51 protein-coding genes (1 of these 51 running past the window's edge) are annotated in these 56642 nt (G+C 73.9%); 13 read left to right on the top strand and 38 right to left on the bottom strand.

Annotated elements, in window-relative coordinates:
* Positions 1-143: 143 nt before the first annotated feature.
* The 5 genes from ABTW95_RS27785 to ABTW95_RS27805 form a co-directional block, all read right to left on the bottom strand.
* Positions 144-1085, bottom strand: coding sequence for a carbohydrate ABC transporter permease (locus ABTW95_RS27785; protein ID WP_396446783.1), 942 nt, complete (start codon positions 1083-1085; stop codon positions 144-146).
* A complete protein-coding gene (locus ABTW95_RS27790) occupies positions 1082-2470 on the bottom strand; it encodes a carbohydrate ABC transporter permease (protein WP_396446782.1) in 1389 nt (462 codons plus the stop codon). The genes ABTW95_RS27785 and ABTW95_RS27790 overlap by 4 nt, the downstream gene beginning before the upstream one ends.
* Before the next feature lie 11 nt (positions 2471-2481).
* On the bottom strand, positions 2482-3804 hold the full coding sequence (locus ABTW95_RS27795; protein ID WP_396446781.1) for an ABC transporter substrate-binding protein: 1323 nt from the start codon (positions 3802-3804) through the stop codon (positions 2482-2484).
* Positions 3801-5030: an ABC transporter ATP-binding protein gene (locus tag ABTW95_RS27800; protein ID WP_396446780.1), complete on the bottom strand. Its 1230-nt coding sequence runs from the start codon at positions 5028-5030 to the stop codon at positions 3801-3803. Before ABTW95_RS27800 ends, ABTW95_RS27795 begins: the two co-directional genes overlap by 4 nt.
* Positions 5031-5396: 366 nt before the next feature.
* Positions 5397-6506 carry a M24 family metallopeptidase gene (locus ABTW95_RS27805; RefSeq protein ID WP_396446779.1) on the bottom strand — a complete coding sequence of 370 codons (1110 nt, stop codon included), beginning with the start codon at positions 6504-6506 and terminating at the stop codon, positions 5397-5399.
* A 99-nt stretch (positions 6507-6605) separates the two neighbouring features.
* Between ABTW95_RS27805 and ABTW95_RS27810 the strand changes: the two genes are divergently transcribed.
* The 3 genes from ABTW95_RS27810 (at position 6606) to ABTW95_RS27820 (ending at position 9968) form a co-directional block, all read left to right on the top strand.
* Positions 6606-7526, top strand: coding sequence for a 5'-3' exonuclease (locus ABTW95_RS27810; RefSeq protein WP_396446778.1), 921 nt, complete (start codon positions 6606-6608; stop codon positions 7524-7526).
* Positions 7527-7742: 216 nt separating this feature from the next.
* Positions 7743-8507, top strand: a complete 765-nt coding sequence (locus tag ABTW95_RS27815; protein WP_500227825.1) for a Crp/Fnr family transcriptional regulator — start codon at positions 7743-7745, stop codon at positions 8505-8507.
* A 42-nt stretch (positions 8508-8549) separates the two neighbouring features.
* Complete coding sequence (locus ABTW95_RS27820; protein WP_500227826.1) at positions 8550-9968, top strand: RNB domain-containing ribonuclease; 1419 nt, start codon at positions 8550-8552, stop codon at positions 9966-9968.
* Positions 9969-9975: 7 nt separating this feature from the next.
* Here the strand turns inward: ABTW95_RS27820 and ABTW95_RS27825 are convergent, their stop codons facing one another.
* The 5 genes from ABTW95_RS27825 to nirB form a co-directional block, all read right to left on the bottom strand.
* Positions 9976-10161 (bottom strand): hypothetical protein, encoded by a 186-nt coding sequence (locus ABTW95_RS27825; protein ID WP_396446774.1) that lies wholly within the window; start codon positions 10159-10161, stop codon positions 9976-9978.
* A 344-nt stretch (positions 10162-10505) separates the two neighbouring features.
* Entirely contained in the window at positions 10506-10799 is a 294-nt protein-coding gene (locus ABTW95_RS27830) for a DUF2470 domain-containing protein (RefSeq protein ID WP_396446773.1), read from the bottom strand.
* A 52-nt stretch (positions 10800-10851) separates the two neighbouring features.
* The gene (locus ABTW95_RS27835; protein WP_396446771.1) at positions 10852-11709 is read right to left on the bottom strand and encodes an amidohydrolase family protein; all 858 of its coding nucleotides are present in this window, start codon (positions 11707-11709) and stop codon (positions 10852-10854) included.
* 83 nt (positions 11710-11792) lie between these two features.
* The gene (locus tag ABTW95_RS27840) at positions 11793-13265 is read right to left on the bottom strand and encodes an FAD-dependent oxidoreductase (protein ID WP_396446770.1); all 1473 of its coding nucleotides are present in this window, start codon (positions 13263-13265) and stop codon (positions 11793-11795) included.
* Positions 13262-15763, bottom strand: coding sequence for a nitrite reductase large subunit NirB (gene nirB, locus ABTW95_RS27845; protein WP_500227827.1), 2502 nt, complete (start codon positions 15761-15763; stop codon positions 13262-13264). Before nirB ends, ABTW95_RS27840 begins: the two co-directional genes overlap by 4 nt.
* Before the next feature lie 244 nt (positions 15764-16007).
* On the opposite strand from nirB, the gene pgfA reads away from it, so the two are divergent.
* Positions 16008-17030 carry a cell envelope lipid trafficking protein PgfA gene (gene pgfA, locus ABTW95_RS27850; RefSeq protein ID WP_500227828.1) on the top strand — a complete coding sequence of 341 codons (1023 nt, stop codon included), beginning with the start codon at positions 16008-16010 and terminating at the stop codon, positions 17028-17030.
* Positions 17031-17069: 39 nt separating this feature from the next.
* Here the strand turns inward: pgfA and ABTW95_RS27855 are convergent, their stop codons facing one another.
* Positions 17070-18356, bottom strand: a complete 1287-nt coding sequence (locus ABTW95_RS27855) for a beta-ketoacyl-[acyl-carrier-protein] synthase family protein (protein ID WP_500227829.1) — start codon at positions 18354-18356, stop codon at positions 17070-17072.
* A gap of 185 nt (positions 18357-18541) precedes the next feature.
* On the opposite strand from ABTW95_RS27855, the gene ABTW95_RS27860 reads away from it, so the two are divergent.
* A complete protein-coding gene (locus ABTW95_RS27860; protein ID WP_396446765.1) occupies positions 18542-19393 on the top strand; it encodes an NAD-dependent protein deacetylase in 852 nt (283 codons plus the stop codon).
* A gap of 42 nt (positions 19394-19435) precedes the next feature.
* Here the strand turns inward: ABTW95_RS27860 and ABTW95_RS27865 are convergent, their stop codons facing one another.
* The 3 genes from ABTW95_RS27865 to ABTW95_RS27875 form a co-directional block, all read right to left on the bottom strand.
* Positions 19436-20146, bottom strand: a complete 711-nt coding sequence (locus ABTW95_RS27865) for a DUF4142 domain-containing protein (protein ID WP_396446764.1) — start codon at positions 20144-20146, stop codon at positions 19436-19438.
* Positions 20147-20244: 98 nt separating this feature from the next.
* A complete protein-coding gene (locus tag ABTW95_RS27870; RefSeq protein ID WP_396446763.1) occupies positions 20245-20724 on the bottom strand; it encodes a MarR family winged helix-turn-helix transcriptional regulator in 480 nt (159 codons plus the stop codon).
* Positions 20725-20779: 55 nt separating this feature from the next.
* Positions 20780-22549, bottom strand: a complete 1770-nt coding sequence (locus tag ABTW95_RS27875) for a glycoside hydrolase family 15 protein (RefSeq protein WP_396446761.1) — start codon at positions 22547-22549, stop codon at positions 20780-20782.
* Between the two features lie 101 nt (positions 22550-22650).
* Here ABTW95_RS27875 and ABTW95_RS27880 point away from each other — a divergent pair, with 101 nt between their 5' ends.
* Positions 22651-23280 carry an ArsR/SmtB family transcription factor gene (locus tag ABTW95_RS27880; protein ID WP_396446760.1) on the top strand — a complete coding sequence of 210 codons (630 nt, stop codon included), beginning with the start codon at positions 22651-22653 and terminating at the stop codon, positions 23278-23280.
* 19 nt (positions 23281-23299) lie between these two features.
* Positions 23300-24037 (top strand): SRPBCC family protein, encoded by a 738-nt coding sequence (locus ABTW95_RS27885; RefSeq protein WP_396446759.1) that lies wholly within the window; start codon positions 23300-23302, stop codon positions 24035-24037.
* Between the two features lie 70 nt (positions 24038-24107).
* Here ABTW95_RS27885 and ABTW95_RS27890 read toward each other — a convergent pair whose 3' ends face one another.
* The 6 genes from ABTW95_RS27890 to ABTW95_RS27915 all read right to left on the bottom strand — a co-directional run bounded on the left by ABTW95_RS27890 (position 24108) and on the right by ABTW95_RS27915 (position 30404).
* Entirely contained in the window at positions 24108-26483 is a 2376-nt protein-coding gene (locus ABTW95_RS27890) for an ABC transporter permease (protein ID WP_500227830.1), read from the bottom strand.
* Positions 26480-27250 (bottom strand): ABC transporter ATP-binding protein, encoded by a 771-nt coding sequence (locus ABTW95_RS27895; protein WP_396446757.1) that lies wholly within the window; start codon positions 27248-27250, stop codon positions 26480-26482. Before ABTW95_RS27895 ends, ABTW95_RS27890 begins: the two co-directional genes overlap by 4 nt.
* Complete coding sequence (locus ABTW95_RS27900) at positions 27231-27902, bottom strand: TetR/AcrR family transcriptional regulator (protein WP_396446756.1); 672 nt, start codon at positions 27900-27902, stop codon at positions 27231-27233. The genes ABTW95_RS27895 and ABTW95_RS27900 overlap by 20 nt, the downstream gene beginning before the upstream one ends.
* Positions 27903-28028: 126 nt before the next feature.
* Positions 28029-28865, bottom strand: a complete 837-nt coding sequence (locus tag ABTW95_RS27905; RefSeq protein WP_396446754.1) for an ABC transporter permease — start codon at positions 28863-28865, stop codon at positions 28029-28031.
* Entirely contained in the window at positions 28862-29917 is a 1056-nt protein-coding gene (locus ABTW95_RS27910; RefSeq protein WP_500227831.1) for an ABC transporter ATP-binding protein, read from the bottom strand. The genes ABTW95_RS27905 and ABTW95_RS27910 overlap by 4 nt, the downstream gene beginning before the upstream one ends.
* 124 nt (positions 29918-30041) lie before the next feature.
* A complete protein-coding gene (locus ABTW95_RS27915) occupies positions 30042-30404 on the bottom strand; it encodes a hypothetical protein (protein WP_500227832.1) in 363 nt (120 codons plus the stop codon).
* A 217-nt stretch (positions 30405-30621) separates the two neighbouring features.
* Between ABTW95_RS27915 and ABTW95_RS27920 the strand changes: the two genes are divergently transcribed.
* Positions 30622-31476, top strand: coding sequence for an oxygenase MpaB family protein (locus ABTW95_RS27920; RefSeq protein WP_396446751.1), 855 nt, complete (start codon positions 30622-30624; stop codon positions 31474-31476).
* A 3-nt stretch (positions 31477-31479) separates the two neighbouring features.
* Here ABTW95_RS27920 and ABTW95_RS27925 read toward each other — a convergent pair whose 3' ends face one another.
* The 6 genes from ABTW95_RS27925 to ABTW95_RS27950 all read right to left on the bottom strand — a co-directional run bounded on the left by ABTW95_RS27925 (position 31480) and on the right by ABTW95_RS27950 (position 37878).
* Positions 31480-34248 (bottom strand): DEAD/DEAH box helicase, encoded by a 2769-nt coding sequence (locus ABTW95_RS27925; RefSeq protein ID WP_396446750.1) that lies wholly within the window; start codon positions 34246-34248, stop codon positions 31480-31482.
* A gap of 64 nt (positions 34249-34312) precedes the next feature.
* Positions 34313-35176, bottom strand: coding sequence for a twin-arginine translocase subunit TatC (tatC, locus tag ABTW95_RS27930; protein ID WP_396446749.1), 864 nt, complete (start codon positions 35174-35176; stop codon positions 34313-34315).
* Positions 35177-35227: 51 nt separating this feature from the next.
* On the bottom strand, positions 35228-35587 hold the full coding sequence (gene tatA, locus ABTW95_RS27935; protein WP_396446748.1) for a Sec-independent protein translocase subunit TatA: 360 nt from the start codon (positions 35585-35587) through the stop codon (positions 35228-35230).
* A 26-nt stretch (positions 35588-35613) separates the two neighbouring features.
* Positions 35614-35832, bottom strand: a complete 219-nt coding sequence (locus tag ABTW95_RS27940) for a hypothetical protein (protein ID WP_396446801.1) — start codon at positions 35830-35832, stop codon at positions 35614-35616.
* A gap of 25 nt (positions 35833-35857) precedes the next feature.
* Positions 35858-36850 (bottom strand): helix-turn-helix transcriptional regulator, encoded by a 993-nt coding sequence (locus tag ABTW95_RS27945; RefSeq protein ID WP_396446747.1) that lies wholly within the window; start codon positions 36848-36850, stop codon positions 35858-35860.
* Positions 36847-37878 carry a helix-turn-helix transcriptional regulator gene (locus ABTW95_RS27950; RefSeq protein WP_396446746.1) on the bottom strand — a complete coding sequence of 344 codons (1032 nt, stop codon included), beginning with the start codon at positions 37876-37878 and terminating at the stop codon, positions 36847-36849. Before ABTW95_RS27950 ends, ABTW95_RS27945 begins: the two co-directional genes overlap by 4 nt.
* 91 nt (positions 37879-37969) lie before the next feature.
* On the opposite strand from ABTW95_RS27950, the gene ABTW95_RS27955 reads away from it, so the two are divergent.
* Positions 37970-39052, top strand: a complete 1083-nt coding sequence (locus ABTW95_RS27955; RefSeq protein ID WP_396446745.1) for a DUF3866 family protein — start codon at positions 37970-37972, stop codon at positions 39050-39052.
* Here ABTW95_RS27955 and ABTW95_RS27960 read toward each other — a convergent pair.
* From ABTW95_RS27960 to ABTW95_RS28015, 12 genes are all read right to left on the bottom strand, one after another.
* Positions 39049-39642, bottom strand: coding sequence for a DUF3291 domain-containing protein (locus tag ABTW95_RS27960; protein WP_500227833.1), 594 nt, complete (start codon positions 39640-39642; stop codon positions 39049-39051). The two genes, ABTW95_RS27955 and ABTW95_RS27960, sit on opposite strands and share 4 nt — an antisense overlap.
* Positions 39643-39674: 32 nt before the next feature.
* A complete protein-coding gene (locus ABTW95_RS27965) occupies positions 39675-40319 on the bottom strand; it encodes a helix-turn-helix transcriptional regulator (RefSeq protein WP_396446743.1) in 645 nt (214 codons plus the stop codon).
* Positions 40320-40378: 59 nt separating this feature from the next.
* Positions 40379-41317: an FKBP-type peptidyl-prolyl cis-trans isomerase gene (locus ABTW95_RS27970; RefSeq protein ID WP_396446742.1), complete on the bottom strand. Its 939-nt coding sequence runs from the start codon at positions 41315-41317 to the stop codon at positions 40379-40381.
* Positions 41318-41428: 111 nt separating this feature from the next.
* Positions 41429-42787 (bottom strand): Pup--protein ligase, encoded by a 1359-nt coding sequence (gene pafA, locus ABTW95_RS27975; RefSeq protein ID WP_089325990.1) that lies wholly within the window; start codon positions 42785-42787, stop codon positions 41429-41431.
* Positions 42788-42982: 195 nt separating this feature from the next.
* On the bottom strand, positions 42983-43771 hold the full coding sequence (gene prcA / locus ABTW95_RS27980) for a proteasome subunit alpha (protein ID WP_396446800.1): 789 nt from the start codon (positions 43769-43771) through the stop codon (positions 42983-42985).
* 21 nt (positions 43772-43792) lie between these two features.
* Positions 43793-44638 carry a proteasome subunit beta gene (prcB, locus tag ABTW95_RS27985; RefSeq protein ID WP_396446741.1) on the bottom strand — a complete coding sequence of 282 codons (846 nt, stop codon included), beginning with the start codon at positions 44636-44638 and terminating at the stop codon, positions 43793-43795.
* Positions 44639-44883: 245 nt separating this feature from the next.
* A complete protein-coding gene (locus ABTW95_RS27990; protein WP_500227834.1) occupies positions 44884-45723 on the bottom strand; it encodes an endonuclease VII domain-containing protein in 840 nt (279 codons plus the stop codon).
* A 412-nt stretch (positions 45724-46135) separates the two neighbouring features.
* Positions 46136-46345, bottom strand: coding sequence for a ubiquitin-like protein Pup (locus ABTW95_RS27995; protein WP_344274853.1), 210 nt, complete (start codon positions 46343-46345; stop codon positions 46136-46138).
* A 283-nt stretch (positions 46346-46628) separates the two neighbouring features.
* On the bottom strand, positions 46629-48146 hold the full coding sequence (gene dop, locus ABTW95_RS28000) for a depupylase/deamidase Dop (protein WP_500227835.1): 1518 nt from the start codon (positions 48144-48146) through the stop codon (positions 46629-46631).
* A 153-nt stretch (positions 48147-48299) separates the two neighbouring features.
* On the bottom strand, positions 48300-50063 hold the full coding sequence (arc, locus tag ABTW95_RS28005) for a proteasome ATPase (RefSeq protein WP_396453849.1): 1764 nt from the start codon (positions 50061-50063) through the stop codon (positions 48300-48302).
* Positions 50064-50416: 353 nt separating this feature from the next.
* Positions 50417-51358, bottom strand: coding sequence for a tRNA (adenine-N1)-methyltransferase (locus tag ABTW95_RS28010; RefSeq protein WP_500227836.1), 942 nt, complete (start codon positions 51356-51358; stop codon positions 50417-50419).
* Between the two features lie 76 nt (positions 51359-51434).
* Complete coding sequence (locus tag ABTW95_RS28015; RefSeq protein ID WP_396453850.1) at positions 51435-52619, bottom strand: M50 family metallopeptidase; 1185 nt, start codon at positions 52617-52619, stop codon at positions 51435-51437.
* A 158-nt stretch (positions 52620-52777) separates the two neighbouring features.
* Here ABTW95_RS28015 and ABTW95_RS28020 point away from each other — a divergent pair, with 158 nt between their 5' ends.
* The 4 genes from ABTW95_RS28020 to ABTW95_RS28035 all read left to right on the top strand — a co-directional run.
* Complete coding sequence (locus tag ABTW95_RS28020; RefSeq protein WP_396446734.1) at positions 52778-53728, top strand: RecB family exonuclease; 951 nt, start codon at positions 52778-52780, stop codon at positions 53726-53728.
* A gap of 120 nt (positions 53729-53848) precedes the next feature.
* Positions 53849-55075: a sensor histidine kinase gene (locus ABTW95_RS28025; RefSeq protein WP_396446733.1), complete on the top strand. Its 1227-nt coding sequence runs from the start codon at positions 53849-53851 to the stop codon at positions 55073-55075.
* Positions 55076-55183: 108 nt separating this feature from the next.
* Positions 55184-55864: a response regulator gene (locus ABTW95_RS28030; protein WP_396446732.1), complete on the top strand. Its 681-nt coding sequence runs from the start codon at positions 55184-55186 to the stop codon at positions 55862-55864.
* A gap of 283 nt (positions 55865-56147) precedes the next feature.
* Positions 56148-56642, top strand: the 5' portion of a protein-coding gene (locus ABTW95_RS28035) for an ABC transporter ATP-binding protein (RefSeq protein ID WP_396454832.1). It continues 321 nt past the right edge of the window; the window shows 495 of its 816 coding nt (coding positions 1-495); it begins with the start codon at positions 56148-56150; its stop codon lies beyond the right edge, outside the window.

The raw sequence follows: 56642 nt of genomic DNA on the forward strand, positions 1-56642 counted from the left end.
GCCGGGCCACCGGCCACCCCGCCGCCGCGGCCCGGCACGCCGCCGCGACCCTGCGCAAGTCGCCCCGGCCCCGGACGCGGCGCCGCCCCCCGGCCCGCGCGGGCCGGGGGGCGTCGCCGCGAGGTGCGCGTCCGCCGCGCCGGCTACTTCACCGACCCGGCCAGGACGCCCTGGACGAAGTAGCGCTGGAAGGCGAAGAACACGATCAGCGGGACGATCAGCGACAGGAACGCGCCGGGCGCGAGGATGTCGATGTTGCCGGTGAACTGCCGCATCTGGGACTGCAGCCACTTGGTCATCGGCTGCGACTCGGTGTCGGCGAACACCAGCGCGACCAGCAGGTCGTTCCACACCCACAGGAACTGGAAGATGCCGAGCGAGGCGATCGCCGGGCCGCCCAGCGGGAAGATCACCCGGCGGAAGATCGTCCACTCCGACCCGCCGTCCATCCGCGCCGCCTCCAGCAGGTCCCGGGGGATCGCCGCGAAGAAGTTGCGGAGCAGGAAGATGGCGAACGGCAGGCCGAACGCGACGTGGAACAGCACCACGCCGGCGATCGACCCGAACATGTGGAACCCGCCGAACTCGATGGCCCCGTACAGCTTGGCGACCGGGATCAGCGCGACCTGGATCGGCACCACCAGCAGCGCCACCACGAGGATGAACAGCCAGTCGCGCCCGGGGAACTCCATCCACGCGAACGCGTAGGCCGCGAGCGCGGCGATCACCACCACCAGCACGGTCGCCGGGACGGTGATCAGCACCGTGTTCCAGAACGAGTCGACGAAGTCGCCCTTGTCCAGCAGCGAGCTGTAGGACTGCATGGTCAGCTCGGTGGGCTTGGCGAAGACGTTCCACCAGCCGCTGGCGTTGTTGTCCTCGTTGGAGCGCAGCGACGCCACCAGCAGCCCGAGCGTCGGCACGAGCCAGAACAACGCGATCAGCACGAGCAGCGCCTGCGCCGCCCCGCCGCCGAGCCTGCCGACGATCCGGGCGGCCACGCCGCGGTGCGGCGCGCCCGCCGCGCCGTTGCCGTTGCCGCCGCCGGCGGCCGGCGCCTTCGCCTCCTTCTCCGCGGTGCTCATTTGCGCTCCTGCCGCAGTCGCCGGACGTTGAACAGCATGGCGGGCAGCACCAGCACGAACAGCAGCACGGCGATGGCGCTGCCGGCGCCCTGGTCGTTGCCGCCGCCGAACGACACCGTCCACATCTGCAGGGCCAGCACGTTGGCGTTCGGATCACCGCCGCCGATGATGTAGACGAGGTCGAAGACCTTCATGACGTTGATGACCAGCGTCACCATCACCACCATCAGGACGGGTGCGAGCAGCGGGATCGTCACCCGCCGGAACACCTGCCACTCGGTGGCTCCGTCCACCCGGGCCGCCTCCAGCGCGTCGCGGGGGATCGCGGCGAGCCCGGCGGCGATCAGCACCATCGCGAACCCGGACCACACCCACAGGTACGACCCGATGATCGCCGGGGTGATGAGCGTGCTGCCGAGCCACTCGGCGCCGCGGTAGGCGGCGGTGAAGTTGTCCTTGGGCAGCCGGATCGTGTACGTCCCGTCGGGGACCTTCTTCATCGTGAAGGTGCCGTCGTCCCCGGTGGTGGCCTTGGCGACCACCTTGCCGTCCCGCACGGCCTCGACCTTGACGCCGGGGAGCCCGACCTCGCCGGCGTTGGGGGTGTTCTGCTGCCCGCCGCCGCCCCTGGTGAAGTCGAACCACACGGTCCCGGTCAGCTGGCCGGGCTTGGCGGCCGGCGGCTGCGCGGCCGGCTTGGCGTCCTTCGGCAGGTACTGCTGCTTGACCTTCAGCAGCGGGACGAGGGCGCTCTGCCCCGGCCCGTAGGAGTTCACCGTGACGACGGCGCCGCCGTCCTCGCGGACGGGGGCGTCCCCGCCGTTGCGGGGCCCGGCGCCCGGGTAGGTGGTGCCCTGCGCGAAGGTGTCGTGGATCGCGACGAGCGCCGCGTTGGCGACGCCCTTGTCGGGGTCCATCTGGTAGACCAGCCGGAAGATCACGCCGGAGGCGAGGAACGAGATCGCCATCGGCATGAACACGACGAGCTTGAACACCGTCGCCCACCGGATCCGCTCGGTGAGGACGGCGAAGACCAGGCCGACGATGGTGACGATCGTCGGGGCCACCACGACCCAGATGGCGGTGTTGCGCACCGCGACGAGGTTGTTGTGCCCCTTGAAGATCCCGGTGTAGTTGTCGGCGCCGACGAACCCGTCGCCCGAGGCGTCGAAGAAGCTGCGGATCACCGAGTAGACGATCGGGTAGACGACCAGGAAGCCGAGCAGCAGCAGCGCCGGCAGCAGGAACGCCATGGCCAGCCAGGACGGCGGGGTCAGCCGCTCGCGTCCCCGGCGGGCGCCGGGCCGCCGCGCGGCCGGTACGTCGACGGCGGCGGCGCCGCCGGCCGTCGCGGCCGGCGGCACCTCCTCATTCCGAGCCTTCATCAGGGGATTCCCTACTTGTAGGCCTTGGCGGCCTCGGCCTCCAGCTTGGCCTGCGTGCCCTTGACGTCGTCCGGGTGCATCACGAACTGGCGGAGCGCCTCCCACTCGCCCTTGCCGGGCGTCGCGCCGAACGCGGCGGGCGCCAGGTCGGACATGTCGTAACGGGCCGCGTCACCGGACTGCTGCAGCTGGCCGATCAGCTGCTTGGCGATCGGGTCGGAGTAGGCGTCCGGCGGGACGTTCTTGTTCGGCGTCAGGTAGCCGCCGAGCCCGGCCCAGACCTTGCCGGCCTCCGGGGAGGCGAGGAACTTCATCAGCTCCTGCGCGCCCTTGCCGTCCTTCATCGCGACGCCGACGTCGCCGCCGAGGATCGCCGGGGGCGTGTCACCGGCCTTCGGGAAGGCGAACACCTTGGCGTCGGTGCCGACCTTGGCCTTGGTGGTGGAGATGTTCGCGGCGGCGAAGTCGCCGCCGTAGACCATGGCGGCCTTCTGCTGGCCGAAGACCTGGGTGACCGACTCGTCGAACTTGGTCTTGGTCGCGGTGGCGACGCCGCCGTTCAGGTAGTCGGGCTTGCCCCAGATCTCGGCGAGGGTCTCCAGCGCCTTGCCGACCGTCGGGTCGGTCCACTTGATCTCGTGCTTGGCGAGCTTGTCGTAGTTCTCCGGGCCCGCCTGCGACAGGTAGACGTTCTCGAACCAGTCGGTGAGCGTCCAGGAGTCCTGCGGCCCGGCGGCGAGGGTGAACGGGGTGGTGCCCGCGTCCTGCAGCGTGCCGGCCGCCTTGACCAGGTCGGCCCACGCCGCGGGCGGCTGCACGCCGGCCTCGTCGAACGCCTCGGGCCGGTACCACAGGATCGACTTGTAGGCGGCCTTGACGATCACGCCGTAGGCCTTGCCGCCGCTGGAGCCGAGCTCCTTCCAGTAGGGCGAGAAGTTCTGCCCGACCTGCGCGACGACGTCCTCGTCGAGCGGCTTCAGCGCGCCCTTCTGCGCGTACTGCTGCATCAGGCCGGGCTGCGGCAGGATCGCCACGTCCGGCGGGTTCCCGGCCTCGATGCGCGGGCCGAGGTAGGCGTCGGTGTTCTCACCGGTGGAGGCGTAGTTGACCTTCGCCCCGGTCTTCTGCTCGAACGCCTTCAGGACCTTGCGGAAGTTCGCCTCCTCCTGGCCGGTCCACTTGGCGGCGACCTCGATCGTGGTGCCCTTCAGCGCCCCCCCGCCGGCGGGCGTCGAGCCGTCGCTGCCGCCGTCGTCGTCGCCGCCGCACGCGGCGGCCGATGACAGGAGCAGTCCCGCCGCGACGGCGGCTCCCATCAGCCTGCTGACCCTCATTCCTCATCCTCCCTGAGCGGACCGGCGGCGTCCGATCCCCAGATCGCCGCGCCGGACTCGATATCGAAGAAGTGCAGGCGCCCGGTGTCGACGCGGATCGTCACCGGGTCGCCCACCTTCACGCGGGTGCGCGGGCTGAACCGCGCGACCATGTCGGTGTGGGGGCTGTCCAGCGTCCCCAGCACGTCGGTCCCCGCGTCGCGGGCGAGTTCCTTGGTGTCCTCGGTGACGACCTGGGACGCCTCGATCGCGAAGTGGACGAGCACGTCCGACCCCATCGCCTCGACGAGGTCGGCGGTGGAGGTCAGCCCGGCCCCGTCGGGCGTCTCCACCAGCTCGGAGTCCTCCATGTCCTCGGGGCGGATGCCGACGACGACGTCGCTCCCGAGGCGGGACGCCAGGGCCGGGCGCTCGGTCAGCACCTCGGCCGGCAGCGCCAGGGTCTGGCCGCCGATCTCCAGGCGCGGGTTCGCCGCGTCACCGGAGAGCGTGCCCTGGATCAGGTTCATGGCCGGTGAGCCGATGAAACCGGCGACGAACAGGTTCGCCGGCCGGTCGTAGAGCTCCTGCGGCGGCGCGACCTGCTGCAGCTCGCCCTTCTTCATCACCGCGACCCGGTCGCCGAGCGTCATCGCCTCGGTCTGGTCGTGCGTGACGTAGATCGTGGTGACGCCGAGGTCGCGCTGGATGCGGGCGATCTCCGCGCGCATCTGGACGCGGAGCTTGGCGTCGAGGTTGGACAGCGGCTCGTCCATCAGGAACGCCTGCGGCTCCCGGACGATCGCCCGGCCCATCGCCACGCGCTGCCGCTGCCCGCCCGACAGGTTGCGGGGCTTGCGGGACAGGTGCTCGGTGAGGCCGAGGATCTCCGCGGCGCGGTCGACCTTCTCGCGGATCTCGGCCTTCGGCATCTTGCGCAGCGACAGCCCGAAGCCGATGTTGTCGCGCACCGACAGGTGCGGGTAGAGGGCGTAGCTCTGGAACACCATCGCGACGTCGCGGTCCCGGGCCGGGACGCGGTTGACCACGCGGCCGCCGATCGTGATCTCGCCCTCGGAGATCTCCTCCAGGCCGGCGACCATCCGCAGCGCGGTCGTCTTGCCGCAGCCCGAGGGCCCGACGAGGACGAGGAACTCCCCGTCGGAGATGTGAAGGTTCAGGTCGGTCACGGCCCGCGTGCCGTCGGGATAGACCTTCCCGACGCTGGTCAGGTCGACCTCTGCCACGGCGTCTCCTCTTCTGCACGGCACGGCTCCGGGGAGGGCGCGGGCTCGCTCCGGCACGGCGCGACGGTCCGCGATGCGGAAGAAACCGGCTTACCCCCTCGTAACAATGCATCTAGGTGGTACATGGCCGACCGGCCGAACCGCAATACGCACAGTGCCCGCTGACACATTTGGTGCAGAGATCGTTACCGACCCGTTTCCGCCCTAATTTGTGCTGTCCGCAATGACGCGAGGGTGCGGACCGAAAACCGGTCCGCACCCTCGTTCGACGACCGCCGGCGGCGGGCCGCCGCGCGATGGCGGCAGGCCGGCGCCCGATGACGGCAGGCCGGTCCGCGCCGCCGCCGTCCCGTCCCCGGCGGCGGGTCAGTCCACGATCACCAAGCCGTGCTCGGTGGTGTTCATCGGCTCGAAGCCGTCCTCGGTGCACACGACGATGTCCTCGATGCGGGCGCCGTGCGGGCCGGGGTAGATGCCCGGCTCGATGGAGAACGCCATCCCCGGCTCCAGCGGCTCGCGGTTGCCCTCGACGATGTAGGGGTCCTCGTGCGACTCCAGGCCGATGCCGTGGCCGGTGCGGTGGAAGAAGTGCTCGCCGTGCCCGGCGGCGGCGATGACGCCGCGGGCCGCCGCGTCCACCTCCTCGGGCGTCGCGCCCGGCCGCACCGCCGCGCACGACGCGCGCTGCGCCTCCTCCAGCACCGCGTAGTAGGCGCGGTACTCGGCGGGCGGCTCCCCGACGCAGTAGTTGCGGGTGGAGTCCGAGCAGTAGCCGCTCGGCATCGTCCCGCCGATGTCGACCACGACGGGCTCGCCGGGCCGGATCACGCGGTCGGACGGCTCGGCGTGCGGGTTCGCGCCGTTCGGGCCGGAGCCGACGATGACGAAGTCGACGCGGGCGTGGCCCTCGGCGGTGATCGCGTCGGCGATGTCGCGGGCGACCTCGCGCTCGGTGCGGCCGGCCTTGAGGAGGCCGGGGACGCGGCGGTGCACGCGGTCGATCGCCGCGCCCGCCTCGCGCAGCGCCGCGACCTCGGCGGCGGACTTGCGCATCCGCAGCTCGCGCAGCACCGGCCCGGCCGCGACCTGCTCGGCGTCCGGCAGCGCGGCGCGGAACCGCAGCGCCATGACCGCCCACATCCGGTCGGCGACGCCGACCTTCGCCGGCCCTGCCGGGAGCCGGGCGGCGGTGAGCGCGTACGGGTCGGCGGTCTCGTCCCAGGGCACCAGCTCGATGCCGAGCGCCCCGGCCGGCGACTCCTGCGCGGCGGGCAGTTCGAGCCGCGGGACGACCAGGAACGGCTCCCCCTCGGCGGGCACCGCGAGGCAGGTGAGGCGCTCCAGCTCCTTGGCGTCGTAGCCGGTGACGTAGCGCAGGTCCGGGCCGGGCGTCAGCAGCACCGCGCCGAGGCCCGCCTCCGCCACCGCCTCCCGCACCCGCCCGATGCGCTCCGGCGGATACAACTCCGTTGTCACACCCGTCTCCATTCTCCGTTCCGGTCCGATGGCCGGTACCAGGATCGCAGGAGCGGCGGTGCGGCGCGGCGCCGGACCCGCGTGGGAGCATGTCCTCCCATGAGCGGGTTGATGCTGCTGGACACGCCGTCGCTGTACTTCCGCGCCTTCTTCGGGGTGCCCGAGTCGGTCACGGCGCCCGACGGGACGCCGGTGAACGCGGTGCGCGGGCTGATCGACATGATCGCGCGGCTCGTCCAGGACCGGTCGCCGGACCGCCTCGTCTGCTGCATGGACGCCGACTGGCGGCCCGCGTTCCGGGTGGCGGCGCTGCCGTCCTACAAGGCGCACCGGGTCGCCGCGGACGGCGGCGACCAGACCCCGGACGCGCTGGAGGCGCAGCTCCCGCTGATCGACGAGGTGCTGGACGCGGTGGGGCTGGCCCGCGCCGGCGTCCCCGGCTACGAGGCCGACGACGTGATCGGGACGCTCGCGGTGCGCGGCGCCGCCGAGGGACCGGTCGACATCGTGACCGGCGACCGCGACCTGTTCCAGCTCGTCGACGACCGCGGCCCGGTCGCCGTGCTGTACACCGCGCGCGGCATCCGGAACCTGCAGGTGATGGGCGAGAAGGAGGTCGCGGCCAAGTACGGCATCCCCGGCCGCGGCTACGGCGACTACGCCACGCTGCGCGGCGACCCGAGCGACGGGCTGCCGGGGGTGCCGGGCGTCGGCGACAAGACCGCGGCGGCGCTGGTCACCCGGTTCGGGTCGGTCGAGGGCATCCTCGCGGCGCTGGACGCGGGCACCGACGCGGGGTTCCCGGCGGGCGCGCGCCGCCGGCTGGAGGCCGCGCGCGAGTACCTGGCCGCCGCCGAGACGGTGGTGCGGGTGGTCACCGACATCGACGCGCCGGAGCTGGCGGAGCTGGACGACCGGCTGCCCGCCGGGCCGCGCGACGCGGAGAGGCTGGTGGAGCTCGCCGACCGGTGGAATCTCGGCAGCCCGGTGAACCGCCTCCTCAATGCTCTTTCGCGCTGAAGCACGCGATTTCACTGCAATTTTCGCCAAAAGTGTCATAAGACGCAGACAGGCGGTTCTCCGGCGTGCAGCATCCGAGGCGGTGACGGGTTCTGCTGGAGGCGTGCGGACACGCGTGCAGACGACCGGTACCCGCGGCACTGGGCCTCACCGCCCCACTCCCCCCAACTGCCGCGGGTGCCGGTTCACCCCATCCCGGACCGGAACGGAACTGCCGTGAGCGAGCGGACCACATCCCGCGGCGGCCTCGCCGCGGTGCGCGGCGGAGGGTTCTGGGACGCGCTGGACGGACGGGAGCGCGCGGCGCTCCGGGACGCCGGGCGGCCGCGGACCTACCGGCCGCGGGCGCCGCTGTGCTACCAGGGCGACGACTCCGACCACATCGTCGTCATCGAGTCGGGCTGGGCGAAGGTCGTCTCGTCCAGCGCGGCCGGGCACGCGGTGGTGCTCGCCGTGCGCGGCCCCGGCGACCTGGTGTGCGAGAGCGCGGTCCTCGGCGGCAGGGAGCGGTCGGCGACGGTGCAGGCGCTCGACGAGATCCGCGCGCTGGTCGTGCCGGCGTCGCGGTTCACCGCCTTCCTCGACGCGCATCCGCGGGTGTGGATGCTGGTCAGCGGCACGTTCGTGCGGCGGCTCGACGACGCGGGGCGGCGGGCCCAGGCGCACGTGTCGGCTCAGGGCGCGCGGCGGCTGGCCATCCTGCTGGAGGGGCTCGCCGAACTGTCGGCCCGGCGGGCGCCGGCGGGCCCCGGCGGCGAGATCGCGATCGGGCCGCCGCTGTCGCAGGAGGAGCTCGGCAGCTGGATGGACGCCTCCCGGGAGACGGTCGCGCGGGCCCTGGCCGTGCTGCGCGACGCGGGCCTGGTGCGCACCGGCCGGCGGCGGATCACCGTCGTGGACCCGGACGGCCTGCGGGCGTTCGCCGGAGCCCCCGCCCCCTCGCCCGGAGCGCGCGGCCGGCCCGACGCCTTTACATTGTAGATTCCGATCGGTGCGGCGGGTCCGTCCCGTACGCTCGGTTCTGTGCCGCGCCGACCGCTGCGACTGCGTACCGCCGAGGCCGACGCCGAGGTCCGCGCCGGGCTGCACCGGATCCGCGCCGAGTTCTCGGTGCCCGGCCCGTTCCCGCCCGCCGTCCTCGCCGAGGCCGCGCGGCCCGCGGCCCTCGACAGCGGCCGGGCCGACCTGCGCGACGTCCCGTTCTTCACCCTGGACCCGCCCGGCTCGATGGACCTGGACCAGGCGATGCACCTGGAGCGGCGCGGGCCGGGCCACCGGGTCCGGTACGCGATCGCGGACGTGGCCGGGTTCGTGCGGCCGGGCGGCGCGCTGGACGCCGAGGCGCACACCCGCGGCGTCACCCTCTACCTGCCGGACGCGAGCGCGCCGCTGCACCCGCGCCCCCTGTCGGAGGGCGCCGCGAGCCTGCTGCCGGGCCGCGACCGCCCCGCGGTGACGTGGACGATCGACATCGACGACGCCGGGCGGATCACCGGGGTGGACGTGCGGCGCGCCGTCGTCCGCAGCCGCGACCGCCTCGACTACGCCACCGCCCGCCACGACGGCGGGGATCCGCGCATCGCGCTGCTCGGCGAGATCGGCGAGCGGCTCATCGCGGCGGAGGCGGCGCGCGGCGGGGTCAGCCTGCCGCTGCCCGAGCAGGAGGTCGTGCACGCCGCCGGCGGCTGGGCGGTGAAGCTGCGCGGCGACCTCGCGACCGAGGCGTGGAACGCGCAGATCTCCCTGCTGACCGGCCGGGCCGCGGCCCGGCTGATGCTGGACGGCGGGGTCGGGCTGCTGCGCACGATGCCGCCGCCCCCCGCCGAGGCGGAGGCGCGGCTGCGGATCGCGGCCCGCGCGCTCGGCGTCGCCTGGCCGGCGGACGCCTCCTACGGCGGCATCGTCCGCGCCCTCGACCCGGCGCTGCCCCGGCACGCGGCGTTCCTGCACGACGCGGCGGCGCTGATGCGCGGCGCCGGCTACACCGCGTTCGACGGGGCGCCGCCCGCACAGCCCGGGCACGCCGCCGTGGCGGCCCCGTACGCGCACGTCACCGCGCCGATCCGGCGGCTGGCGGACCGGTACGCGACGGAGGTGTGCCTGGCGCTGGCGGCGGGGCGCCCGGTGCCGGGGTGGGCGCGCGAGGCGCTGCCGGGGCTGCCCGACACGATGCAGCGGGCGCTGCGCCGGGCCGCCGACGTCGACCACGCCTGCGTCGACCTCGTCGAGGCGCTGCTGCTGCGCGACCACGTCGGGGAGGTGTTCGACGCGGTGGTGGTGGACGTGAACGGCGACCGCACCGGCGGGCGCGTCCAGCTGGTGGCGCCGCCGGTGTTCGGCCGCTGCGAGGGCGCGGACCTGCCGCTCGGCGAGCAGGTGAAGGTGCGGCTGGAGGAGGCGGACCCGGCGCGGCGCCGGGTCCGGTTCTCCCGCACCGAGTGACCGCCGGTCAGCGGCGGCGGCTGTAGCGGCGGGGCCGCCAGTTCGCCGACGTGCCGACGCCGGCGAAGTGCAGCGCGATGAGCAGCAGGCCGAGGACGGTCAGCGTCCCGTTGTTGATCGCGTCCGAGGAGACGTCGGCGAGGTCGAAGAGCAGAGCCAGGGCGAAGACGATCGCGGCGACGATCGCGAGCATGTCGGGCCTCCGTTGGGGGTCGGGGGCCCGTCGCGGGCCCCGCGGCTGCCTACCGGATCTCCACCCGCCCGCGAGCCAAACCGCATCCCCTTTTCGGCCCGCCCCAAATCCCCGCGGGGCGCGCCGTCAGGCGGCGCCGGCGCGGACGTGCCCGCCGAGCCCGGCGGTGGCGGCGGCGCCGGGCCGGCAGGCGGTCCCGGCCCCGGCGCTGACCCAGGTCTGCTCGGCGGCGTCCCGCCCGCGGCGTCGGGCAAGGCGCGGCAGCGGCCCCTGCAGGCCCTGGGCCTGCCGGGGAGGCGGCAGAGCCGGGCGACGTCGCCGCCGGCGGGTTCAGGCCAGGCAGGTCAGCCGCTCAGGGCGGCGCGGGCCTCCTCGGTCATCCGGACGACCTCGCGCCGCACCTGCGGGCGCTCGGTGAGCCGCTCGCCGAACGGGATCCGGACGGTGTGCTCGGCGCCGCCGTCGCTGACGGCGAACTCGATGCCGCCGGGGTCCAGGCCGGTCATCCGGGCGGCGGTCGCGCCGGGGCGGCCGCCGAGGGCGCGGCAGATGGTGAGGCAGTCGGCGGCGTGGTCGTCGTTCATGTGCCGCATGATCTGCCGCACGACGTCCTCGGTGAACGGACCGGGGTCGGTCATGGAGGAGTCCTTTCCCGCGGGCGGGGGGCGAAACGGCCGGCGGTCGGCCGGGTCAGAGGGACAGGCCCTTGTAGACGCGCAGGGCGTTGCCGGCGAGGACGAGGGACAGCGTCTCCTCGTCCAGCCCGAGGCCGGCGACGGCGCGGGCGTTGCGTGCGACGCCGGGGACGCCCGGCCAGTCGGTGCCGAAGATGAACTTGCGGGCCAGGCGGCGCAGGTCGTGCCGGGCGTAGTACTCGGGGAGCCGGCGCGGCGGCAGCCCGGACAGCTCGATCCACACCTCCTCGCGGGACAGCGCGAGGAACGCGGCCGCGTCGTACCACCAGCCGCGGCCGCCGTGGGCGAGGACGAACGTCAGGCCGGGGAACAGCCGCAGGACGTCGTCGACGGGCGTCGGGTCGGCGTACCGGTTGGCCGAGCCGGGGAAAGAGCTGGTGCCGCAGTGCACGACGACGGGCACGCCCGCGTCGCGGCACACCTCGTAGGCGGGGTACAGGTCGGGGTCGGCGACGCTGAACCCGCCGTGCACGGGGTGGAGTTTCAGCGCGGCGGCGCCGAACTCCAGCTGCCGTGCGACCTCGGCGCCGATCGGGTAGTGCAGGTGGGGGTTGACGTTGGCGATCGGCCGGAAGCGGCGCGGGTTGTGCTTGAGGAGCGGCTCCAGGTCCTCGATGGGCTGGGTGCCGGTCGTCTTCGGGCTGTACTCGCACAGCAGCAGGGCGATGTCGACGCCCTCCTCCTCGAAGCGGGCGTCGACCCGCTCGGGGACGAGGGTCCCGTCGGCGTCGTAGAGGTCCTGCCAGGGGTGGGACGCGCCGAACTCCTCGGCCCACTGCCGCCATGCCGGGGGCAGGGTCGGCAGGCGGGCGGCGTGCACGTGCGCGTCGATCAGCGGACGTCCGTCGAGCATGGGCGGAGCCTACCCACCGCCCCCGGCCGCCCCCGCCGCCAGGGGTTCGGCGACCGCGGGTCCGGCGGCGGGGTTCGGCGGGTTCAGGCGACGTCGGCGGAGTCCTGCTCGTCCAGCCAGGCGACGATGCCCTCGACGGCGTCGCGGCAGCCGCCGCAGCCGGTGCCGGCGCGGGTGGCGCGGGCGACGTCGGCGGCGGTGCGGGCGCCGGCCTGCCAGCAGGCGCGGATCTCCCCCTTGCTGACGTTGTTGCAGTGGCAGACGGTGGCGGCGTCGGGCATCCGCACCGGCGACTCGGCCTCCGCGGCGCGGCCCATGCCGGGGAACAGCAGGCCGAGGCGCTCGGCGGGCAGCGGCGCGGCGCGGTCGTAGAGCCGGGTGAGGGTTCCGGCGGCGGCGGTCTCGCCGAGCAGGATCGCGCCGATGAGCCGCCCGTCGCGGATCACGGCCTTCTTGTAGGTGCCGCGGGCGGCGTCGGTGAACCGGACGACCTCCACGTCCTCGTCGTCGTCGCCGAAGTGCGTCTCCCCCATCGAGGCCAGCTCGATGCCGGCGGCCTTGAGCCGGGTGATCTGCCGGGCGCCGGTGAAGCGGGCGGCGGGGTCGGTGCCGGCGAGCAGCCCGGCGAGGACGCCGGCCTGCTCCCAGGCGGGCGCGACGAGCCCGTACACCTCGTCGCGGTGCTCGGCGCACTCGCCGATGGCGCGGACGGACGGGTCGGTGACCGACCGCAGTTCGTCGTCCACGACGATGGCGCGGCCGACGGCCAGGCCGGCGTCGCGGGCGAGGGTCACCTCGGGCCGGACGCCGCAGGCCAGGATGACGAGGTCGGCGTCGACGACCTCGGTCCCGCCGCCGGGCCGGGCCAGCTCGACGCCGGTGACGGCGCCGCCGGCGGTGCGCAGCCCGGCGACGCCGGCCTGCAGCCGGGTGCCGATGCCGAGCGCGGCGAGGGTGCGGGCGAGGACCTTGCCGGCGGCGGGGTCGAGCTGGCGTTCCATGAGGTGCCCGGCCAGGTGCAGGACGGTGACGTCCAGGCCGCGGCCGGCCAGCCCGCGGGCCGCCTCGATGCCGAGCAGCCCGCCGCCGACGACGACCGCGCGCCGCGCGGAGGCGGCGAGCTCGGTGATGCGCCGGCAGTCGTCCAGGGTGCGGAACACCAGGGCGCCCTCGGGGAGGCCGTCCCGCAGGCCGGGCATCGGCGGGACGAACGCGGTGCTGCCGGTCGCGAGGACGAGCGTCTCGTACGGCGTGACGGTCCCGTCGGAGGCGTGCACCGTCCCGGCGGCGCGGTCGACGCGGGTGACCTCGACGCCGAGCCGGGCGTCCACGCCGTGGGAGGCGTACCAGGCGGCGTCGACCAGGCTGATGTGGTCGGGCCGGGTCACGCCGGCGAGGACGTTGGACAGCAGCACCCGGTTGTAGGGGCGCTGGGTCTCGGCGCCGAACACCGTGACGGGGGTCGCGGTGTCGCGGTCGCGCAGCTCGCTGACGAACCGCGACCCCGCCATGCCGTTTCCGACGACCACGATGCCCGGCCGGGCCGCGGGGCTCATCGCTTCACCTCCAGCGGGAGCGGCTTGATCTGGTCGCGCTCGACCGCGAACGCGATGCTCGGGTCGGGGGTGCGCGGGGCGTTGACGAAGGACACGAACCGGCGGAGCCGCTCGGGGTCGTCGAGGGTGTCGCGCCACTCGTCGGAGTAGGACGCGACGTGGCGGGCCATGGCGGCGTCGAGGTCGGCGCAGATGCCGAGCCGGTCGTCCACGATGACCTCGCGGAGGTAGTCCAGGCCGCCGTCGAGGGACTCCAGCCAGCTCGCGGTGCGCTGCAGCCGGTCGGCGGTGCGGATGTAGAACATCAGGAACCGGTCGATGTAGCGGATCAGCTCGTCGTCGGTGAGGTCGGTGGCGAACAGGTCCGCGTGCCGGGGCCGCATGCCCCCGTTGCCGCCGAGGTAGAGGTTCCAGCCGTTCTCGGTGGCGATGACGCCGAAGTCCTTGCTCTGCGCCTCGGCGCATTCGCGGGCGCAGCCGGACACGGCCGACTTCAGCTTGTGCGGGGCGCGCAGCCCCCGGTACCGCAGTTCGAGGCGGATCGCCATGGCGGCCGAGTCCTGGACGCCGTAGCGGCACCAGGTGGACCCGACGCACGACTTCACCGTGCGCAGCGCCTTGCCGTAGGCGTGGCCGGACTCGAACCCGGCCTCGACGAGCCGCCGCCAGATCTCGGGGAGCTGCTCGACGCGGGCGCCGAACAGGTCGATGCGCTGCCCGCCGGTGATCTTGGTGTAGAGGCCGAAGTCGCGGGCGACCTCCCCGATCACGATGAGCTTCTCGGGGGTGATCTCCCCGCCGGGGACGCGCGGGACGACCGAGTAGGTGCCGTTCTTCTGCAGGTTGGCGAGGAAGTGGTCGTTGGTGTCCTGCAGCGCGGCCTGCTCGCCCTCCAGGATGTGGCCGTTGCCGAGGCTGGCCAGGATGGAGGCGACGGCGGGCTTGCAGATGTCGCAGCCGCGGCCGGTGCCGTGCTCCTCGACGAGCTGGGTGAAGCTGGTGACGCCCCCGCCGCGGATGATGTCGAACAGCTCGGCGCGGCTGTAGTCGAAGTGCTCGCAGATGGCCTTGCTGACCTCGATCCCGGCGGCGGTCAGCTCGGCGTCCAGGATCCGCTTCACCAGGGGCACGCAGCTGCCGCAGCTCGTGCCGGCGCGGGTGCAGTCCTTAACGCCGGGCACGTCGGTGAGGGAGTGCTCCGCGATGGCGCAGCGGATGTCCTCGGCGGTGACGTTGTTGCAGGAGCAGATGACCGTCGCGCCCGGCAGGTCGCCGCCGGCGGCCTCGGTGCCGCCGAACAGCATCTGCTCGGGCGGGCCGGGCAGGCCGCCCCCGACGTAGGCGCGGAGCGTCCCGTAGGACTCGGCGTCGCCGACGAGGACGCCGCCGAGCAGGGTCTGCGCGTCGTCGCTGACGACGAGCCTCTTGTACACGCCGGCGACGGGGTCGGTGTAGGTGACGCCGAGCGCGCCCTGCTCCGGGCCGGCGAACGGGTCGCCGAAGCTGGCGACGTCCACGCCCATCAGCTTCAGCTTCGTCGACATGTCGGCGCCCTCGAACACGGCGGTGCTGGCGTCCGACAGGAGCCGGTCGGCGACGACCTCGGCCATGGAGAAGCACGGCCCGACGAGCCCGTAGACCGTCCCCTCGACCGACGCGCACTCGCCGACGGCCCAGATCGCGGGGTCCTCGGTGCGGCAGGTCCCGTCGACGGCGACGCCGCCGCGCTCCCCCACCGGCAGGCCGCAGCCGCGGGCCAGCTCGTCGCGCGGGCGGATGCCGGCGGAGATCACCACGACCTCCGCGTCGACCACGGTGCCGTCGTCGAGGACGACGCGGCGGACGGCGCCGTCCCCGCCCGCCTCCAGGGCGCGGATCGGGACGCCGACGTGCACGGCCATGCCGAGGCCCTCGATGTGGCGGCGCAGCATCGCGCCGCCGCCCTCGTCGAGCTGCCGGGGCATCAGCCACGGCGCGACCTCGACGACGCCGCTGCGCAGCCCGAGGCCCTGCAGGGCGCGGGCCGCCTCCAGGCCGAGCAGGCCGCCGCCGACGACGGCGCCGGTGGTCTTGCCGGCGGCGTACGCGCGGATGGCGTCCAGGTCGTCGATCGTGCGGTAGACGAACACGCCGGGCAGGTCCGCGCCGGGGACCGGCGGCACGAACGGCGCCGACCCGGTGGCGAGGACGAGCGCGTCGTAGGGGACGGCGTCCCCGGCCGAGGTGGCGACCGTGCGGGCGGCGCGGTCGATCGCGGTGACCCGCTCGCCGGTGCGGACGGCGACCTCGGGGCCGTGCGCGGGGTGGGCGAGGTCGGCGCCCTCCAGGTGGGTCGTCAGCGCCACCCGGTCGTAGGCGGGCCGCGGCTCCTCGCCGATGACGGTGATGGTCCAGGTCCCGGCGGCGTCCCGCGCGCGGAGCGCCTCCACGAGGCGGTGCGCGGCCGGTCCGTGCCCCGCGACGACCAGCCTCCGGTCCGTTGTGCTGTCGGCTCCCATGAACCCCGATGCTGGGCGGCCCGTATTTCCCGGATGGATCACCCGCGTGACCCGCGCGTTAACTGGCGCTCACCGCGGCGCCGCCCCCGAGGCGGGCCGGACGAGGGGTTCGGGCGGGCGGGCCGCGCCGGACGACCGGTCCGGCTGGGCGGCGGCACACTCTTCGCGGGGTTCGGGCGCTGATCCATTTCTTTTGCGGGTGTGATGCGGGACACTCGCAAAAGATGAAATATCAAGTTCGTGCGTGGTTCCGAGCGTGGGCCGGGAGGCGGCAGTGCGGCGGATCATGGGTGCGTCCCTCATCGGGCTCGGCGCGTTCCTGCTGGCCGCCGGGCTCCTCGTCCGCTTCTACGTGGCGCCGTCGCTGATCGGGGCGCCGGCGGACCTGTACCAGGTGACCCGGCTGCGCGCCGACGACGCCTCCTACTTCGACGCCGGGGAGGCGACGCCGCGGACGGGCGCGACGATCGTGGCGACCAACACCGTCCGCGGCGACCCGAAGTCGGCGCACGACGGCGTCGCGGTGTGGGACTCCACGACGGTCGTGCAGGACGTGGGGCGCGGCACCACGATCGAGCTCCAGAAGCAGCGGTACGCGTTCGACCGCCGCACCGGGCGGCTGCGGAACTGCTGCGGCGCGGCGATCGACGGCGACGCCGGCGTCCGGCTGTCGGGCATCGGGCTGTTCTGGCCGGTGCAGGTCCGCAAGAAGGGCCTGGAGCTGTTCGACACCTCCACGCTGCGCAGCTGGCCGGTGGTCTTCGACGGCCGGGAGCGCGTCGGCGGCCTGCTCGCCTACCGCTTCGTCCAGCGGATCCCGGAGACCAGGGTCGCCGGGGAGCTGCCGGACGTGCCCGGCGAGCTGCTGGGGCGCCCCGCGGGCGGCCCGGCGGTGCCGGTGGACCGCTACTACCAGGCCGAGGCGACGTACTGGGTGGACCCGCGGACGGGCGCGCCGATCGACCAGCAGCGGCACGTCCTGTCGACGCTGCGCCCCAAGGAGGGGCCTGGCCGGCTCGTCGTCGCGGACTTCACCCTGAAGATGACGCCGGAGTCGCGGCGGGCGCTGCAGGACCGCTCCGCGGACGGCGCCCGGAAGATCCGGCTGCTGAAGACCGTGGTGCCGCTGTGCGGCGGCGCCGCCGGCGTCCTGCTGATCGCGGCCGGGGCGCTGCTGGCCTCCCGCGGCGGGCGGTCCTCCCGCCGGCGCCGCGGCCCCGCGGTCCCGGACGGGCCCCGGCCCGTCGGCCCCCGGGTGGACGGGTAGGCCCGGGTGGACGGGTAGGCCCCCGGCCGGAGCGCCCCGTCAGGCGGGGGTGAGGACGAGGGCAGCGTCGTGCCCGCCGAACCCGAACGAGTTCGACAGCGCGGGCCGCGCGGGCGGGATCGCCCGGGCCTCGCCGTGCACGACGTCCAGGAGCGCGGTCTCGGCGTCGGGCGCGGCGAAGTTGGCGGTGGGCGGGACGAGCCCGTCCGCGGCGCTGAGCAGCGCGACCATCGCCTGCAGCGCACCGCCGGCGCCGAGGACGTGCCCGGTGACGCCCTTGGTGGCGGTGACGGGCGGGGTGCGGCCGCCGAAGCAGCGGTCGATCGCCAGCGCCTCGGCGCCGTCGTTGCCGCGGGCGCCGGTGGCGTGCGCGCTGATGTGCCCGATCCGGGACGCCTCCAGCCCGGCGTCGGCGAGCGCCGCGGCGATGCAGCGGGCGGCGACCTCCCCGTCCGGGCGGGGCCGCACGAGGTGGGCGGCGTCGGAGGCGGCCCCGTACCCGGCGACCTCCCCGTACACGCGGGCGCCGCGGGCCTCGGCGCGGTCGGCGCGCTCCAGGGCGAGGAACGCGGCGGCCTCCCCGACGACGAACCCGTCGCGGTCGGCGTCGAACGGGCGCCCGGCGGTGTGCGGGGTGGGGTCGCGGCGGGCGAGCGCGCCGATGCGGGCGAACGCGGCCATGACGAACGGGGTGAGGATCGCGTCGACGCCGCCGGCGACGGCCGCGTCGATCCGGCCGGCGCGGATGGCGAGGGCGGCCTCGCCGATCGCGGTGGCGCCGCTGGCGCAGCCGGTGGAGAAGGTGAGGCAGGGGCCCTGGCAGCCGTGCCGGATGGACACGTTCGCGGCGGTCGCGTTCGGCATGATCTTCGGGACGGCGGGGACCGGCACCCGGTCCAGCGTCCCGGCGTGCTCGTGGCCGCCGAGCGCGACGGCGGAGGCGAGCCCGGCGGCGGCCGTCCCGACGTAGACGCCGCGGCGGGCGGGGTCGCCGCCGTAGCCGGGCCCGGCGTCGGCGACGGCGTCGTCGGCCGCGGCGACGCCGAGCTTGGTCATCCGGTCGAGGCGGCGCCGCTCGGGCCTGCCGAAGTAGCGGTCCTCGTCCAGGGGCTGGGCGGGGCAGCCGAACGAGACGGCGGTCCCGGCCTCCAGCAGCTCGGGGACGTGGACGGCCTGCGACTTGCCGGCCAGGACGGTCGCGAGCACCTCCGCGGGCGTGCCGCCCGCGGGGCTCTTCACGCCGAACCCGGTCACCACGACGCGGGGCGTCCCATCGGCGCGGCACGCCCGGGAGCGGCCTTTCCGGGCACGGTGTTCACGCGTCATCGGCACCTCGCGGTGTGGGGGGATCCCGCGGAGAGGCGGGGCTTCGGAAGCTAGCGCGGCGGCGCCCGGCGGAACTTGCCGCCCCGGGCACATTCTCCCGGCGGTTTTTGTCACGCGGGTGACACGCGCCACAGGAGCGCCGGGCGTTTCGTCCCTCACTCGTCCCGGTCGTGCACCATGGAGGGGTGACGCAGGTGGCGGAGAACGCGGCGGGGACCGGCGAGCTGGCACTGCTGGCCGACCTCGTCTCCGGCGGGGACGTGGTGGTGCTCAGCGGCGCCGGGCTGTCCACCGAGTCGGGCATCCCGGACTACCGCGGCGAGACGGGGCGCCGGCGGCGCGCGGAGCCGATGACCTACCAGGCGTTCACCGGGAGCGAGGCGGCGCGGCGCCGGTACTGGGCGCGCGCCCATCTCGGGCGGCGGCACATGGCGGCGGCGCGCCCGAACGCGGGGCACCGGGCGGTGGCGGAGCTGCAGCGGCGCGGCCTGCTCGCGGGGATCATCACGCAGAACGTCGACGGGCTGCACCAGGCGGCCGGCGCGGACGGGGTGATCGAGCTGCACGGGTCGCTGGACCGGGTCGTGTGCCTGGGGTGCGGGCAGCGGACGCCGCGCGGGCGGCTGGAGGCGCGGCTGCGCGACGCGAACCCCGGCTTCGAGGCGCGCGCGGAGGCGATCAACCCCGACGGGGACGCGGTGATCCCCGACGAGGCCGCCGCCGCGTTCCGGGTCGTGCCGTGCGAGCGGTGCGGCGGCGTCCTCAAGCCCGACGTGGTCTTCTTCGGGGAGAACGTGCCGCCGGCCCGGGTCCGGGACTGCTACGCGCTCACCGGGGCCGCGGGCGCGCTGCTGGTGCTCGGGTCGTCGCTGGCGGTGCTGTCGGGCTACCGGTTCGTCCGGCACGCGGCCCGGCACGGCGTGCCGGTGGCGATCGTCAACCGGGGCGCAACGCGCGGCGACGAGCACGCGGCGGTCAGGCTGGACGCGCCGCTCGGCGCGACGCTCACCGCCCTGCTCGGCGAGCTCGGGCGCTAGCGCCGATCCGGGTCGGGCGCCGATCCGCGTCAGGACAGCGCGTCAGGACAGCAGCGACGTCGCGGCGGGTGCCGGGGAGCGGCGCGCGCCGGGCGGGGCGGGCGGCGGCGGCTCGGTGACGGCGGGCGGGTCGGGCAGCGTGTCGCCGGTGACGAACCCGGTGGACTCCAGCTGCCGCATCTGCTCGTTGACGAACGGCTGCGCCCGCTCGGCGAACTGCCGCACGAGGGTGTTGCGGGTGCTGGCGCGGACGGCGCCGAGCTCGGCGTAGAGCATGCCCTGGGCCATCCGCATCCGCGCCACGGCGGTCTTGTCGTAGTTGTTGCCCGACTTGCCGCTGATCTCCGACATCCAGCTCTGCTGGACGGCGCTGGGCCGGTTCGGCAGCGGGACGTTGAGCCGCCCGGCGACCCTGCGGTTCAGCTGGTCGAGCCCGGCGTGCCGGCGGGCGATCTCCGCGAGCGCGCGGCGGGTCGCGGGCCGGGCGGCGCGGCGCTGCGCCTGGCGGGCGACGGGGATCTCCCACAGCGCGGCCTGCCGGAGCTGGACGATGACGTCGCGGTCGGCGGGGCCGAGCGGGCCCCAGTCGGTGACGACGGTGGACTGGGCGGCGGCCTCGTCGCCGGCCTTGGGCGCCACCGCGGCGCCGTCGGCGGCCTGCCGCCCGGCGGGCTGGCAGGCGCTCAGGAGCAGGCCGGCGGCCAGCGCGGCGGGCACGGCGGCCGCTGCGGCGGCCGGTCGGGGTCGGGGCATCCGGCACCGCCTCTCGGTCGAGGTGAAGGGCGTTACGGCTGCAGTACGCACGCCGGGGCGGCGGGGTTCGACGCGGCCGGGGCCGGGTCCGGCCGGGGTCAGGTCCAGCCGAGCTGGGCGGTGTCGCCGACCGGGGGTTCGCCGCCGGCCTCGGTGAAGGCGCGCAGGGCGGCGACGAGGGCGCGCCGCTGCCCGGCGGGCATCCGGGAGACGACCGCGGCGATCTCGGCGCGGCGGCGGGCGGTGACGTCGTCGACGATGCGCCGCCCGGCGCCGGTGACCTGGATGAGGACCTCGCGGCCGCTGCGCGGGCTGGCCTCGCGGCGGACGAGCCCGGCGGCGGTGAGCCGGTCGACCATCCGCAGCGCGGTGGACGGGTTGACCTCCAGCAGCCCGGCGAGCGTGACGAGCTTGGTGGGGCCCTGCGAGGACAGCACGACGAGCAGCCGGAACTGCGGCAGCGTGACGGCGTCCTGGACCTCGGCCAGGGAGCGCGCGGAGATCGCCACGAGCAGCCGCGACGCGGTCAGCATCGCCGAGGTGACCTCGTCGACTCCGGCGTCCCCGTCCTCGTCCATGACAGCTTTCTACAGGGCCGGGCCCGGGTGCGCCAACGCGGCCCGGGGCGGCGGGCTAGGAGGCCAGGCGGGCGGCGGTCTCCAGCAGGAGGGCGTGCACGAACGCCTGCGGGATGTTGCCGCGCAGCTGCCTCTGCTCGACGTCGTACTCCTCGGAGAACAGCCCGCTGGTGGCGGTGCCGGACCGGGTCCGCTCGAAGGCGCCGAGGGCGCGGGCGGCCTCGCCCTGCCGGTGCTCGGCGAGCGCGAGGAAGAAGCCGCACAGGGTGAAGGCGCCCTCGGCGGCGCCGAGCGGCTCGCCGCCGGCCCGGTACCGGTAGACGAAGCCCTCCTGGACGAGCTCGGCGCGGACGGCCTCGAGCGTCGCGGCGGTGCGCGGGTCGCCGGCGGGCACGGCGCCGCGCAGCGGCGGGATGAGCAGCGCGGCGTCGACCCGGTCGTCGTCGGTGGCGCGCCGCCACCGGCCGCCGGGGGTGAGCGCGGTCCGGGCGGTCTCGGCGAGGACGGCGTCGGCGAGGGAGTTCCAGGCGGCGGCCTCGCGGGGGCCGCCGAGGACGCGGGCGGCCTGCCGCAGCCCGGCGACGCAGATCAGCCGGGAGTGGGTCCACAGCCGGTCGTCGGTCTCCCAGATGCCGGCGCCGGGGCCGCGCCAGCGGCTGCCGACCGCCGCGGCGGCGACGCGGGCGGCCTCCCGGGCGCCGTCCCCGGCGCGGTCGTGCTCGGCGGCGGTGGCGAGCAGCAGCAGGGCCTCGCCGGCCGCGTCGAGCTGCCACTGCCCGCCGGCGCGGTTGCCGGTGACGGCGGCGGCGCCGGGGTAGCCGGGCAGGCCGCTGCCGCGCTGGGCGGGGACGGGGCCGCCCGCGACGGTGTAGGCGGGCCGCAGCCGGTCGCCGTCGGCCAGGAGGCGGGCGGTGACGAACTCGGCGGCGCTGCGCAGCACGTGCGGGGGGCCGCCGTGCGCGGCCACGGCGTGCCCGGCGAAGCACTGGTCGCGGATCCAGGCGTAGCGGTAGTCGTAGTTGCGGCCCTCGTCGGCGCGTTCGGGCAGCGCGGTCGTCGCGGCGGCGGCCATGCCGCCGGCCCGGCTGGTCATCCCGGTCAGGACCGCGTAGGACAGCCGGGCGTCGCGCGGGGCGATCGTGTCGCCGCAGGAGGGGACGGCCCGCCGCCAGTCCCGTTCGGTGGCCTCCCACAGCGCGTCGGCGTCCAGCGCCGCCGGGTCCGCGGCGGCGCCGTCCGCGGCCAGTTCGAGCACGAGGTCGCGGGACTCGCCCTCGGCGAGGTCGAAGGCCGCCGCGAGGACCGCGCCGCCGTCCGGGCCCTCCCGCACGACGGCCTCGTCGGCGCCGCGCCAGCGGATCCGGACGCCGCCGCTGCGGGCGGTCCAGTCGGGGTCGCGGTGGTGCGGGCTCCGCATGCGCGGGCCGCCGGCGCGCACGTCCAGCAGGGCGCGCAGCCGGGCGCCGCCGCGCACCGCCCGGCAGCGGCGCAGCAGGACGGCGCGGTCGCGGCGGGCGGGGCGGGCCAGCGCCTCGCGGCACTCGACGATGGACCCCTCGCCGGTCACCCACCGGCTGCGCCAGATGAGCCCGCGGTCCTCGTAGTGGCCGCCCGGCACGAACCGCTCGCACGCGGGCTGGACCAGGTATCCGCCGGGCCCGCCGAGCAGGCCGGCGAAGGCCGGGTCGGAGTCCCAGTGGGGGAAGCACATCCAGGCGTACTCGCCGTCCGGGCCGACGAGGACGCCGCGCTCGCCGTCGGCGATGAAGGCGTAGTCGCGCAGTGCGCCGGGCGTGCGGGACCGGGCTTCCGGGTCGTTGGCCATGCCCTCCCACTACCCGAGAACGAACCGGGCATCCGGGACAACACCGCAAGACCAAGAATCCTGTCTTGACAAATCTATTTGTCGGCAGCGAGGATGAGGGCATGCTGGACGTGACGGTGATCGAGGACGCGGAGGCGGCGGCCGCCTCCCTGGACCCCATGCGGGCGCGGCTGCTGGCCGAGCTGGGCGAGCCGATGTCGGCGGCGACGCTGGCGGCGCGAGTGGGCCTCCCCCGGCAGAAGGTCAACTACCACCTGCGCACACTGGAGCGGCACGGCCTGGTCGAGCTGGTCGGCGAGCGCCGCAAGGGCAACATGACCGAGCGGCTGCTGCGGGCGACGGCGGCGTCCTACGTCATCTCGCCGCTGGCGCTCGCGACGCTGCAGCCCGACCCCGGCCGGCACCGCGACGCGCTGTCGGCGCGGTGGCTGCTGGCGCTGGCCGCGCGGCTGGTCCGCGACGTCGGCGCGCTGATCAGCGGGGCGGCGCGGGCCGACAAGCGGCTGGCCACCTACGCGCTGGACGGGGAGGTCGTGTTCGCCACGGCGGCGGACCGGGCCGCGTTCATCGAGGAGCTGACCGCCGGGGTGAGCGCGCTCGTCCGCAAGTACCACGGCGGGGCGGTGGAGGGCGGCCGCGCGCACCGCGTCGTCATCGCCGTCCACCCGTCCCTGAAGACCGAGCCCGGGGCGCGCGCGGAACCGCAGCCCACCGGGGAGATCGAGAGCTGAGAGCGCGAGGAGAGCGACCATGGGCAGGGAATTCGAGATCGTCCGCGAGTACGAGACCGAGGCGAGCCCCGAGCAGGTCTGGGACGCCGTCACCACCGGCACCGCCGCGTGGCTGTGGCCGATGGAGTTCGAGCCCCGCGAGGGCGGCGGCGTCGCCGGCGGGGGCGTCATCACCGCGTGGGACCCGCCGCACCGGCTGGCCAGCCGAGCGGAGGACCCGAACGGCATCCACGGCATGCCGCAGACCCTCAACGTCCTCGAGCACCGGATCGAGCCGCGCGAGGGCGGCGGCGCCTGGGTCCGCTACGTGCACAGCGGCATCTTCACCGGCGACTGGGACGACCAGTACGACGGCGCGAACCGGCACACCGACTTCTACCTGCACACGCTGCGCCAGTACCTGGCGCACTTCACCGGGCGGCGGGCGGCGCACTCCGACGTGCAGGGCCCGGCGGAGTCCATGCGCAAGGGCTCGTTCGCCGCGGTCGGCCGCGCGCTCGGGCTGGACGGCGCCGCCGAGGGCGACACGGTGCGGGTGGACCTGCCGGACGCCGGCCCCGCCGAGGCCGTCCTCGACTACCGGAACGAGCACTTCATCGGGCTGCGCACCGGCGACGCGATGTACCGGTTCTTCGGCCGCGACGCGTGGGGCGGCCCGGTGGGCATCGCGCTGCACCGGTTCGCGCCGGACGCGGCCGCGTCCGCCGACCGGGCGCGGAAGGCGTGGCAGGACTGGCTGAACGCCCTGTACGCCTGACCGCACGCCTGACCGCACGCCTGACCGTTACGCCTGACCGCCGCGCCGGTCGGGGCGGGGCGGGCGGGGGTCAGCCGGACCGTTCCCGGACGAGCGCGCCGAGGTCCATGCGGGCCAGGCCGCGCAGGCCGGGGCGCTGCGCCGCCCACGCGACGGCGATCACGGCGAGCGCCGACCAGGCGAAGGTGGCGGGCCGGATCTCGGTGTGGAACGACATCAGGTCGCTGTTGAACGCGCCGAGGAACGCCCCGGTGGCGAGCCTCCCGAGGATCAGCCCGGGGACCGCGCCGGCGGCCACGACGAGGAGGTTCTCGGCGGTGACGAGCCGGCCGAGGCGGCGCCGCCCGACGCCGGCGGCGCGCAGCGTGGCCAGTTCGGTGCCGCGTTCGGCGAGGTTCACCGACAGGGTGGCGAACAGGACGGTGAAGGCCAGCAGCCCGCCGAACGCGAGCATGACCGCGACGAACACGTAGAACAGGTTCATGTACTCGTCCATGGTCTTCTTCAGGGCGTGCGCGTCGGTGTAGGCGACGACGCCGGGCCGGGCGGCGAGGGCGCGCCCGGCGGCGGCGCGGTCGGCGCCGGGGTCGAACGCCACCAGGACCGTGTCGGGCGCGGCGTCCGGCGCCCAGGCGGCGAGCTGGCCGAGCGTGGCGTAGGCGTAGGTGCCGAGCGGCTCGTCCACGAACCCGGCGACGGTCGTCGTGGCGGTGCGGCCGTCGCCGAGGCGCAGCCCGACGCGGTCGCCGGCGTCCACGCCGAGCTTGTCGCGCAGGGCCACGCCGAGCAGCACGCCGTGCGCGGGCAGGCTCCGCTCGCCGCCGCCGGGGGTGAGGAACCGGTGCATGCGGGTCCCGGCGGGGAGCCCGACGACGGTGGTGGAGTAGCCCGCGCCCCCGGCGGTGACGGTGACGGGGACGTGCGCGGACGGCTCGGCGGCGCGGACCCCGGGGGTCGCGGCCACCGCGCCGAGCGCGGCGCCGTCGAGGGGGCGCCCGAGGGTGAGTTCGGCGTCCTGCCGCTGGATCTGGTCGAACTGGCGGGAGACGGTGGCCTTGGAGGAGTCGAGCATCCCCCACGACACCAGGATCAGGACGAGGGCGAGGACGACGCCCGCCATGGTGTAGATGGTGCGGCGCAACTGGCGCGTGGGGCCGCGCAGCACCAGCCACGCCCCGGCGGGCAGCCGCCCCGCGGCGGGCACCGCCCGCGCCAGCCGGGCGAGCCGGCCCCCTCCCCCGGTCGCGGGGACGGTGCCGCGCATCGCCTCGGCGGGCGGGACGCGTGCGGCCGCCGCCGCGGGCGCGAGCGCGGCGAGCGCGCCCGCGGCGACCCCGAACGCCAGCCCGGCGGCGACGGTGGTCGCGCGCACCGACACCAGCGTCTCCGGCAGCCCGATCGCGTCCCCGTACAGCCGGGTGACGGTCCCGGCCAGCAGGAGCCCGGCGGCGACGCCGAGGGCGGACCCGGCGAGCCCGACCGCGACGCCGGTGGCGAGGTAGTGGGCGACGACGGTGCGGCGGCGGAACCCGGAGGCGCGCAGCGTCCCGATGATCACCCGGTCGCGGGCGACGCGGCGGGTCAGCACGACGTAGACGGCGACGCCGGCGGCGGTGAGGAACAGCAGCGGGAACATCACCGCCAGCTCGGAGAACCCCTTGATGTCCTCGGCGAGGGTGGCGTTGGAGGGCTGCTCGGCGCGGGTGAGCGCCGCGCCCGCCCCGTGCGACCGGGCGGCGGCGGTGAGGGCGGCGTCCAGCTCCGCGGCGCGCTCGCGTCCGGCGGCGGTGTAGTAGACGGCCGCCTGGCGGGGCGCCGCGGCCCCGGCGATCCGCCGGGCGAGCGGCTCGGGGACGAACAGGACGCCGAACGATCCGGGCGCGGGCAGGACGTTCTGGCGGCTGGCGGCGGGCCACAGGTACTCGGGCGAGGAGACGGTGCCGCGCACCGACAGGGGCAGCCACGCCCGCCCGTCCCACGCCGCCACGGCGGCGCCGGGCCGCAGCCCCGCCTGGTCGGCGATGTGGGTGTCGGCGAGGACGCCGCGCGGCGCGGCCGGGTCGAGGTAGGCGCCGCTCAGGACCTTCACCCGGTTCACCGCGGGCTGCGCTCCGGCGGGGAGCCCGACGACGCGGCCGACGAGGGTGTCGCCGCCGGGCATGCGCAGGGGGACGTCCGCGACCGTGCGGACGGCGACCGCCCGCACGCCGGGCCGCGCCGCCGCGTCCCGCGCGATCGCGGCGGTGTCGCCGCCGGTCAGGGTGAGGTCGGCGAACCGGTACTCGCGGAACAGGGCCTGGTAGCCGGCGTCGAGGTTGCGGTAGGCGTCGTAGGACGCGCCGAACAGCGCGACGCCGAGCATCACCAGCACCACCGCCGACACCAGCTGGGCGGGGCGGCGCCGCAGGTCGCGGCGCAGCTTGACGTTGAGGACGCGCACGGTCACCACTCGACCCGGTCGGCGGAGGCCGGCTCGGCGCCGGCGGTCACGCCGACGATGCGGCCGGACCGCATCCGCACCACGCGGTGCGCGAGGGCGGCGATCGCGGCGTTGTGGGTGACGACCAGGACCGTGCGCCCCTCGCGGTTGAGGTCCTGCAGGACGCGCAGGACGCCGCGCCCGGTCTCCAGGTCCAGCGCACCGGTCGGCTCGTCGCACAGCAGCAGCTCGGGGTCCTTGGCGATGGCGCGGGCGATCGCGACGCGCTGCTGCTCGCCGCCCGACAGCTGCGCCGGGAAGTGGCCGGCGCGGTCGGCGAGCCCGACGGCGGCGAGCGCGGCCGCCGCCCGCTCCCGGTCGCCGCGGCCGGTCAGCTCGGCGACCAGCCGGACGTTCTCCAGCGCGGTGAGCGACGGGACGAGGTTGAAGAACTGGAACACGAACCCGACGGTGTCGCGCCGGTAGGCGGTGCGGGCGTCCTCGCCGAGCCGGGAGATGTCGCGGCCGCCGGCGATCACCTCGCCCTCGGTGGCGGGCTCGATCCCGCCGATCAGGTTGAGCAGGGTCGTCTTGCCCGACCCGGACGGGCCGAGCAGGACGACGAACTCGCCGCGCCGCACCTCCAGGTCGGCCTCGCGCAGCGCGTGGACCCGCGCGTGCCCGGTCCCGTAGGTCTTGCCGGCGCCGCGCAGCAGAACCGCCGGCGGGGCATCGCCGTGCGCCGCCCCGTCCGCCCGGACGGCCGCCGCCCGTTCACCGCCGTGTCCCGTCATCGTCCTCTCCTCCGTCCGCCTGCCCGGGCAAGGGCCCGGACGGGCGCAGCAGGGCCACCAGGCCCGCCGCCGCGCCGCCGGCCTCGGTCTCCGGATCGACCATCACGTGCATGAGCAGCCCGTCGATGAGCGCGGTGAGCACCACCGACAGGGCGCGGGGGTCGGCGTCGGGGCGCAGCAGCCCCGACTCCCGGTTCTCGGCCAGGCGCGCGGCGAGCAGGTCGCGGAACGCCCGGATCTGGCGCTGGGTCTCGGCGCGCAGCTCGTCGTCGCGCAGGCCGTTCAGCATCGCCTCGACCAGGACCCGCTGCGCGGCGCTGCCGGGGCCGCGCGCCGCGAGCCCGCGGACGGCGTCGGCGACGGCGGTGAGGGCGTCCTCGGCCCGCAGGATCGCCTCGACGGGGCCTTCCAGCTCCTTCTCCACGGCGTGCAGGACCGCGGCGCGGCGGAGCGCGTCCACGGATCCGAAGTAGTAGTGCACGAGCGCGTTGTTGGCCTGCGCGCGGTCGGCCACGGCCCGCGAGGTCACCGCGGCCCAGCCGCCGTCGGCCATCACCGCGACGGCCGCCTCCAGCAGCCGGATCCGCGTGGGCACCTCGCCGTCCGCCATCGTCTCCGCTCCCGCCCGCTCAGGGCATCCGATCTTGGTCATTCGCTTTAAGCAACTGCCCAAGACGGTACACCCGACCGTTGCACTGTGCAATGGTTCCGGTGGAGGGCCCGGAGACGCGAGCGTCCCCGCGCCGGGGTCGCGGCGCGGGGACGCGGGCGGGCCGGGTCAGGCGTCCCTGCGTTTGAGCAGGAACGCGGCCAGGGCGAGCAGCGCGGCCGTCCAGAGCGCGAAGACGCCGTAGCCCTGCCAGGGGGTGAGCAGGTCGTCGGGGCCCTGGTGGGCCTTGGCGATCAGGGTGCCCGCCTCCGACGGCAGGTAGGCGTGGATGTGGTCGCCGACGCTGCCGGGCAGCAGCATGGCGAGGGGCGCGAGCACCAGCACGAACCCGATGACGCCGGTGATGCCGCCGGCGGTGTGCCGGACGATCGCGCCGATCGCGAGCGCGAACAGCCCGAGCATCGCCAGGTAGAGCCCGCCGCCGACGACGGCGCGCAGCACGCCCTCGTCGCCGAGGGACACCCGCATCCGGTCCCCGATGATCCCGGCGCCGATGAAGAACGACGCGAACGACACCGCGACGCCGAGGACGAGGACGACCAGCGCGAACACCAGGGCCTTGGCCCACAGCATCGGCAGCCGCCGCGGCACCGCGAGCAGGCTGGCGCGGATCATGCCGGTGGAGTACTCCGACGCGATCACCAGCACGCCGAGGACGCAGATGGTCAGCTGGCTGAGGAAGAACCCGCTGCCGAGGATGAAGCTGACCGGGTCGGCGGCGATCTGGGCGCGGTCGCCGGGGTCGGCCTTGTCCCACTGCGCCATCGTGAGGCCGACGAACAGCGCGGTGAACCCGAGGTCGAGCAGGACCAGCAGGATCAGCGACCACAGCGTGGACCGGACGGTGCGGATCTTCGTCCACTCGGCGAGCATCAGCCGGCCGAAGCTCGGCCGCCCCTGCGCGGCCTGGCCGGCGGCGGGCGCGGCGGTGGCGGGCGCGGTCATCGGGTCTCCTCCTCCTGGGTCGGGACCGGTCCGGTCGCCTGGCCGGGCGCCGCGCCGGGTGCGGGATCGGGCGCCGCGCCCGGTACGGGGCCGGGCGCCGGGCCGGGTGCGGGTCCGGGCGCGGGTCCGGGCGCGGGTCCGAGTGCCTGGGCGGCCGTGCCGTACTCGACGCTGTCGCGGGTCAGCTCCATGAACGCCGACTCCAGGGAGCCGCGGCTCGGCGTCAGCTCGTGCAGGACGATCCCCTCGGCCGCGGCCAGCTCCCCGACGCGGGGGGCCTCCATGTGGGTGACGGTGAGCAGCCCGTCGCCGCCCGGGTCGGCCTTGCCGCCCTCGGCGGTGACCAGCTCGGCGAGGCGCGCGGCGCCGGGGCTGCGCACGGTGACCGTCTTCTCGGTGCTGCGCTCGATGAACTCCTCGGTGGAGCAGTCGGCGATGAGCCGGCCGCGCCCGATGACGATGAGGTGCTCGGCGGTGACGGCCATCTCGTTCATCAGGTGGCTGGAGACGAACACGGTGCGCCCCTCGGCGGCGAGCCGCTGCATGAGGGTGCGGATCCACACGATGCCCTCGGGGTCGAGGCCGTTGACGGGCTCGTCCAGGATCAGCACGGACGGGTCGCCGAGCAGCGCCGCGGCGATGCCGAGCCGCTGTCCCATGCCGAGGGAGAACCCGCCGGCGCGCTTGCGGGCGGCCTCGGCGAGGCCGACGAGGTCGATGACCTCGTCGACGCGGCGCTTGCCGATGCCCTGCGTCTGCGCCAGGCACAGCAGGTGGTTGTAGGCGCTGCGGCCGGTGTGCACGGCCCGCGCCTCCAGCAGCGCGCCGACGACGCTCAGCGGGGCGTCCAGGTCGCGGTAGTGGCGGCCGTTGATGCGGGCGTCGCCGCGGTCGGGCCGGTCGAGGCCGAGCAGCAGCCGCATGGTGGTCGACTTCCCGGCCCCGTTCGGGCCGAGGAAGCCGGTCACCCGGCCGGGGACGACCGTGAAGGACAGGTCGTCCACGGCGGTCTTGTCGCCGTACCGCTTGGTGAGGTTCTCCGCCTCGATCATTCGCACTTCCCGGGCTGCTCGGCGGTGGTCCAGTGATCGTGATCACACTAGCGCGCCGGGCGCGGCGCCCGGATCCTCCGCACTGCGGAACCTCCTCCGACCCGGGTAGTAGGCGTGGAGGAGGTCAGGCGGCGGCGACGCCGTCGGCGGCGTTGACGTCCTTGTGGAAGCGCCGGTGCACGTAGAGCTTCTCGCCGAGGGTCTCGCAGCGCCACCAGAGGCCCTCCGGCGGCCCGATGCGGGTGCCGCGGGGCAGCTCGCGCAGGACCTCGTTGACGGGGGTCATGCGCAGCCGCCCGGACCGGCACAGGAGGATGCGGCGGTCGGTGACCACGACGACGCGGTAGGTGTTGCCGAAGAGGATGATCAGGGAGGAGACCAGGATCCAGTACGGGCTGACGGTCTGGCCGACGAACACCGCCTGGACGTTCTCGCCGGGCTGCAGGACATGGGCCGCGTTGGCGCGCATCTTGTCGCGGATGGCCACGGTGGGGACCTTTCTCGTGATCCATGCGGGGAGGGCGCCCGGGCTCCAGCGGGCCGACCGGTCGTCGGGCAGCCCGATTGTGTCACCGAATGACATGGAAATGTGCGGCATTTCACATTGTGGCCCGTTCAGGCCGCGGCCTGGCGCCCGCGTTATTGACCACCCGTCAATAGGTGGGCGAGGATGGCGCCCTGGACCCGACCGCCGGGAGGCCCGCTTGCCCGCCACGTCCCCGACCCCCGCACCCGACCGCCTGGCGGAGCGGCTCGCCGACCGCGACGTCCTGCGGACCCTCGCCTCCGAACCGCTCGTCGGCCTCGCCGCGGGCCGGGCGCTGCTGATGCAGCTCGCCCACCCGGGCGTGGCCCGCGGCGTCGCCGAGCACAGCGACTTCGCCGAGCGGCCCCTCGCCCGCCTGTTCGGCACCCTGGACTTCCTGCTCATCACCACGTTCGGGACGCCCGAGCAGGTCGCGCGGATCGCCGCGAAGGTCCGCGGCATCCACACGGCGGTGCGCGGCGAGGGCTACTCCGGCAACGACCCCGGCCTGCAGATGTGGGTGAACGCGACGCTCATCGACTCGGCGCTGTACGTCCACGAGACGCTGATGCGGCCCGGCGACACCGACCCCGAGGAGTACTACCGGCAGGCCCGCGTCGTCGCCGAGGTCCTCGGCTGCCCGCTGGAGGAGCAGCCGCCCGACCTTGCCGCGTTCCGCGCCTACATGGACGAGACGCTCGCCTCCCTGGAGGTCACCGGCGCCGCCCGCGAGGTGGCGCGGGCGGTCCTGTGGCCGCGCAAGCTCCGCGCCCTGTTCCCGGCCCTCATGGTGTTCCGGCTGGTCACCGCGGCGCTGCTGCCCGAGCGGCTGCGCGAGGAGTACGGGCTGCCCTGGACGCCGGGGCGCCGCCGCGCCGCCCGGCTGCTGCTGCGGGGCGCCGCCGCCGGGCACCGGGTCACACCGCGGTTCCTGCGGCGCCCGCCGCAGCCGCTGCTGGTCCGGCTGGCGGGCCACCGGGTGGACCGCACGCTGTCCGCGCGCCGCGTCCGCCGCCGCGCCGCCCCCTCCTGACCGCTAGCCGACGGAGGAGTAGGCGACGACGCCGCGGCGCATCGCGTCCATCGCCCGCCGCGCGGTCTTGCGGATGTGGCTGTTCTGCGGGGACGCGTCGGCGACCTGCCCGAGCAGGTCCAGCAGCTGCTTGACCGCGCGGACGAAGTCGCCGGCGGTCAGGTCGCTCTCCAGCAGCACCTCGTCGAGGTCGTCGCCCTTCGCCCACCGGTACGCCGTCCACGCGAAACCCAGGTCGGGCTCGCGCAGGAACGACACCCGGTTGTCGCGCTCGACGGCCTCCAGCTCCCCCCACAGCCGCACCATCGCGGCGAGCGCGTCCTGCGCCGCGCCGCCGGGGGTGCGGGGCGGCGCGGCGTCGTCGGGCTGCCGCGACTCGTACACCAGCGCCGACACGCACGCGGCCAGCTCGGCGTGGTCGAGCTTCTCCCACAGCCCCTCGCGGAGGCTCTCGGCGGTGAGCAGGTCCAGCTCGTTGTAGATGCGGCCGAGGCGGCGGCCCTCGGCGGTGACGGAGTCGCCGTCGAGGTAGCCGAGCTGCTGCAGCACCGCGCAGACCCGGTCGAAGGTGCGGGCGATCACCTGGGAGCGGCCCTCGACGCGGCGGCGCAGCTGCTCGGTCTCCCGGTCCAGCCGGTGGTACCGCTCGGCCCAGCGGGCGTGGTCCTCGCGCTGGTCGCAGCCGTGCACCGGGTGGCGGCGCAGCTCGGCGCGCAGCCGGGTGACCTCGGCGTCCTCCGCGGCGGCGGAGTCGGCGCGGGCGCGCCTGCGGTCGCGGACGTCGTCGGGCACCCGGTTGCGGAGCGTGGACGCCAGGTCGCGGCGGTCCTGCGGGTTGCGGGGGCTGAACGACTTGGGGATGCGGATCCGGTCGACCGGCTCGACGGCGCGGGGGAAGTCCTGGATCGACAGCCGCTGCACCGACCGGTTGACCGTCAGCACCAGCGGCGCCGGCCCGTCCGAGCGGCGCCCCACGCCCGGGTCGAGGACGACGGCGAGGCCGGAGCGGCGCCCCGACGGCACGATGATCACGTCGCCGGGCCGCAGGTGCTCCAGCGACCGCGCGGCCTCCGCGCGGCGCGCCGACGACCGCTCCCGGGACAGCTCCGCCTCCCGGTCCGACAGCCGCCGCCGCATCGCCGCGTACTCCATGAAGTCGCCCAGGTGGCACTGCGCGGCCTTGGCGTACCCCTCCAGGGCCTCCTCGTTCTTGCGGACCTGCCGGGCCAGCCCCACCACGGCGCGGTCGGCCTGGAACTGCGCGAACGACTCCTCCAGCAGCGTCCGGGCCCGTTCGATCCCGACGGCGCCGACCAGGTTCACCGCCATGTTGTACGACGGCCGGAAGCTGGAGTTCAGCGGGTAGGTGCGGGTGCCGGCCAGGCCCGCGACGGACGCCGGGTCCACGTTCGGGCCCCACACCACGACGGCGTGGCCCTCCACGTCGATGCCGCGGCGCCCGGCGCGGCCCGTCAGCTGCGTGTACTCGCCGGGGGTGAGGTCGACGTGCGCCTCGCCGTTCCACTTGTCGAGCTTCTCGATCACGACGGTGCGGGCGGGCATGTTGATGCCGAGCGCCAGCGTCTCCGTCGCGAACACCGCCTTGATCAGCCCGCGGGTGAACAGCTCCTCGACGATCTCCTTGAACGTCGGCAGCATCCCGGCGTGGTGCGCGGCGACGCCGCGCTGCAGGGCCTCCAGGAAGTCGCCGTAGCCGAGGATCCGCAGGTCCTCCGGCGCGATGTCGGCGGTGCGCAGCTCGGTGTGCGCGCGGATCTCCTCGGCCTCCTCCCTGGACGTCAGCCGGATCCCGGCGTGCAGGCACTGCAGGACGGCGGCGTCGCAGCCGGCGCGGGAGAAGATGAACGTGATCGCCGGGAGCAGCCCGGCGCGCTCCAGCCGCTCGATCACGTCCGGGCGGGACGGGGGCCGGAACCGCTGCGGGCGCGGCGCGCGGCGCCGCCCGGTGCGGCGGCCCTGGTTGACCTTGGCGCGGCGGACCTCCTCGACCGCCATCCGCGTCAGCTGCGGGTTCAGCCGCGCCTGCCGGTCCCCGCCCTTGCCGGTGTCGACGAACAGGTCGTACAGGCGGGTGCCGACGAGCATGTGCTGGAACAGCGGGACGGGCCGGTGCTCGTCGACGATCACCGCGGTGTCGCCGCGGACCTCGTGCAGCCACTCGCCGAACTCCTCGGCGTTGGACACCGTCGCCGACAGCGCCACGATCCGCACCGAGTCCGGGACGTGGATGATCACCTCTTCCCAGACGGCGCCGCGGAACCGGTCGGCGAGGTAGTGCACCTCGTCCATCACGACGAACGCGAGCCCGGCGAGGGTCTGCGACCCCGCGTACAGCATGTTCCGCAGCACCTCGGTCGTCATCACGACCACCGGGGCCTCGCCGTTGACGCTGTTGTCGCCGGTGAGCAGCCCCACCTTCTCCGGCCCGTACCGGCGGACGAGGTCGGCGTACTTCTGGTTCGACAGCGCCTTGATCGGCGTGGTGTAGAAGCACTTGGTGCCGCCGGTGAGGGCGAGGTGGACGGCGAACTCCCCCACCACCGTCTTCCCGGACCCGGTGGGCGCGGCGACCAGCACGCCGCTGCCGTCCTCAAGCGCCCGGCACGCCTCCAGCTGGAACGGGTCCAGCTCGAAGTCGTACAGGGTGCGGAAGTCCAGCAGGGCCGGGCCGCTCCCGGCGGTGCGCCTGCGGTAGGCGGCGTACCGCTGGGCCGGGCTCTGGTCGGCCGACGCCGTGTCGGGGGAGGTCATGCCTTCGAGCCTACGGTTTCGACCGGCCCGATACCCAATCCGCGGCCGCCGGGGGGCGGGGTGATCAGCGGGCGGCGTCGCCCTTCTCCAGCTCGGCGTCGATGGCGTCCAGGTCCAGCGGGGACGCCTCGTCGTCCGACAGGCCCGCGTACGGGTCGGGGCGGCGGGCGCGGCGCCGGTCGTTGAGGAACGCCAGCAGCGCGGCGATCTCGAACAGCAGCACCGTCGGCAGCGCCAGCGCGAGCATCGTGAACGGGTCGGCGCTCGGCGTCGCGACCGCCGCGAACACGAAGATCCCGAACAGGATCATCCGCTGCATCCGGCGGATCCGCGCCGAGCTCAGCACGCCCGCCAGGTTCAGCAGCACCACGAACAGCGGCAGCTCGAACGTCAGCCCGAACACCAGCAGCATCGTCAGCACGTAGCTGAGGTAGCTGTCCACGGTGATCAGCGGTTTGACGTCGTCGGCGACGAACCCCAGGAAGATCGCCAGGCCCTTGTCGACGGTCACGTACGCCAGGCCGGTGCCGACGAAGAACAGCGGGACCGCGGCGCTCAGGAACACGTACGTCCAGCGCCGCTCGCGGCTGTACAGGCCCGGCGCGACGAACGCCCACAGCTGGTACAGCCAGATCGGCGCGGAGATGACCGCGCCGATGATGCAGGAGATCTTCAGCTTCAGGAAGAACGAGGAGAAGATCCCGTTGACGAACAGGGAGCACTCGTCCTTGTCGACCACGTGCGACTGCGGCAGCGAGCAGTACGGCTGCTTGAGGAAGTCCCACACCGGGTCGAACAGCAGCCACCCCACGACCGCGCCGACCACGAAGGCCAGGATCGCCTTGATCAACCGGTTGCGCAGCTCACGGAGGTGGTCCATGAGGGGCATGCGGCCGTCGGGGGCGGCGTCGCGCCTGCTCAGCTTCATCGTCGGCATTCGGGCTCGGGGTCGGCGGAGGGAACGCGCGGGCGGGGCGGGTCAGCCCTGGCGCAGCTTGCCGGGGTCGGACACCGGCACGCCCTCGATCGGCTCGCCGGAACCGATCGCGCCGCGCGGCCGCTGCCCGGTGTCGCCGGCCGCCTCGCGCTCCAGCCGCGCCGCCTCCTCCCGGAGCCGCGCCGCCTTCTCCCGCGGGTCCTCGTCCTGCGCCTGCGCCTGCCGGGACGGCTTGTCCTCCGGCGCGTCGTCGTCGTCCTCGCGCAGGCCCTTGGTCTCGGCCTTCAGGATCCGCGCCGACTTGCCCAGCGACCGCGCGAGCTGCGGAAGCTTCGCCGAACCGAAGATCAGCACGACGACCAGCAGGATGATGAGCAGTTCGGGAGTCCCGATGTTCGGCATGGCAGTCCTCTTCAGCAGAATGGCCCTCAGGCCGATCGTACGCCCTCATCCGGCGTTTGTGACGACCGAGCATCCTGGAGGCGGGAGAGTTCGTCGCGCAGCGCCGACCGCCTCGGCTGCAGCCGCCGCCTGGTGCGGTCCAGCTCGCGGCCGAGGCTCCGCACGCCCAGCCACACCCGGAAGGCGCACCAGGCGAGCACCGCCAGGCCGGCGAAGCCCAGCGCCACCGACACCGCGACCCACATCACGCGGCCACGGTACCCGATCCGCTCACAGCACGCCGTACCGGGCCAGCGCCCGCGCCGCGTCCTGCCGCACCCCCGCCGCGACCGCCGCGGGCGCCACGACGCGGCCCTGGTCGCCGAGCCGCAGCGCCAGGCCCCGCACCCACCGCGAGTCCGGGGTCCGCAGCACGACCCGCAGCCGCCCCTCCCCCAGCTCCTCCACGCTCTCGCACGGGTAGTAGTCGGCCACCCACCGGCCCCGCGGCGTCAGCTCCAGCGTGACCGCCTCGTCCTGCGGCGACGGCCGGAACAGGCCCGCGTCCACGTCGATCGGCTCGGCGTCGTCCGGCACCTGCGCCGGCACGTCCAGCACCGCCAGGTCGGCGATCCGGTCCAGCTTGAACAGCCGCACCGCCTCCGCCCGCCGGCACCACCCCTCCAGGTAGGTGTTGCCCTCCACGACCAGCAGCCGCATCGGGTCCACGTCCCGCTCGGTGTTCTCGTCCCGCGCCGGCACGTAGTACGTCAGGTGCACGCGGCGGCCCGCCGCGATCGCGTCCCGCAGCACCCCCACCGCGGTGCGGGCCGGGTCGGCCGTCGCGCCGTAGGCGTCGACCTCCACCGCGACCTTGCTGGACACCGCCGCGGCCTCCCCCGCCGCGCCCTCCAGCTTCGCGATCACCCGGCTGAGCGCGTCCCGGTCGTCCAGGTCGGGGATCCCCGCCAGCATCCGCAGCGCCACCAGCAGCGCGGACGCCTCGTCCACCTTCAGCCGCAGCGGACGCGCGATCGACTCCGCCTCCGCCACCGTGATCTCCCCGCCCTCGTAGGACAGGTCGATCGGGCAGTACGGGTCCGGGGCGCGCAGCTCCACGCACCACAGCAGGTTCAGGTCGTCGATCAGCTGCTTCTCGGTCACCCCGAACGCGGCCGCCGCCTCCCCGAGCGCCACCGAGTCGCGGTTCACCACGTACGGGACCAGCGCCAGCAGCCGCCCCAGCCGGTCCGTCGACGTGGTCGCCGCCGCCCTGCCGCTCATCGCGCCTCCCCTTCGCGCCCCGGGTGCCCCCCGGCGCCCGCCAGCACCGCCTTCAGATGCTGGATCACCGCCTCCCGCAGGTCCGGCGGGTCCAGCACGACCACGTCGTCGGCGAACCGCGCCAGGTACGGCGCGAACCGGTCCACGTCGCGGAACGTCAGGACCGCCTCGTCCCACTCGCCGTCCCGCTCGCCGTCCCGCTCGCCGTCCGGGCCGCCCTCCACCGGCCGCACGTCCTTCGCCCACCGCCGCGGGCCCTGCGCCGCGCCGCGCCGCAGCCGCACCACCGCCGGCCGCGGCTCGCTCACCGGGTCGCCCCAGTCGAACGCGATCCGCCGCACGTCCACCCCGTCCGGGACCGCCACCGACCCCGCCGGGCCGTCCGCGGCGACCTCCCCCACGATGCGGCTCAGCCGGAACACCCGCTGCTCCCCGCGGTCGCGGTCGAAGCCCACCACGTACCAGCGGCCCCGCCGGCTCACCACGCCCCACGGCTCCAGATGCCGCCGCGCCGCCGACGTCCGCCCGATCCCCTGGTAGTCGAACGCCACCGGGCGGCCGTCGCGCACCGCCTCCCACAGCGCCGCGAACGCCGGCTCGTGGGTGTTCACCCGCGGCTCGATGCCCACCGCGGGCGCCGCGTCGGTCTCCACGCCCGCCGCGCGCAGCTTCAGCAGCGCCCCCGACGCCGCCTCCGCCATGCTCGCCTGCTGCCACACCCGCGCCGCGAGGCCCAGCACCGCCGCCTCGTCCGGCGTCAGATGGATCTCGGGCAGCTCGTAGGCCTGCGGCGGGATCCGGTACCCGATCTCCTCACCGCCGCCGCCCTGCAGGTCGCTGCCCACCTCCAGCGGGACGCCGAGCTCGCGCAGCTCCTCCTTGTCCCGCTCGAACATCCGCTTGAACGCCTCGTCGGAGTCCGGGTAGCCGGGCACCGCCCGGCGGACCTGCTCGGCCGTCAGAAAACGTCGGGTCGCGAGCAGGCAGACCACCAGATTCAGCAGGCGCTCGGTCTTGCGCCGCGACACTCCGCCACCACCTCGTTCCCTCCGTGGCCCCCCGCACCGGGCGGCCGAACGTCCCCGCGAGCCGTACTGCAGGACGCTACCGTTTCCCGGTGTGATCCGATGGCGCAAAGGCACAGTCGAGGACATCCGCCGCGAATGGCCCGGGGCGGTCGAGCTGAACGTCTCGATCGGGGGCGACGGCACGCACCGCGCCCTGGCCTACCCCGCCCTGGTGGGACGGCCCGAACCGGGCGACACCGTCCTGCTCAACACTACGGCCTTGGCGATGGGACTCGGCACCGGCGGCTACGCGATGGTCGTCGCCGTCCCCGACCGGCTCCCGCCCGACCCCGCCGGCCCCGGCCACCTCGTCAAGGCCCGCTACACCCCGCTGCAGGCCACCGTCCTCGGCGCCGACGAGCAGGGCTCCCCCCACCACGACCTGCTCCGCGACGCCGACTCCCTGGACGGCATGCCCGTCGTCATCGCCGACCTGCACTCCGCGCTGCCCCCGATCCTCGCCGCGCTGCTGGCCGCCCGGCCCGGCGCCCGCGTCGTCTACGTCATGCCGGACGGCGGGGCGCTGCCCGCCTGGTTCTCCATGTCCATCGCCCGGCTCAAGGACGCCGGCGCCCTCGCCGCCACCGTCACCGCCGGGCAGGCGTTCGGCGGCGACCTGGAGGCCGTCACCGTCCACACCGGGCTCCTCGCCGCCCGCCTCGTCCTGCGCGCCGACGCCGTCGTCCTCGCCCAGGGCCCCGGCAACCTCGGCACCGGCACCAGATGGGGGTTCTCCGGCGTCTCCGCCGGCGAGGCCGTCAACGCCGCGTCCGTCCTCGGCGGCCGGCCCGTCGGCTCCCTGCGCGTCAGCGAGGGCGACGCGCGGGAACGCCACATCGGCGTCTCCCACCACTCCCTCACCGCCTACGGCCGCGTCGCCCTCGCCGCCGCCGACATCCCCGTCCCCGAACTCGGCGGCGCCTTCGGCGCCCGCGTCGCCGCGGAGGCCGCGCCGCTCGGCGACCGGCACCGGCTCGTCCCCGTCCCCGTCGACGGCCTCCACGAGACCCTCCGCGCCGCCGAGAAGGACTGGGGCGCCCCCATGTCCACCATGGGCCGCCGCCTCGACGAGGACCTCCCCTACTTCCTCACCGCCGCCGCGGCCGGCCGCCACGCCGCCGCGCTGCTCGGCTAGCCCCCGAGGGCCGCGGGCTCGGCGGCGCCCGGGGCTTCGGCCGCGGCGCCGGCCTCCGCCGCCGCGGCCTCCGCGGCCGTGTAGGCCGAGTTGAACGTGAAGGCGCGGGGGGACGGCCCCTGCGCCCGCAGCAGCGCGAGCCGCTCCAGGGCCTCCTCCACCGTCGGGATGCGGCCCGCCGGGACCCACCACATCACCAGGTGCGCCTCCGCGTGCCGCTGGAACCACTCGCGGCGGCGGCGCATCGTCTCCAGGTGCGCGCTGCGGTACACGAAGTCCCACAGCTCCTCCACCGACTCCCACACCGAGAAGTTCACGATCACGTCGTCGCCGGCGGGGCGCATGCCGGTGGCGTCCGGCCGCCCCTCCTCCACCAGCCGCCACACGAACCCCGGCGCCGCGTCGGCGAGCGCGTTCACCGGTTCCAGGAGCGCCACGAAGTCCGCCGTGCGCGGATCGTCGAGGGGGTGGCGGAGCGTGGCGACGTTGAACTGGGCCAGGTGGTAGCGGGTGTCGTCGCGGTAGCGGTTGTCGCCGCGGTAGCGGGCGTCGTCGTGGCAGCGGGCGTCGTCGCGGGTGTCATCCGTCATGATCCTCAGCTCACCACGGCGCCGCTTCTATGTCAATCCTCATTGTTTTTAGAAGGTTCGGCCGCCACGCAGCACCAGCCCGGACGCGGATCCATCCGCACCCGCACACCCGAACCCTCCGCCAACCCCTCCAGCAGCGCCAGATTCATCCCGCACACCAGCGGCGGGAACTCCTCCGCCACCGCATGGAACGGGCAGTTGCGCATCCGCAGCACACCGGCGTCGTCCACGACCGGCTCATAGCCCCGCCCGGCCAGCACCTCCGCCAGCTCCCCCAGCCCGCCGACGCCCCCGCGCAGCGCCCGGCCCCGCCTGCGCGCCGCATCCTGCAACTCCATGTCCAGGCCCGCCGACTCCGCCGCCTCCGCCAGCAGCCCCGCCGCCGTCCGGTAATCCCGCGCCGGCACCGACACCCCCAGCTCCGCCGCCGACCGCCGGTACACCTTCGCCGGACGCCCCGCACCCGGCCCCGACCGGCCCGTCAACCGCCGGCTGCCCGCCTCCAGCAGCCCCGCGTCCACCAGCTTGTCCAGATGGAACGCCGCCAGCGTCCGCGCCACCCCCGCCGCCTCCGCCGCCTCGTTCCGCCCCACCTCGCGGTCCTGCGCCGCCACGTACTCGTACAGCCGCCGCCGCACCGGATCCTGCAGCAGCGCGATCGCGTCGATGTCCTCCACACCGCCAGTCTAAGAACAACCGGCATGCGGTTTAGAAAACGCCGTCCAGAAAAGGGCGGTCAGTTCACGCCCAGCAGATCGACCACGAACACGAGCGTGTCGTCCCCCTTGATCCCCGCCTGCGCCAAGCCCTTCTTCCCGTAACCCAGCGACGGCGGCACCACCAGCAGCACCCGGCTCCCGACCCGCTGCCCCACCAGGCCCCGATCCCAGCCCTTCATCACCTGACCCGTCCCGATCGGCACCGCACGCGGCCCCGCCTTCGACCACGACGAATCGAACACCTGCCCGTTCCGCCAGAAATACCCCGCATACTGCAGCACCAGCAGCTGCCCCTTGCGCACCGCCGGACCGTCCCCCCGCACCAGCGCCCGCACCTGCAGCCCCTTCGGCGGCCCCGACCGCGGCATCGTCACCACCGGCGCCCGCCCCGCCGGAGCATCCGCCACCTTCGGCAGCCCCGGATCGTCCAGCGGCGCCTGCCGCTGCCCATGCGGACCCGCCGACCTCGGATACACCGCCCGCACGTCCAGCACGTACACCAGCGTGTCGTCCGCCCCCACCTGATGCTTCGGATCGCCCTCCGCGCCGAAACCGTCCTCCGGCGGAATCCGCGCCACCACACGCGCGCCCGCCCGCGCACCCTCGAACGCCTTCACCAGCCCCGGCACCAGCTGACCCGTCGGAAACGCCCCCGGCTGCCCCTTCTGATAGCTGCTCGCCAGCAGCTTCCGCCCGTCCTCACTCCACCGGTAGCCCACATAGTCGGCCACCACCAGATCACCCTTGCGGGCCGCCGGCCCCTTCCCCTCCCGCAGCGTCTCCACCGCAAGAGAGTCACCCGGCCCGCCCTTCGGGAACTCCACCTCCGGAACCTTCCCGAAATCACCCCGCACCGTCACGTCCACACCATCGCCGCCCCACCAGCACCCCGCCGACAACGCCAACGGCGCGGCGAGCACGACGACCATCGACAACGACCGGAAACGGCGGCGCATACGGGGGTCCTCCGAGGGGTCACGACCGCTACTGCGCGCTCACCCTACCGCCCGGCTGACCAGCCGGTAGCCTCCGGCGCGCGTGTCGCGCCGGAGCCCGCCCAGACCCCGCTACATCCCCGCGATCAGCTTGTCCACCCGCTCGTCCACCGACCGGAACGGATCCTTGCACAGCACCGTCCGCTGCGCCTGATCGTTCAACTTCAGATGCACCCAGTCCACCGTGAAATCGCGCCGCTTCTCCTGCGCCTTCCGGATGAACTCCCCCCGCAGCCGCGCACGCGTCGTCTGCGGCGGCACCGACTTCGCCTCGAAGATGTCCAGATCCCGCGTCACCCGGTCCACCGACCCCCGCTTCTCCAGCAGGTAGTACAGCCCCCGGTCACGGTGCACGTCGTGATACGTCAGATCCAGCTGCGCCACCCGCGGCGACGACAGCGGCAGATCGTACTTCCGCCGGTACCGCTCGATCAGCTTGTACTTCGTCACCCAGTCGATCTCACGCGACACCAGATCCAGATCACCCGTCTCCACCGCGCGCAGCGTCCGCTCCCACAGCTCCAGCACCCGCTTCGCCGTCGCGTCCCCGCCGCGCGCGTCCACGAAATCGCGCGCCTTCCCGAAGTACTCCTTCTGGATCTCCAGCGAACTCGCCTCCCGGCCGTTCGCCAGCCGCACCTTCCGCCGGCCCGTCATGTCATGGCTGACCTCCCGGATCGCCCGGATCGGGTTCTCCAGCGTCAGATCACGCATCACCACCCCGGCCTCGATCATCCGCAGCACCAGATCGGTCGCCCCGACCTTCAGCAGCATCGTCGTCTCACTCATGTTCGAGTCACCGACGATCACATGCAGCCGCCGGAACCGCTCCGCGTCCGCATGCGGCTCATCCCGCGTATTGATGATCGGCCGCGACCGCGTCGTCGCCGACGACACGCCCTCCCAGATGTGCTCCGCCCGCTGCGACACGCAGTACACCGCACCCCGCGGCGTCTGCAGCACCTTCCCCGCACCGCAGATGATCTGCCGCGTCACCAGATACGGGATCAGCACGTCCGCCAGCCGGCCGAACTCCCCGTGCCGCCCCACCAGATAGTTCTCATGGCAGCCGTACGAGTTGCCCGCCGAGTCCGTGTTGTTCTTGAACAGGTAGATGTCGCCGGCGATCCCCTCCTCACGGAGCCGCCGCTCCGCGTCCACCAGCAGGCCCTCCAGGATCCGCTCCCCCGCCTTGTCGTGCGTCACCAGATCGACGACGCTGTCGCACTCCGGCGTCGCATACTCCGGGTGACTCCCCACGTCCAGATACAGCCGCGCCCCATTCCGCAGGAACACGTTGCTGCTACGACCCCACGACACCACCCTCCGGAACAGATAGCGCGCCACCTCGTCCGGTGACAACCGCCGCTGCCCGCGGAACGTACAGGTGACGCCGTACTCGTTCTCAAGCCCGAAGATGCGCCTGTCCACACCATGACCCTATGCGGCGCGACCCCCACTTGGCAGTCTCTCGACCCCACCGTTTCCCGCGAACCCCGGCACCCCGCCCGAGCCGCCGCCCCGCAGCACGACGGGCCCGCCGCGGCCGAGGGCGTCCACCGCCCCGCCGCGACGAGCCCGCCCCGGCCCGCGGCCCCGCCACCCGGCGGCGCGCAGGCCCCGGTCTCAGTCCTCGTCCGCCCCCGACGCCGAACCCCCGGCGCCACCGGACTCCGCACCCGACGCATCGTCCGACGCATCGTCCGGCGAGCCGTCCGACCCCCCGGCCTCATCCGCCGCCGACAGCAACTCCGCGATCCGCCGCGCCGTCAACCGCTTGAACAACCGGTGCTCCCGGTTCCGGTCCAGCACCGCGACCTCCAGCGACGTCGCCTCCAGATGCCGGTCCGAATCCTGCGCCTCCAGCGCCCGCACCGCCGTCCGCAGCGCCTCCACCAGCGACGAACCCTCCCGGTAGCCGTCCTTCAGCGACTGCGCCACCGCATCGGCCTGCCCGCCCATCGCCACATAGCCGTGCTCGTCCGCCACCGAACCGTCGAACGTCAGCCGGTAGATCTGGTCCGTCTCCGCGTCCTCCCCCACCTCGGCGACGACCAGCTCCACCTCGTACGGCTTGTTCGTCTCCGTGAAGATCGTCCCCAGCGACTGCGCGTACACGTTCGCCAGACCCCGCGCCGTCACATCCCGCCGGTCGTACTGGTACCCGTTGATGTCGGCGTACCGCACCCCGCCCAGCCGCAGGTTCTCGAACTCGTTGTACTTCCCCACCGCCGCGAACGCGATCCGGTCGTAGATCTCACTGATCTTGTGCAGCGCCCGCGACGGATTGTCCGCCACGAACAGGATGCCGTCGTCGTACTGCAGAACCACGACACTGCGGCCACGCGCGATACCTTTCCGCGCATAGTCCGCCTTGTCCTTCATCTGCTGTTCGGGCGACACATAGAACGGCATGGACACCGGTCAGGATCCCTTCTATCGCAGCGGGGCGGTCGGACCGCCCGGCGAGTCGTAACGTCCGTCGACGACGGCCTGCGCCAGCGCGCCCACCTCGTCCTCGCCCAGCCGGCGATACCCGTCCGACGTCACCGACGCCACCACCGGGAAGATCCGCCGCGCCAGATCGGGCCCGCCCGTCGCCGAATCGTCGTCAGCCGCGTCGTACAGCGACTGCACGCACACCAGCGCCGCGTCCTCCGCCGACAGGTCGGCCCGGTACAGCTTCTTCAGCGCGCCCCGCGCGAACACCGACCCCGAGCCGATCGAGTGGAAGTCCCGCTCCTCGTACCGGCCCCCCGCCGGGTCGTAGGAGAAGATCCGCCCCTCGTCCCGCTCCTCGTCGTAGCCCGCGAACAGCGGCACCACCGCCAGGCCCTGCATCGCCATCCCGAGGTTCTGCCGCACCATCGTCGCCAGCCGGTTCGCCTTGCCCTCCACCGACAGCGTCCGGCCCTCGCGCTTCTCGTAGTGCTCCAGCTCCACCTGGAACAGCCGCACCATCTCGATCCCGATCCCGGCCGTCCCCGCGATCGCGATCGCCGAGAACTCGTCCGCCCGGAACACCTTCTCGATGTCGCGCTGCGCGATGACGTTGCCCGCCGTCGCCCGCCGGTCCCCAGCGATCACCACCCCGCCGGGGAAGCTCACCGCGACGATCGTCGTCCCGTGCGGGATGTCGTCGCCCGCCCGCGACACCGGCGGCGTCCGCCCGCCGGGCAGCAGATGCGGGGAGTAGCCCCCCAGGAACTCGGTGAACGACGACGTGTCCGGGCTCGAGAACAGCCCGGGCAGACGCCCGGTATGCGATTCGTGGGACGCCACGCGACTCCCTTCCCTCCACCAGGCGCCGGTGCCCTCACTGACCCCACCGGCGCAGACGAATACGACCCTACTGTTCAACCCTCGCCCGGCGCATGCCGCGTGATCCACTCCCGCGTCAGCCGACGGCGAACCTCTCTCCGCCGACACCCAGCCTCCCGGGCGTGACGACAGCCTCCGGAACTTGACGACGCGCGCCCGGCGCTCCGCCGCCGCGCGTGTCGCCCCCTGCCGGGCCCCGTGCGCTCTCAGGACGGCGCCCAGGCGCCGTCCGGGTCGGAGTCGTCCCACGTCGGCATGTCGAGCTCCTCGTCGAACGGCAGCGTCGCCTTGCGGTACTCGCCGTCCTGCTCCCAGAACTCCTTCCAGCCGCCCTTCGGGACCGTCGCCGGGTCGACGTCCGGGACGGTCAGAGACAGCCTCGTACCGCCGTCCTCAGTGGCCACCGTCCGGACGAGCCGCCCCTCCACGTAGTCGGCCGCGCGGCGCAACGCGATCGGGTCGTCGCGGAGCTGCCCCATTCCCGTGTTGCAGTTCAAGCACGCCAGGCCGCGCACCGCTCCCGTTTCGTGGTCGTGGTCGACGTGCTCGCCGGGGAAGTCCGAGCACACGGCGCAGAGGCCGACCTGCACCTTGAGGAGCCACTCCCTGGCCTCGTCGTTGATCCCGCGCCTCCGGCGCAGGTGGTACCGCCCCGCCGACTGCACGCCGTTCCCGCGAGCCGGCCGGAACGGATCCGAGCGGACCCGGTGCAGGCCTCCCAAGACCGGAGTGCCGATCTCGAGCCGCATGCGCCGGGCGTGCGAGCCGCGCAGCTCCAGGTAGTCCGCCGCCAGGCGGAGCACCTGCGGGTCGTCATGGAACTGGCCGAGGCCGCCGTTGCACTTGCAGCACAGGATCCGGCGGACCAGGCCGGTGAGGTGGCTGTGGTCGACGTGCTTCGCCTCGCCTCGCAAGCAGATCGCGCAGACGCCGCCCTGCTCGGCGATCATCCGCGCCACCTCCTGCTCCGTCACGCCGTACCGGAGCTTGAGCAGGAAGTTGCGCTCGCCGCCGTACTTCACTTGCTTGTGCTCGGCGATCACCATGTTGTGGCAGGGCTTGCAATATGCAGACAGTCCGGACTTACGGGAGCGATTACTCCCGAACTCGTCGACCTTCTTGACCGTTTCGCACCTAGGGCAGTATTTCATCCCCTCCGGAACTGCCGAGCGCCTTCGATGGGATCGGACCTTTTTCCCCTGGACCGCCTGCTTTCCCCGGTACGACGCCGCGTTGCGGAGACCGAAGCACTCCCTGCAGTACAGAGCGAGGCCGTCCGGGGAAGCTTTCCGTTTCCAGAACTCGGTCACGGGTTTCGTTTTGCCGCAGTCGCGGCATTGCTTCACACGCATGGGCGGGACTTTACCAGTCCCGCCCATGCTTTACCGCATCTGGAGTTTTCTAGGCCGAGGAGACCGCTCGATTCTTGACCGAATCGGACATGTCCGGATTTATTGTCTATTCCCCGCCCTTTTGGACAAAACCACGGACGAATTCCTCCGCATTTTCCTCAAGGACTTCATCAATTTCGTCGAGAATCGAATCGACGTCGTCAGTGAGCTTCTCCTGCCGCTCCTGGACGTCCTCGGTCGTCGTGGCCTCGGTCTCCTCGACCTCTTCCGTGCGCCGGGTGGTCTGCTTCTGACCGCCGGTGTCCTTTGTGGCCATTCCGTACCTCCGCTCTGCCGGTGCCTCCGACCCTAGCCGGGATCTTCGCCGGCGAGCGGATCTTGAAGGTCCGTTTCGCCGCCTCCGACCCCAGGACCGGGGGCATGCTCGGGTTATCGCCGGTCCGCCGACCAGCGAAACGGGCATAGCGGTCACGAAACCGAGACCTGGCCCGTTAGCGCAGGTCAGCGAAGGTGATAGGGCTCGATAGTGACACTATCCAATGGACGCAAAAAAGGGGCCGGGCGGCGCTTGTGCGCCGCCCGGCCCCTGAGGCCGTGCGTCAGCTCTGCCCGGTCAGGGTGGCCACCAGGTCGGCGGCGGTGCGGCAGCGGTCCAGGAGGGCGCCCACGTGCTGCCTGGTGCCGCGCAGGGGCTCCAGGGTCGGGACGCGCTGGAGGGACTCCCGGCCCGGGACGTCGAAGATGACGGAGTCCCAGGAGGCGGCGGCGACGGAGTCGGCGTACTGGCGCAGGCAGCGGCCGCGGAAGTAGGCGCGGGTGTCCTCGGGCGGGTCGTCGATCGCGGCCTCGACCTCGGCCTCGGTGACGAAGCGCTCGATGCGGCCGCGGCTCACGAGCCGGTTGTAGAGGCCCTTGTCGGGCCGTATGTCGGCGTACTGCAGGTCGACGAGGTGCAGGCGCGGGTGGGACCAGTCGAGGCCGTCGCGGGTGCGGTAGCCCTCCAGGAGGGCGAGCTTGGCGACCCAGTCGAGCTCGCGGGACAGCTGCATGGGGTCGTCGCCGAGGCGGTGCAGGACGGACTCCCAGCGGTCGAGGACGTCCTTGGTCATCTCGTCGACGTCGGCGCCGAAGCGGTCCTCGACGTACTTGCGGGACTGCTCGAGGTACTCCATCTGGAGCTGGACGGCGGTCATCTTGCGGCCGTCGCGGAGGGTGAGCAGGTGCTTGCAGGACGGGTCGTGGGAGACGGCGCGCAGGGCGGCGACGGGCATGTCGACGGACAGGTCGACGGTGAGGAAGCCGTCCTCGATCATGGCGAGGACGAGGGAGGTGGTGCCGAGCTTGAGGTAGGTGGACAGCTCGGCCATGTTGGCGTCGCCGATGATGACGTGGAGCCGCCGGTACTTCTCGGGGTCGGCGTGGGGCTCGTCGCGGGTGTTGATGATGGGGCGTTTGAGGGTGGTCTCCAGGCCGACCTCGACTTCGAAGAAGTCGGCGCGCTGGCTGATCTGGAAGCCGTCGCCGCGGCCGTCGACGCCGATGCCGACGCGGCCGGCGCCGGTGACGACCTGGCGGGAGACGAAGAAGGGGGTGAGGTGCCGGACGATGTCGGCGAAGGGGGTCTCGCGGCGCATGAGGTAGTTCTCATGGCAGCCGTAGGAGGCGCCCTTGTTGTCGGTGTTGTTCTTGTAGAGCTGGATGGGGTGGGTGCCGGGGACCATGGCGGCGCGCTGTGCGGCGTCGGCCATGACGCGTTCTCCGGCCTTGTCCCAGATGACGGCGTCGCGGGGGTTGGTGCACTCGGGTGCGGAGTACTCGGGGTGGGCGTGGTCGACGTAGAGGCGGGCGCCGTTGGTGAGGATGACGTTGGCGAGGCCGAGGTCCTCGTCGGTGAGCTGGGTGGGGTCGGCGACCTCGCGGGCGAGGTCGAAGCCGCGGGCGTCGCGGAGGGGGTTCTCCTCCTCGAAGTCCCAGCGGGCCCTGCGGGCGCGCGCCACCGATGCCGCGAGGTAGGCGTTGACCACCTGGGAGGAGGTCACCATCGCGTTGGCCCCTGGTTGCCCGGGCACGGAGATGCCGTACTCGGTCTCGATGCCCATCACCCGCCGAACACTCATATCGTCGAGCCTATCGGGGCGGCGGGGGTGGGGCGACGGGACAGGGCCGCATCGGGGGGCGTGGCGCGGCGCGCCGGGGCGGCGGCGCGGCCGGCGCGCGCGGCGGCCTCCCGTCCGGGGGGCCGCCGCGCGGTTGCCGTCATGGTGCGGGCGTTACAGGTACTGGCCGGTGTTGGCGACGGTGTCGATGGACCGTCCGGCTTCTGCGCCCTTGGTGCCGGAGACGAGGGTGCGGATGTAGACGATCCGTTCGCCCTTCTTGCCGGAGATGCGGGCCCAGTCGTCGGGGTTGGTGGTGTTGGGCAGGTCTTCGTTCTCGCTGAACTCGTCGACGCAGGCGGCGAGGAGGTGGCTGACGCGGAGGCCTTTCTGGCCGGTGTCGAGGTATTGCTTGATGGCCATCTTCTTGGCGCGGTCGACGATGTTCTGGATCATCGCGCCGGAGTTGAAGTCCTTGAAGTAGAGGACTTCCTTGTCGCCGTTGGCGTAGGTGACCTCCAGGAAGCGGTTCTCTTCGCTTTCGGTGTACATGCGCTCGACGGTCCGCTGGATCATGGCCTCGACGGTGGCCTCTTCGGAGCCGCCGTGCTCCTTGAGGTCGTCGGGGTGGAGCGGGAGTCCGGTGAGGATGTACTTGGAGAAGATGTCCTTGGCGGCTTCGGCGTCGGGCCGTTCGATCTTGATTTTGACGTCGAGGCGGCCGGGGCGCAGGATCGCGGGGTCGATCATGTCCTCGCGGTTGGAGGCGCCGATGACGATGACGTTCTCCAGGCCTTCGACGCCGTCGATCTCGCTGAGGAGCTGCGGGACGATGGTGTTCTCGACGTCGGAGGAGACGCCGGAGCCGCGGGTGCGGAAGATGGAGTCCATCTCGTCGAAGAAGACGATGACGGGGGTTCCGGCGGACGCCTTTTCGCGGGCGCGCTGGAAGACGAGGCGGATGTGCCGCTCGGTCTCGCCGACGTACTTGTTGAGGAGCTCGGGGCCCTTGATGTTGAGGAAGAAGCTCTTGCCCTCCTGGCCGGTCTTCTCGGCGACCTGTTTGGCGAGGGAGTTGGCGACGGCCTTGGCGATGAGGGTCTTGCCGCATCCGGGGGGTCCGTAGAGGAGGACGCCCTTGGGGGGCCGGAGCTGGTGCTCGCGGAAGAGGTCGGCGTGCAGGTAGGGAAGTTCCACGGCGTCGCGGATCATTTCGATCTGGGAGCCGAGGCCGCCGATCTCGTCGTAGGAGATGTCGGGGACCTCTTCGAGGACGAGTTCTTCGACTTCGGCCTTGTGGATCTTCTCGTAGGCGTAGCCGGACCTGGGTTCGAGCATGAGGGAGTCGCCGGCGCGGAGGGGGACTCCGCGGAGCGGCTCGGCGAGTTTGACGACGCGTTCCTCGTCGGCGTGCGCGATGACGAGGGCGCGTTCGCCGTCGTCGAAGAGCTCCTTGAGCATGACGACTTCGCCCTGCTCTTCGAAGTCGAGTGCTTCGACGACGTTGAGGGCCTCGTTGAGCATGACCTCTTGGCCGCGCTGGAGTTCGTCGATGTCGACGGCGGGGCTGACGTTCACGCGGAGTTTGCGTCCGCCGGTGAAGATGTCGACCGTTCCGTCGTCGCGCGCTTCGAGGAAGACGCCGAATCCGGACGGTGGTTGTGCGAGCCTGTCGACCTCCTCCTTGAGCGCCACGATCTGTTCGCGAGCCTCTTTGAGGGTCGCTACGAGTCGCTCGTTCTGGCCGGTTACGGCGGCCAGGTTCGCCTGTGCCTCATGGAGGCGTTCTTCCAGTACGCGTACTTGGCGCGGGGATTCCGCGAGCTTGCGGCGCAGCACGGAGATCTCCTCCTCCAGGAAGGAGATCTGCGTTTGGAGGTCCTTGACCTCCTTTTCGTGCTGCGCCCTGCGCGCCCCAGCATCGTCACGAGCGGCCACGCCCCGTCACCTCCTCACGAAGAGAGCCGACGACCTACTGAGACCCTACCTATCTGGAGGGCTTCCGTAACCTGCCCATTCGGTGTTCGTGTCGTGCGGGGGTCTTCCCGGGGGGTTGGGAGGGGCGCTGCGGGGGTGGTGCGGGTCGGGGGGTTACGGGCCTTGGACCTGGGGGTTCTCGGGTTCGGGCGTGTCGTGGCGGGGGGTTTGCCGAGTTCGGTGGATGTGGGGTGTGTCTCCGGGTCGCGGGTGCCGGGTGCGGCGCGTCGCGGTGCGGGGCGGCCGGTGGCGGCGGGCGGCGGCGGGCGCCGGTGACGGTGGGTGACGTCGGGAGGGAGCGGCGGGGGTGTGATCTATGGCGCGGGGGGTTGCCCGGGCGTGGCGCCGCGGTCGCCGGGCGGGCCGCCGCCGGGGGCGGGGTGGGCGCCTTTGGCGGGGCGGCGGCGGCGGGCGGGCGGGGTGACGCCGTCGGCGAGGCGGCGGGCGGTGACGAGGAAGCCGGTGTGGCCGACCATGCGGTGGTCGGGGCGGACGGCGAGGCCGTCGACGTGCCAGGAGCGGAGGAGGGTCTCGAAGGCGTAGGGCTCGGCGAAGTTGCCGTGGGCGCGGAGGTCTTCGACGATGCGGGACATCTGGGTGGTGGTGGCGATGTAGGCGCAGACGAGGCCGCCGGGGACGAGGGCTTTGGCGACGGCGTCGAGGGTCTCCCAGGGGGCGAGCATGTCGAGGACGACGCGGTCGACGTCGGTTTCGGTGAGGGCGTGTTCGAGGGAGCCGACGGTGAGGCGCCAGGCGGGGTGGGGGCCGCCGAAGAACTTCTCGACGTTGCCGCGGGCGATGTCGGCGAAGTCGGGGCGGCGTTCGTAGGAGGAGACGAGGCCGTGTTCGCCGACGGCGCGCAGGAGGGAGCAGGTGAGGGCGCCGGATCCGGCGCCGGCTTCGATGACGCGGGCGCCGGGGAAGATGTCGGCCATGGCGATGATCTGGGCGGCGTCCTTGGGGTAGACGACGGCGGCGCCGCGGGGCATGCGGAGGGTGAAGTCGGCGAGGAGGGGGCGGAAGGCGAGGTATTCGGTGCCGCCGGTGGAGCGGAAGACGCTGCCTTCGGGGCTGCCGATGATGTCGTCGTGGGGGACGGAGCCCTTGTGGGAGTGGTAGAGCTTGCCGGGTTGCAGGGTGATGGTGTTGATGCGGCCTTTGGGGTCGGTGAGCTGAACCTGGTCGCCTGGGCGGAAGGGGCCGTGGGGGATGCGGCCGGGTGCGGGGGCGGGTCCGTCGGGCTGGGGTTCGCTCATGGGGGTCAAGGCTATCGGCGGGTGCGGGCGGGCCGGACCGCGGCGGTGGGCCGGGGCGCGGCCCGGGCGGTCGGGTTCAGATGCCGCTGAAGGCGCGGTCGACGTCGCTGACGGCGAGGACGCCGTAGACGCGGCCGTCGGGTTCGACGAGGAGGTATTCGGAGGCGGGGGCGCGGCGGAGGGCGTCGAGGAGGTCGTCGCCGGCGATGTCGGCGGGGAGGGTGAGGTCGTCGTGGAGGCCGCGGGACAGTTCGCCGGCGGTGATCCAGGGGCGGCGGTGCTCGGGGGTGGCGGTGACGGCCTTCTCGTTGACGAGGCCGAGGGGGCGGCCGTCGTGGTCGGCGATGACGATGGCGCCGGCGTGGTCGGCGTGGGCGCGGCGGACGGCTTCGGCGAGGGGGGTGTCGGCGGTGACGAGGGTGGCGCGGCGGGCGAGGGCGCGGGCGGACAGCAGGGGGATGCGGTCGCGGACGCGTTCGGCGCGGATGGCCTGGGTGGCGCCGACCCAGATGAAGGAGGCGATGAGGGCGGACCAGAGGAGGGCGAGCCAGCCGATGCCGCCGTCGTCGGCGGTGGTGGTGTAGGTGGCGAGGTAGGCGCCGGCGATGAGGCAGCCGATGGCGACGGCGCGGCCGACCCAGCCGGCGATGATGGCGCCGCTGCGGCTGCGTCCGGTGGCCTTCCAGACGGCGGCGCGGACGAGGCGTCCGCCGTCGAGGGGGAGGCCGGGCAGGAGGTTGAACAGGCCGACGAGGAGGTTGGCGAAGGTGAGGGCTTCGAGGAGGAGGAGCGCGACGTCGGGGAGGGCGAGGGCGGCGTGGGCGAGGAGGCCGAGGCCGGCGAGGACGAGGTTGGTGAGGGGGCCGGCGAAGGCGATGAGGAATTCGCGGCCGGGGGTGGGGGCTTCGCGTTCGATGGAGGTCTCGCCGCCGAGGACGTGGAGGGTGACGGAGCGGACGGGGAGCCCGAAGATGCGGGCGGTGACGGCGTGGCTGAGTTCGTGGACGAAGACGGAGCCGTAGAGGAGGACGGCGTAGGTGAAGGCGACGAGGTAGCTGAGGGGGCGGGCGACGACGTCGTGGACTTGGCCTTCGAACATGACGGTGACGAGGACGGCGACGATGAACCAGGAGGGTGAGACGTAGAGGGGGATGCCGAGGACGCGGCCCATGGAGAGTCCGGGCCGCGGGGTGCGGCCGTCGTCGTGGCCGGGGCCTCCGGCCGGTGTCCTGCCCTGGGTCGGGGGCGCGCTGTTCGTCACGTCTCCGATGCTACGGCCCCGGGGGGCGGGTCGTGCCGCTCGGTGGCGGCGGGCCGGGGCCGGGCCTGGGGCCGGGCGGCGGTCGTGTCCTGTGCCGGCGGGGGCGGGACGGCGGGGCGCCGGATTTTCGTCGGGGGTGTCGCCTAGTCTGCTGTGCCATGACGACGACCGAGGCGGGTAGTGAGGCGTCCGTTCCGTCCGCGCGGGGCGGGGGCGGCGGCGCGGGGGACGTCGTGGTGGTGGGGTCGTTGTCGCCGTCCCGTGCGGGCGATTTCATGACGTGTCCGCTGCTGTACCGGTTCCGGGTGATCGACCGGATTCCGGAGCGGCCGAGCGCGGCGGCGGTGCGGGGGACGCTGGTGCACGCGGTGCTGGAGCGGCTGTTCGATCTGCCGACGGCGGGGCGGACGCCGGCGGCGGCGCTGGAGATGCTGGGGCCGGAGTGGGAGCGGCTGCTGGCGGCGGAGCCGGAGCTGGCGGGGCTGTTCGCGGACGGGGAGGCCGGGGAGGCGGAGCGGGCGGAGTGGCTCGGGCAGGCGCGGCGGATGGTGGAGCGGTACTTCACGCTGGAGGATCCGCGGCGGCTGGAGCCGGCGGAGCGCGAGCTGTTCGTGGAGACGGTGCTGGAGTCGGGGCTGAAGCTGCGCGGGTACATCGACCGGGTGGACGTGGCGCCGAGCGGCGACGTGCGGATCGTGGACTACAAGACGGGGACGGCGCCGCGGGCGGATTTCGAGGCGCGGGCGCTGTTCCAGATGAAGTTCTACGCGCTGGTGCTGTGGCGGCTGCGGGGGCGGGTGCCGCGGCTGCTGCAGCTGATGTACCTGGGGAACGGGGAGATCCTGCGGTACGAGCCGGACGAGGCGGATCTGCGGGCGACGCAGCGGAAGGTGGAGGCGCTGTGGGCGGCGATCCGGCGGGCGATGGAGACGGGCGAGTGGCGGCCGCGTGCGGGGCGGCTGTGCGACTGGTGCGATCACAAGGAGCGGTGCCCGGAGTTCGGGGGCACTCCCCCGCCGCTGCCGGAGGCGCCGGTGCGGCGGCCCTCCCCGGCGGATCTGGAGGGCGCCGACCCGGAGGGCGCGGCGCGGGAGCACGGGGATCTGTAGCGGCGCGGTGCGCGGGCCCGGGGCCGGTCCGGGGCGGGTCGCGGGCTCATCCTTGGGGATGACGGCGGATCCGCGTCCAGGAGGGGTCGGGACCTGCCGCGACCTCCTAGGGTGAGTGGCGTGTCACCCCGCATCCGTGGTCTTCACGCCGCCCGGGCCTGGCTGCAGGCGCGCCCGCTGGCGGCTGACGCGCTGCTCGCTTTCGGGCTGCTGCTGGTGGGGCTGCCGCAGCTGTTCCTGCAGGAGCTCCCGGACGGCGAGGACTTCGCGGCGTTCCGGTCGCCGGACGTGTGGAACGGGCTGCTCGTCGTCGTGGTGACGGGGGCGCTGGCGTGGCGGCGGCGGCATCCGCTGCCGGTGCTGCTGTTCATCATCGGCGGTGAGGCGCTGACGGCGGCGCTGCAGTATCCGCCGGCGGTGCCGGACGTGGTGGCGTTCCTGATCGCGGTGTACAGCGTGGCGGCGCACCGGGGGCTGGCGCAGAGCGCGCTGGGCGGGCTGGTCGCGTTCGTGTACTTCCTGGCGTATCTGCTGCTGATGCTGCCGCTGTCGTCGGAGCCGGTGGTGGTGATCACCGATTCGGCGCTGGTGGTCGGCGTGTGGATGCTGGGGCGGAACCTGCGGCTGCGGCGGGCGTACTTCGCGGAGCTGGAGGACCGGGCGGCGCGGCTGGAGCGGGCGCGGGGGACGGACGCGCGGGCGGCGCGGATCGAGGAGCGGTCGCGGATCGCGCGGGAGCTGCACGACGTGGTGGCGCACCATGTGAGCGTGATGACGGTGCAGGCGGGGGCGGCGCGGCGGATCATCGACCGGGATCCGGGCAGCGCGCGGGAGGCGATGTCGACGATCGAGGAGGTCGGGCGGACGGCGCTGAGCGAGATGCGGCGGATCGTGGGGGTGCTGCGGACGGACCGGGACGCCGAGCAGGCGGGCCGGGAGCTGGCGCCGCAGCCGGGTCTGGGGGATCTCGGGGAGCTGCTGGACCATGTGCGGGAGACGGGCCTGTCGGTGCAGCTGTGGATCGAGGGTGAGGCGCGGTCGCCGTCGCCGGGGGTGGACGTGGCGGCGTTCCGGCTGATCCAGGAGGCGCTGACGAACACGCTGAAGCATGCGGGGCCGCAGGCGCGGGCGTGGGTGCGGCTGTACTACGGGGACGACGACCTGACGGTGGAGGTGGAGGACGACGGGCGCGGCACGGCGACGTTCATGGCCGACAACGGGGACAATCCGGGGCATGGCCTGGTCGGCATGTACGAGCGTGTGGCGCTGTACGGTGGCGAGTTGAGGATCGGGCCGCGGGTCGGCGGCGGGTTCGGTGTGCGGGCGCGTTTCCCGCTGGAGGCGTGATGGCCGGCGGGGCGTCCCGGGTGCGGACGGTGGTGTTGTGTCAGTGCGTCGTGAGGCGAGGAGCGGGACGATGAGCGGACCGGGTGGGCGTTCGGCCGGGGCGGCGCGATGACGACGGTGCGGGTGCTGCTGGTGGACGACCAGCCGCTGCTGCGGACGGGGTTCCGGCTGATTCTGGAGGCGGAGGCCGACATCGCGGTGGTCGGCGAGGCCGGGGACGGCGCGGCGGCGGTGGAGATGACGCGGTCGCTGCTTCCGGACGTGGTGCTGATGGACATCCGGATGCCGGGCGTGGACGGGATCGAGGCGACGCGGCGGATCATCCGGGAGGGTGCGGCGTCGCACGATCCGAAGGTGCTGATCCTGACGACGTTCGATCTGGACGAGTACGTGATCGAGGCTGTGCGGGCGGGGGCGAGCGGTTTCCTGCTGAAGGACTCGCCGCCGGAGGATCTGGTGCAGGCGATCCGGATCGTGGCGGCGGGCGACGCGATCGTGGCGCCGAGCGTGACGCGGCGGCTGCTGGACAAGTTCGCGACGCGGCTGCCGGCGGTGCGCGACCAGGCGCCGCCTCCGGGGCTGGACACGCTGACGGAGCGGGAGCGCGAGGTGCTGTCACATGTGGCGCGGGGGCAGTCGAACGCGGAGATCGCGGCGGAGCTGGTGGTGAGCGAGACGACGGTGAAGACGCATGTGGGGAACGTGCTGGCGAAGCTGGGGCTGCGGGACCGGGTGCAGGCGGTGGTGTACGCGTACGAGACGGGTCTGAGCAGGCCGGGGCAGAGCTGACCCGCGGCCGACCCGCGGCTGACCTGCGGCCGGGCCGCGGGCCGTGCCGGGCGGGGCGGCGGGTCTCAGGGATGATCCCTGAGAGATCCCTGACGTTCGCGGGGCGGGGGTCTACTCCCCGAGTACGACGGGGGGCGGGCGCCTCCTGCCGTGGGTGGACCGGCAAGTCCGTTCCTGGGGTGCATCCATCTGCTTCGTGCGGCTTCTAGTGTTCTGGGTGTCGGGTCGCCGGGGGTACAGCGATCGCGACGCCTTTCGACCACTCACACACAGGAGTTTCAACGTGACGAACAGCGCCCCTTCGGCCTCCGGCGCCCAGCCCGCGCCCGGGGCGGGCGACTTCGCCGCACGGACCCAGCAGATCGCGAAGGTGTACGGGCGCGGCGACGCCCAGGTCGTCGCGCTCGACGGGGTCACGGTCGGCATTCCGCGCGGCCGGTTCACCGCGATCATGGGCCCGTCGGGGTCCGGGAAGTCCACGCTGATGCACTGCATGGCGGGGCTGGACTCAGTGGACTCCGGGCAGGTCTTCATCGGCGACACCGAGCTGACAGCGCTGAAGGACAAGCAGCTGACGCGGCTGCGGCGCGACAAGGTCGGGTTCATCTTCCAGGCGTTCAACCTGGTGCCGACGCTGACGGCGCTGGAGAACATCACGCTGCCGATGGACATCGCCGGCCGCCGCCCCGACCGGGAGTGGCTGGACACGGTGATCGACACGGTGGGGCTGCGGCCGCGGCTGAAGCACCGGCCGAGCGAGCTGTCGGGCGGGCAGCAG

This window comes from Spirillospora sp. NPDC127506, assembly GCF_040302145.1.
Taxonomy (GTDB): domain Bacteria; phylum Actinomycetota; class Actinomycetes; order Streptosporangiales; family Streptosporangiaceae; genus Spirillospora.

Excerpts from the sequence above, each read along its gene's own strand:
- nirB (WP_500227827.1), bottom strand. The coding sequence starts at position 15,763 with ATGGGAGCCGACAGCACAACGGACCGGAGGCTGGTCGTCGCGGGGCAC.
- prcA (WP_396446800.1), bottom strand. The coding sequence starts at position 43,771 with ATGCCGTTCTATGTGTCGCCCGAACAGCAGATGAAGGACAAGGCGGAC.
- ABTW95_RS28030 (WP_396446732.1), top strand. The coding sequence starts at position 55,184 with ATGACGACGGTGCGGGTGCTGCTGGTGGACGACCAGCCGCTGCTGCGG.
- ABTW95_RS27865 (WP_396446764.1), bottom strand. The coding sequence starts at position 20,146 with ATGCCCCGACCCCGACCGGCCGCCGCAGCGGCCGCCGTGCCCGCCGCG.
- ABTW95_RS27885 (WP_396446759.1), top strand. The coding sequence starts at position 23,300 with ATGGGCAGGGAATTCGAGATCGTCCGCGAGTACGAGACCGAGGCGAGC.
- ABTW95_RS27925 (WP_396446750.1), bottom strand. The coding sequence starts at position 34,248 with ATGACCTCCCCCGACACGGCGTCGGCCGACCAGAGCCCGGCCCAGCGG.
- ABTW95_RS27970 (WP_396446742.1), bottom strand. The coding sequence starts at position 41,317 with ATGCGCCGCCGTTTCCGGTCGTTGTCGATGGTCGTCGTGCTCGCCGCG.
- ABTW95_RS27795 (WP_396446781.1), bottom strand. The coding sequence starts at position 3,804 with ATGAGGGTCAGCAGGCTGATGGGAGCCGCCGTCGCGGCGGGACTGCTC.
- ABTW95_RS27790 (WP_396446782.1), bottom strand. The coding sequence starts at position 2,470 with ATGAAGGCTCGGAATGAGGAGGTGCCGCCGGCCGCGACGGCCGGCGGC.
- tatC (WP_396446749.1), bottom strand. The coding sequence starts at position 35,176 with ATGAAGCTGAGCAGGCGCGACGCCGCCCCCGACGGCCGCATGCCCCTC.
- ABTW95_RS27855 (WP_500227829.1), bottom strand. The coding sequence starts at position 18,356 with ATGACGCGTGAACACCGTGCCCGGAAAGGCCGCTCCCGGGCGTGCCGC.
- ABTW95_RS27810 (WP_396446778.1), top strand. The coding sequence starts at position 6,606 with ATGAGCGGGTTGATGCTGCTGGACACGCCGTCGCTGTACTTCCGCGCC.
- ABTW95_RS27870 (WP_396446763.1), bottom strand. The coding sequence starts at position 20,724 with ATGGACGAGGACGGGGACGCCGGAGTCGACGAGGTCACCTCGGCGATG.
- ABTW95_RS27995 (WP_344274853.1), bottom strand. The coding sequence starts at position 46,345 with ATGGCCACAAAGGACACCGGCGGTCAGAAGCAGACCACCCGGCGCACG.
- ABTW95_RS27905 (WP_396446754.1), bottom strand. The coding sequence starts at position 28,865 with ATGACCGCGCCCGCCACCGCCGCGCCCGCCGCCGGCCAGGCCGCGCAG.
- ABTW95_RS27900 (WP_396446756.1), bottom strand. The coding sequence starts at position 27,902 with ATGACCAAGATCGGATGCCCTGAGCGGGCGGGAGCGGAGACGATGGCG.
- tatA (WP_396446748.1), bottom strand. The coding sequence starts at position 35,587 with ATGCCGAACATCGGGACTCCCGAACTGCTCATCATCCTGCTGGTCGTC.
- ABTW95_RS27895 (WP_396446757.1), bottom strand. The coding sequence starts at position 27,250 with ATGACGGGACACGGCGGTGAACGGGCGGCGGCCGTCCGGGCGGACGGG.
- ABTW95_RS27825 (WP_396446774.1), bottom strand. The coding sequence starts at position 10,161 with ATGCTCGCGATCGTCGCCGCGATCGTCTTCGCCCTGGCTCTGCTCTTC.
- ABTW95_RS27840 (WP_396446770.1), bottom strand. The coding sequence starts at position 13,265 with ATGAGCCCCGCGGCCCGGCCGGGCATCGTGGTCGTCGGAAACGGCATG.
- ABTW95_RS28010 (WP_500227836.1), bottom strand. The coding sequence starts at position 51,358 with ATGAGCGAACCCCAGCCCGACGGACCCGCCCCCGCACCCGGCCGCATC.
- dop (WP_500227835.1), bottom strand. The coding sequence starts at position 48,146 with ATGAGTGTTCGGCGGGTGATGGGCATCGAGACCGAGTACGGCATCTCC.
- ABTW95_RS27945 (WP_396446747.1), bottom strand. The coding sequence starts at position 36,850 with ATGAGCGGCAGGGCGGCGGCGACCACGTCGACGGACCGGCTGGGGCGG.
- ABTW95_RS27830 (WP_396446773.1), bottom strand. The coding sequence starts at position 10,799 with ATGACCGACCCCGGTCCGTTCACCGAGGACGTCGTGCGGCAGATCATG.
- ABTW95_RS27835 (WP_396446771.1), bottom strand. The coding sequence starts at position 11,709 with ATGCTCGACGGACGTCCGCTGATCGACGCGCACGTGCACGCCGCCCGC.
- ABTW95_RS27910 (WP_500227831.1), bottom strand. The coding sequence starts at position 29,917 with ATGATCGAGGCGGAGAACCTCACCAAGCGGTACGGCGACAAGACCGCC.
- ABTW95_RS27960 (WP_500227833.1), bottom strand. The coding sequence starts at position 39,642 with ATGACGGATGACACCCGCGACGACGCCCGCTGCCACGACGACGCCCGC.
- ABTW95_RS28020 (WP_396446734.1), top strand. The coding sequence starts at position 52,778 with ATGACGACGACCGAGGCGGGTAGTGAGGCGTCCGTTCCGTCCGCGCGG.
- ABTW95_RS27940 (WP_396446801.1), bottom strand. The coding sequence starts at position 35,832 with ATGTGGGTCGCGGTGTCGGTGGCGCTGGGCTTCGCCGGCCTGGCGGTG.
- ABTW95_RS27990 (WP_500227834.1), bottom strand. The coding sequence starts at position 45,723 with ATGGTGATCGCCGAGCACAAGCAAGTGAAGTACGGCGGCGAGCGCAAC.
- ABTW95_RS27785 (WP_396446783.1), bottom strand. The coding sequence starts at position 1,085 with ATGAGCACCGCGGAGAAGGAGGCGAAGGCGCCGGCCGCCGGCGGCGGC.
- ABTW95_RS27875 (WP_396446761.1), bottom strand. The coding sequence starts at position 22,549 with ATGGCCAACGACCCGGAAGCCCGGTCCCGCACGCCCGGCGCACTGCGC.
- ABTW95_RS27880 (WP_396446760.1), top strand. The coding sequence starts at position 22,651 with ATGCTGGACGTGACGGTGATCGAGGACGCGGAGGCGGCGGCCGCCTCC.